Below are 57,671 nucleotides of genomic sequence, written 5' to 3' on the forward strand. Positions count from 1 at the left end.
CATCTTGGTCAAATCCTTAGCCCATCCTTTCATTTCTGTATAGATAGGCGTTACATTTTCGGGTTCTATGTTATAAGGTAAATGGGTTATGGTTTTGCCTTGATAATTGTAAGCAGTACAAACCTTTAAGGTTTCGAAGCCGCTTAAAACATCGGCTTTCATCATAATGAGCTCTGTTACACCGTTTATTTCAACAGCATACTTGAGGGCTACCAAGTCTAACCATCCACATCTTCTTGGCCTACCTGTTGTAGCACCAAATTCATTTCCTACCCTACCCATGGTAGCTCCATCCTCATCGAAGAGTTCGGTTGGGAACGGACCGCTGCCCACTCTAGTGGTATAGGCCTTGAAAATTCCAAAGACCTTTCCAATTTTATTTGGGGCTATACCTAATCCTGTACATGCACCGGCGGCAGTGGTATTGGAGGAAGTTACAAACGGGTAGGTTCCAAAATCAATATCCAATAAGGAACCTTGAGCTCCTTCCGCTAAAATTTTCTTGTTATCCCTTTGTGCTTGGAATATGGTTTCTTCGCTGTCAATAAAAGTCAGTTCTTTCAATTCTTCAACAGCCGTCCAAAAATCATTTTCTAATTCCTTAAGATCGTACTGAATATCAACATTGTAAAATCCAATCATGTCCTCATGCTTGTTGGCAAGGGCCCTGTACTTTTCTTTCCAATCACTAAATTCAAGGTCGCCAACACGCATACCGTTACGGCCAGTCTTGTCCATATAGGTAGGACCTATACCTTTTAGGGTAGATCCTATTTTAGCCTTTCCTTTAGCAGTTTCAGAAGCTGCGTCCAATAAGCGGTGGGTTGGTAAAATCAAGTGTGCTTTTCTTGAGATAAAAAGCTTTGATTTTATATCGATATTAAATTTTTTAAGATTTTCAAGTTCTTTTTTGAAGATAACGGGGTCTATAACCACCCCATTTCCCACAATATTGATAGCATTTTCATGAAAAATACCCGATGGGATAGTATGCAACACATGCTTTATGCCATCAAATTCTAAAGTATGTCCCGCATTAGGACCTCCCTGAAATCGCGCAATAATATCATAGTCTTTTGTGAGTACATCAACGATTTTTCCCTTGCCCTCGTCTCCCCACTGTAGTCCTAGTAGTAAATCTACTGCCATTAGTTGTAAATTGATTAATTGTTTGAGATTTCTTCCTTATTCTTGACACCATAGAAGTACAAGGAATGATTACTGATTTTAATATTGAAAACTTCTTCTATGGTTTTTTTGATAGTTTGTATTCGAGGATCGCAGAACTCAATGACCTCGCCAGTATCGGTAAGTATAACATGGTCGTGCTGTCTATCAAAATATGATTTTTCGTATTGAGCCTGATTTTTTCCGAATTGGTGCTTACGTACCAACTTACAATCCAATAAAATTTCTATGGTATTGTAAAGAGTTGCTCTACTTACCCTATAATTTTTGTTTTTCATGTTGATATAGAGCGATTCTATATCAAAGTGTTCTTCACTTTCATAGATTTCCTGAAGTATAGCATAGCGTTCTGGAGTCTTTCTGTGTCCGTTTTCCTCTAGAAAGGTGGTGAAAACGTTTTTTACAATTTCTTGGTTCTTGTTAGTGCCCATAAAGAGTTTGCTGCATGTAACTGCAAATGTACAGCTAAAATTTAAATTCTGCTTACTTTGTCGATCCCCTTAAGCTGCTTTAAATTTTCAATTAATTTTTTGAGAATGCTGTTGTTTTTCACCACTACTGTTATTTTTCCTGAAAACGTGCCACCATCCGTACTAAAATTAAGATTCCGCATGTTTACGTGCATGTTGTCTGATATAATCTCAGTGACATCACTAACCAATCCAAGGTCATCTATACCCGTGAGCTGAATTTCTGCCGTAAATTCCTCTTGGCTGCTGTCTATCCATTTGGCACTAATAATCCTGTAGGCATAATTGGACTGAAGGGCAATGGCATTGGGGCAATTTTTTTTGTGCACCTTGATACCTTCATTAACACTGACAAAACCAAAAACATCATCTCCAGGGATTGGGTTACAGCATTGAGAAAGTTTATAGGTTAATTTTTCTTCTTCTTTACCAAATACTAGTATATCATATTTGGAGGTGATTTCGTCCTTGTTGATATCCTCTGGAACATGGTGCCTTCTAATCTTGTTTTTAAAGAAACTGATAAAGGCATTACTGTAGGAGGATGCGAAATCCTTCAGCATTTGATTATCGATGGCACCAATTCCTACTCTGTAAAAAAGATCCAAACTTGTTTTTAACTTAAAAAAGATGACCATTTTATTAATGGTGTCCTCGTTCAGGGATATTTTTTGTGATTTAAGTTTTCTTCTAAGTACTTCCTTGCCATCTAAAGCTATTGTTTTCTTTTCTTCCTTAAGGGAAGATTTTATTTTGGCTCTTGCACGTGCTGTTGTAGCATAATCTAACCAACTTTGATTTGGTTTTGCTTGTTCTGAGGTTATAACCTCTACTTGGTCTCCACTATGCAACGTGGTGTTTAGTGGCACTAATTTTCCGTTTACCTTTGCCCCACGAGTTTTCATTCCTACCTCTGTGTGTATATTAAAAGCAAAATCTAAAGGGGTGGCACCTTTGGGAAGCGATTTTAATTCTCCTTTCGGTGTGAACACAAAAATTTCTTTGGAATAGAGGTTTAATTTAAACTCCTCCACAAAATCAACAGCATTGGCGTTGGCATTTTCAAGGGCTTCCTGTAATCTATTCAGCCACATTTCTAGCCCCTGTTCCCTTTGGTCCCCATGCTTGTACTTAAAATGGGCAGCATAGCCTTTTTCTGCAATCTCATGCATCCTTTCACTGCGGATTTGCACTTCTACCCATTTTCCCTTTGGTCCCATTACGGTAATGTGTAAGGCTTCATAACCCGTAGACTTAGGGGAGGATATCCAATCCCGTAAACGTACTGGATTGGGGGTGAAATGATCCGTAACTATGGAATAGATTTTCCATGCTAAAAATTTCTCGTTCTGACGATCGGACTTATAGATGATCCTAATGGCAAATTTGTCATAGATTTCATCAAAAGGGATATTTTGCATCTTCATTTTCCGACGGATGGAAAAGATAGATTTCATCCGTCCTTTTATAAGGTAGTTTAGCCCTTCCTTATCTAAGGAGTTACTAATAACCCCAGAAAATGCATCTATATAAGCTATCTGTTCGTCTTTAGTCTCTTCAATTTTTCCAAGGACATCATTGTAAACTTCTGGTTCTGTATATTTGAGACTGAGGTCCTCAAGTTCAGTTTTTATATTATAAAGGCCTATCCTGTGGGCTAATGGAGCGTAAATATATAGGGTCTCCGAAGCAATTTTGACTTGTTTATCCTCAGGCATGGAATCCATGGTGAGCATATTGTGGTATCGGTCCGCAATTTTTATGATGATTACTCTTATATCATCATTCAAAGTGAGCAACATTTTTCTGAAGTTCTCCGCTTGTTGAGAGATATTCATGTCCTTTTTAAGGTGGGCAATTTTTGTAAGCCCATCTACAATACGAGCAACTGTTTCCCCGAAAAGACGCTCAATATCTGCTAAGGTGTAGGAAGTGTCTTCCACTACATCGTGCAGCAAGGCAGAAGCAATCGAAACGGCATCTAAGCCAATTTCGGATGCTATTATTTTTGCAACGGCAATAGGATGAAAAATATAAGCCTCTCCAGATTTTCTCCGTTGTTCTTTATGGGCGTCAACGGCCACATCAAATGCAGAACGTATTAATTTTTTATCTTCAACAGATAGGTTCTGATAGCTTATGCGCAATAACTCCTTGTATTGCTTGGCAATTTGCTTATTTTCTTTTTCAATAGCAGCTTCCGTCATCATATTTTAAAAATAAGACAAACTTTAATAGCAAGCAACAAAATTTATTCCTTTAAATTCCTAATTCTGGAGATCAAAGGAGGGTGTGAATAGTGCATAAACACATAAGCTGGATGGGGGGTAAGGTTACTTAAGCTATTTTTGGATAGCTTTTTTAGAGAGGAGACCAAAGGCATGGCTGCGAAGGTGTCCTTAGCATAATTGTCTGCCTCATATTCAAACTTTCTTGATAGATAATTCATGATCAATCCCGTAATTTCAGAAATAGGACTGTATAATATTCCAAACCCAATCAATGCGGCATGGAAACTTGGTTGGGATACACCAATTGCTAAAGATACCTGTGGATTGTTAATAAAAATGGAAAGTATAAATAAGGTAATTCCAGTTAACATAAGGGAGGCAAAAAGATTAAAAATGATATGTTTTCTTTTGTAATGACCTACCTCATGGGCCAATACGGCTACAATCTCGTCCTCGTCCAAATCATTAATCAATGTATCATAGAGTGTTACTCTTTTTTGTTTTCCAAATCCAGAGAAGTAAGCGTTCGCTTTTGTGGATCTCTTGGATCCATCTATCACAAATATATTTTTAAGTTCAAATCCTACATTCTTGGCATAGGTTTCTAATTTTTCTTTCAAAGTGCCATCTTCTAAAGGGGTCTGTTTATTGAATAAGGGAACAATCAGTTTGCTATAGAACATGTTCATGAAAATGGAAAACAAGGCTATTACCCCCCAAGTGTATATCCAGAAACTGGTTCCTGCCCATTGAAAGAACCAAATGACTAACGCCAAGATACCACCTCCAAGGATAATGGTCATTAACCATCCTTTTAGCTTATCAAGGAAAAATAATTTTCTGGTACTCTTATTAAACCCAAATTTTTCCTCGATTACAAAGGTATGATAGTATGAAAGGGGGGTAGATAAAAGATCGCTCCCTATCATGATAATTCCAAAGAAAACCAATGCAATGATAATAGGGTTTTCAGAAATACCCCTAGCCATAGAATCAATCCATTCGAATCCTCCAAAAATCAGGAATCCAATAGAGAGTAAAAATGAAAACGTAGAGGTAATCATCCCAAATTTATAATTGGTTTTTTTGTATCGCTGGGATTTTTCGTATTCGGAGGCTTCAAAAACGTCGTTTAATTCTGAGGGTACCGGATCTTGATATCTCTTTGAATTTAGATAATCCAAAATTGTTTCCAATAAGAATTGAATGCTTAAAATGGTAATGATGGTATAAAATAAAATACTACTGTTCATTTAATTGGGTTTTGGAGGAAATTTGAGGCAGGGTTGCTTGGGCTATTTTGTAAAATGTCCTACTTCCTTAAAATTAACTATTAGGAATCCCTTTGTCTTTTTGCTTCAAATATAACTATTGCCGCTGAGACCGATACATTCATAGAGTCTATTTCACCTTCCATCGGGATAATGATGTTTTTGGTAGCATTTTCGAGCCATTCAGACGATAATCCAGTAGCTTCTGTTCCCACTACTATGGCTGAGGCTTCAGTATATTTCACGGTAGTGTATTTTTCTGAAGCGGTGAGGGCAGCGCAATAGATGGCAATATTATTTGACTTGAGAAACTCAACAACTTCCTCAGTAGAGCCTACGCCAATTTGATTGGTAAAAACACAGCCAATACTAGATCGAATGATATTTGGATTGTAAAGATCCCCTTTGGGGTTTGCAATAATGACCGCATCTAAATTGGCTGCATCTGCAGTACGCAACAAAGCACCAATGTTCCCTGGTTTTTCGGGGGCTTCCGCTACCAGTATCAGTGGTTTTTTATTGCTGAACTTAAGTGAATCTAAGGAATGTAATTTTGATTTAGCAATAGCCACAACCCCTTCCGTAGTTTCACGGTAGGCCAATTTTTGATAAATGTCTTTAGAAATTTCAATTATAACCTTATGGTCTATCTCTTGTCCTAAAAGGCCTAATACCTCTTCCTTAGCAATAATATCGGCATAAAAGAAAACTGTTTCAAGTTCATAATTGCCTTTTACGGCCAGTTGTAGTTCCCTAACTCCTTCCAATACAAAACAGCCGATTTTTTTACGCTCACGGGATTTTTCCTTAAGCGTTAATGCTTTCTTGATCATAGGGTTTTGTAAACTGCTGATGTACTTGTATTCTGCCATTGGTACAAAAATAATCTAATCCCGTAAACTAACACCTCCGCTTACGACAAATTGTAAAATACAAAATTAAGACAGCATGAAATACGCAGTACTGGTGACGCTCTTTATAGGTTTAGTATCCTGTAAGGAAGCGAAAAAAGAGCAAACCGTTATGGAGGTTGAAGAAATAACTGAAGTGAAGCAGATAGATCTTAGCACTTATCCCCAAGGTCTGGTGAAAATTTTTGATGCCCATGGCGGACTACAAAATTGGAAAAATAAAAAAAGCTTAGCATATGATATTCCTAAGCCTGGAAATACAGAAACTCATACCACGAACCTATATTCCAGAATGGATAAAGTAGAAAGCCCTGATTTTTCTATGGGATTTGATGGAGAACAGGTTTGGTTATTGGATACTAATAATTCGTACAAAGGCGACCCCGTTTTCTATCATAATTTGATGTTTTATTTTTACGCTATGCCGTTTGTGCTGGCCGATGATGGAATTGTTTACGGTAGTGCAGAAGATGTATTGTTTGAGGGTAAAACCTATCCAGGAATTAGTATTTCTTACAATCCAGGGGTTGGAACCTCTTATAAGGATGAATATTACATCCATTATGATCCTGAGACTTTGCAAATGGCTTGGTTGGGGTACACGGTAAGTTATAGAAGTGGGGAAAGGTCCGATAATGTAAAATGGATTAGATATGATGACTGGATGAAAGTGTCCGATGTTGTTTTGCCAAAATCCATGTCCTGGTATTCGTATGATGGTAGGACTATGAAAGAAAGTCAGAATAGGGTTCCCTTTGAAAATGTTATCTTGAGTGAAACAGCAAAATCCGATTCTTTCTTTGAAAAGACTCCTCAAGCAAATTTTGTGGAAGGAAAGATCCAAAAATAGCGCTTGCCCAATAAAAGAAAATCCCTGTAAACAAGAACACTTGTCTACAGGGATTTTTAATTGATAAAGGAAGGGGTTATTTTCCGTTATATTTTCCCATATATCGTTTCCATAATTCTGTTTGGTGCGTTTCCAATGATAACATGCGTCCGTCTATAAAGGCATGGCTCAGTTTATTGGTGCGCATGTCTAAAGCATCACCTTCAGAAATAAAGAGGGTAGCACTCTTGCCTATTGTCAAAGTACCGTAATTATCATCTATTCCCAGAATTTTTGCTGTATTAGAAGAGATAAGGGCTAATGCCTTTTCTTTGTCCAATCCTTGTCCTGCCACTTGCCCGGCATAAAAGGGTAGATTCCGAGCCTGGAAATTAGCTGCGTCAATATTTTGAATTCCAACTAATAGGCCAGCATCGGTTAATAATTTTGGCAATTTGTAAGGGAGATCGTAATCATCATCGTCCAAGCTTGGAAGACCATGAGGCAGGTTGACCAATATGGGAACATTGTGTTCTTTTAAAAGGTCGGTAATCTTTAAGGCGTTGTAACCTCCAACAATAACAACATTTTTGATTCCCCAATTCTTAAGATTAGTAACTGCATCAATCATTTCTTTTTCACCATTGGCGTAAACGAACATTCTTTGAGATCCACTAAAAACCCCTTTCATAGCATCAAAAACTGGATTTTTTTCATTGGTGGTTCCTTTATTGTATGCAGAAGAATTCTGGACAAAAACCTCAATGTCACTTACGTCTTTTGTATAATCTTTGTTCGGTTGTAAGCCTCTAGATTCTCCTTCCCACCAGCGTCCTCTTCTAAAGGTGCTTGGCCAGTTTAAATGTATTCCGTCGTCTGTCTTAACCGCGGCATCTTCCCAGTTCCATGCATCGAACTGAACAATGGAAGAGGTCCCTGATATTCTGCCTCCTTTTGGAGATATTTGCCCCAATAAAACGCCATTGGGACGCATGCTTTCTATAACTTTAGACTCGGCATTGTAAGCAATTAAACTGCGCACATGGGGTATCATTTCACCAATTTCATCTTGGTCGTCACTGGCCCTAACTGCATCTACCTCTACAAGTCCCAAAGAGGAACAAGGCGTTATGAATCCAGGATAAATGTGTTTGCCACTGGCATTTATTACAGTCCCTTTTGTTGGTGTATCAGCACCGCCTAATGCAGTAATTTTACCATTTTCAAAAACCAAGGTACTGTTTTCCATCACTGTACCATCCCCAATATGGGCTGTGGCACCTGTTATGGTTATTGCTTCATTTTGTGGAGAAGCAGGAGTCTGCTGTCCAAGGACAAGAGAACTTGCCATTGCCAAAAGGAGTAAGGGTAAATATGTTTTTATTTTCATTTCTTTTATCTTTAAGTTTTAGACTTTTATTATAAGCTATCACAGTGAAGTAGTCTATTTTCTTTTTTTACAGGAGTTTGAGTTGCACTACCCCCGTCTTTTTCTTTCAACATCATATTGATCAATGTATTGCGTTCTTGATCTATTGATTGTCTCAGTTGCTTGTCTTTTTCCAAATCAAAATATACAGCTCCATCAATGATTGTCTTTTCCGCTTTTGCGTAAATAGACAATGGACTGTTGTTCCATAAGACTACATCAGCATCCTTGCCTTCTTTGATACTACCAACACGGTCATCTATGTGTAATAATTTAGCAGGATTAATGGTGACGGTTTTCCAAGCCTCCAATTCAGTCATGCCGCCGTATTTTACAGTTTTAGCAGCTTCTTGGTTTAGTCTTCTGGACATTTCTGCGTCATCACTGTTTATGGCAACGGTTACTCCTTGGCTGTGCATGATGGCTGCATTATAAGGGATAGCATCATTTACTTCAAATTTATAAGCCCACCAATCGCTAAAGGTAGAGGCTCCTGCTCCATGTTCCGCCATCTTATCGGCAACCTTATACCCTTCAAGGATATGTGTAAAGGTATTGACCCTAAATCCAAATTTATCGGCAACCTTCATTAACATATTTATTTCGCTTTGTACATAAGAATGACAGCTAATAAAACGCTCTCCATTTAAGATTTCAGCAATGACTTCCATTTCCTCATCATAACGAAATGGCTGACCGCTTTTCTTTTTAGCATCGTATTCCTTTCCTCTTTGGAAATAGTCCATAAATACCTGCTCAACCCCCATTCTGGTTTGTGGAAAACGATTAAAACTTCCCCAATTGGATTGTTTTACATTTTCACCCAAAGCAAACTTTATAAATTTTGGGGAATTGCTATAAATCATCTTATCTGCAGTTTCTCCCCATTTAAGTTTTATTATTGCCGAGCGACCTCCAATAGGGTTTGCAGAACCGTGTAGTATTTGAATAGAAGTGACCCCACCTGCAAGGTCTCTATAAATACCAACATCCTCTGAGTCCACAACGTCCTCCATCTTCACCTCTGCAGAAGAATTCTGTCCTCCTTCATTTACTGCAAGAGCGGCGATATGACTGTGTTCATCAATAACACCAGCAGTAAGGTACTTTCCGGTAGCGTCTATTACCTTAGCCCCACTGGAACTTAGATCTTTTCCGATCTTAGAAATTTTTCCATTCTTTATAAGTACATCAGTATTTTCCAATATCCCAGCGTCTTCGCTAGTCCATACCGTAGCATTTTTAAACAACATGGTTTCTTGTACCGGTTTAGAGGCATAACCATGACCAACGTTAGGATAGGTAACTGGAACCACTACACGTGCTTCCTTGTCTTTCTTCTCCTCCTTTTTCTCGGTAAAGGCTTTTGTTTTCAGGGCGTTAAAGGAAGACTCATCTCCATTTGGTAGCACAAGGCGACCATTTATATTATCAGAAGAAGGAACTACCAGGGCAGTCATTCTATAAATTTTTTCACCTTTATCTGTGTTGAAGCTAAGATCCAACCAGTTATCGTCAAAACTGATTTTTGACTTCAATTTAACGGTGTCTTGGGTGATTTCTGATTTTGGTTTGTTGACCTCTCCTGAAATGGCCACCTTGTAGGTAACGCCACCAATGGCTAGGTCATAATCTCCACGGATATCTTTTTGATCCTTGCTGTTTACAATATTTTTTGTTCCCTGTACCCAGTTTTCATAAAGTGTGGTGCCCTTGTCAAAAATATCTCCTGAGGTAATCAAGAAGTTGGCATAGCTTCCTGGATTGAGGGATCCAATGCTGCTTGATTTACCTAAAATACTTGCTGGCACTGTGGTTAATGCTTCTAGTGCCTTTGTTTTTGAAAGTCCATTTTCTATGGCCTGCATCAATTTATCTTTAAAAGCAGCTGGAGATTTTAAATCGTGTAGTGTCAAGGAGAATGAAACGCCATTAGCTTCCATTATTTTGGGATTGGCAGGAGCTTGGTTCCAATATCTCATATCTTCCAATGTAACATAGGACGCTTGGTAAGGGTTAGAGACATCATAGGCATCCGGGAAATTTAATGGTAAAATAAATTTAGCGTTGGTGCCCTTTATTTCATTAATGCTCTCGTATTCGTTTCCTCCTCCTAGGATGACATACTGTATGTTGTTGGCATCCCCAATTTTATCAGCCCTTAAGGCATTTCCTTTGTCCTTTGCCTCAAAAATGGATATTAGCCCCTTGTTTTTGTTCAAGGCTTCCAAAGAAAGATCCTTGGTTTTGGAGTTGCCTTTACTATACCAATCGGCATCGCTGTACATTTGTCTCAATAGAGCCATTGCTCCCATTAATGACCCAGGGTAGGACTGGGTTTTGGCTACGCTCTTATCAAAAGAGAAATATTGTGCAGAAGCATCATCCAAGATTCTATCGGCATCATTGCCACCTCCATTTAAGGCTACTAGTATTCCCGCTCCGCGAGCAATACCATCTTGAATGTGGGAGTTAACCACCCCAAAGCCTGCATCACGTATTTCCTTGGCTTTTTTATCATCGTACTTGAAGACCGAAATTGCTTTATTTTCAGGCATAACATGGTCATTCCAATAGTAACCTTCCCTAGATGGCTCATATTCTCCGCTTCTTCCACCTCCACTGGCTCTTTTTGGTTTTTCAACTCCAAAATCGGAATAGATATCTATAAATGAAGGATAGATCGATTTTCCATTTAAGTCAATAATTATTGTGCTTTTTGGTAAGGTTACCGTTTTACTTGCCTGTACTACCTTACCATTTTGGATTAGTAATGTACCACCATCGATAATCTGTGTTGGGGTTACATAAATTTTTGCATTGGTAAATGCCGTGTAGTTGTTGTTTGTTGTTTTTACGCCATCATTTTTAGGAAAATAATCTTGTGCAAACAAAGTTGTGCTCGACCATAATATGGTCAAGACTAGAAGTCGCATTTTCATTTTTATATAGGTGTTTTTAAATTAGTCTCTTTAAAGGTAGAATTCTTAAGATTCTTTTAACGCCTATTCACTTTTCTTTAACACTATAATGGGTGTTGTTCGTGGTAATTTATGAGGAGAGATACCACTGCATTGTAGCTTTCAATACCTTTAGACTGGTTATTGGCCTTCAAAAAGGTATCGAAAATAGATTTAAACACGGGTTCTGTAGGATTTTCATAGGTCGACCAGAAATCGGAGATCTCTTTGTAATTCATTTTTACGCCACTATTTATGGTTCCCAATAACCTTTTAAATGTAGGTTCGTCCCTTTTCTTAATATCAGAAAGGCAATAGGCAAGGGCATAGGCATAAGCAGAATATTTAAAATACATATCCCTATTGGAGACAGTCACTAGATACCCAATAAAATTCGTCTCATTTTCAGCTGAATAGCCCAATTGGTGACCCACTTCGTGGCCTGCGACTACCGGAAACCTAAAATTTGGAAGTAAGGCATTTACTTGTGCCTCGTTGGTAAATGGATTTAAATAACCTCCATAACCCATATAGGAAAGGCCAGTGCTAAAAAGAGAAGTTTTGAGACTAGGGCGTTGGTAGTTAAATATGGAATATTGTGAATTTAACTCTTCGTAGCCTTTTATGGTTTTTTCCAGTATTTCCTTTTTAGAATAAGGTACCGTAACCATTAGTGTACTGTCTGCAGTAATGAGTACTTGGGTTTTATTTGTTTTGTCTATCAACTTTTCAACAAACGATACCAAGGCTTGTCTGCTGTTGGTCTCTTCCAAAGATAGCGTCTCGTTTAAAGGAACCCTATAATAATTTAGACCCCAAAGAAGATGAAAAGTGAAATATGCAGTGGAGAGTACCACAAAAATATTTCGGATAAAGGACTTGGGCTGTTGTTTTATTTTTTTTATGTTCAAAATTAAATAACGTACGATGGCCAAGAATAACAAGGCATAAATGATATCCCCAACTGAAAAAGGGAGCCATCCAAAAATAGTTCTAGAGATTTTAGATAGGAATTGGTACAATCCTAAACTATAATACGATTCTATGAATCTTGGGTATTGTCCTATCCATTTAACCAGAATTATTTGCGGGATTATGGATAGGGCAATACTATTTTTTAATCGGTTGTTCATCGAATCAAAAATAACCAATCAGAATTAGTATTTGTAGATCAATGCTCTAATTAATTGTTAAATGGGGATAACTATGGGATAGTGTTTTTTCAATGTGTATTTTTGAGTTCAATTTTATAAAACTTATGAATAAAGAAGTACGTCAATTGGAACCCGTTAATGTTTGGAACAAATTCGCAGATTTAAATGCAGTTCCAAGGCCCTCAAAAAAAGAGGAAAGAGTTATAAAATTTATGTTGGATTTTGGGACTTCATTGGGATTGGAGACTTTTAAAGATGAGGTTGGTAATGTGATTATCCGCAAACCTGCTACCGCAGGGATGGAGAATAGAAAAATGGTTACGCTACAGTCGCATTTGGATATGGTGCACCAAAAAAACACAGACACTGTATTTGATTTTGATAGCCAAGGAATAGAGATGAAGATTGAAGGGGATTGGGTAAAGGCAAAAGGAACAACCCTTGGGGCTGATAACGGTATGGGAGTTGCTGCCATTATGGCTTTATTGGAAAGTGAATCAGTGGCCCATCCTGTATTAGAGGCCTTGTTTACGATTGATGAAGAAACGGGGATGACGGGTGCTATGGGACTCAAGGGAGGCGTATTGCAAGGCGAAATATTATTGAATCTGGATACGGAAGAAGATGATGAGATAGACATAGGTTGTGCAGGGGGAATTGATGTTACAGCAACAAGAATATATAAGGAGGTAGCCGTTCCCAAGAATCATTTGGCCTATACAATCACTGTGAAAGGGTTGCAAGGAGGACATAGTGGTATGGATATCCATAGAGGTTTTGGAAACGCTAATAAAATAATGAACAGGTTGCTGTATATGGCTTGTGAAGATTTTAAGGTTGGAGTTTCTGAAATTAATGGGGGTAGTCTACGCAACGCTATTCCAAGAGAAAGTTTTTCTGTGGTGGTGGTAGATGAAAAGCATAAGATTCATTTTGAAAAGGCGATATCGGATTTGGTGGAAATTATTAAAGATGAACTAAAGTATACAGAATCTCATCTAGAAATAGCTTTAGAGAAGAGTGCTTTGCCTACTTTAATCATGGAATTAGATACTCAGTTAAAATTAATAAAAGCCATCTATGCTGCAAAAAATGGTGTGTATGCTATGAGCACAGCAATGGACAACTTGGTGGAAACTTCTAATAATATAGCTAGGGTGACTGTAAAAAATGGCTTATTGGAAGTAATGTGCTTAACGAGGTCTTCCGTAAATACCGCTAAATTGGATTTAGCAAATTCTCTAAAATGTGCTTTTGAACTAGCAAAGTGTGAGGTGTCCCTAAGTGGCGATTATCCTGGGTGGAATCCCAATCCAGATTCGGCTATTTTAAACGTGTTAGAAAAGAAATACAAAGCGGTCTTTGGTGAAAGTGCCAATGTTGTTGCTTGCCATGCTGGATTAGAATGTGGAATTCTTGGAAAAAATTATCCTAATATGGATATGATCAGTTTTGGTCCAACTATAAAAGGAGCCCATTCCCCAGACGAAAGGGTAAGTATTCCATCGGTGCAAAAGTTTTGGAATTTTTTATTAGAAATATTAAAAGATATTCCCAAGACATAAAAGTGGTCTACTGGTCAATATGAACATTTAACGTAATGCTATTGCATAAGTCGCTTATAATTAGTAATTTAAGGTTTGTCTTAAAAAGAGCTAATTATGGGAATCAAGAGTTTTCAAGGGCCAATGAAACTGCGGGAAGTAAAGGATGATGTCTCGTTGAAGGTTAGTGATTATATGACTAAAAAATTGATCACCTTTAAAGCAGAACAATCTGTGGAAGAGGTAATAGTCCAATTGATCAACTACAGGATATCCGGTGGACCGGTCGTGAATGATAATTATGAACTTATTGGAATGATCTCTGAGGGAGATTGTATCAAACACATCAGTGAAAGCAAGTATCACAATTTACCGGGAGAGACAAGGACCGTTGGCCAACATATGATTTCTAATGTAGAGACCATAGATGGTAATATGGATATATTTGATGCCGCTAATAAATTTTTGAAGGCCAAAAGACGACGATTTCCTATTGTAGAGAACGGTGTTTTGGTGGGTCAGATATCCCAAATGGACATTCTTAAGGCAACTATAGAATTAAAGTCACAAAGTTGGTAGAAAATCTTGGAGTTGCTTATTGAATTTACTCCTGAATTGATATTCCTAAAACAAAAAAAGCTCGCAATTTGCGAGCTTTTTTTATGCCTAATAAACTTGGTTATTCTGACATTCCCGTAATTTCCAAATCAAATACTAAATCGGAATTTGGTGGAATTACATTCCCTGCACCAGAAGGTCCGTACCCTAAATGAGACGGAATGAATAAGCGTACTTTATCACCTACCTTCATAGATAATAATCCTTCTCTGAAACCAGCTATTAACCTTGCCTCAGGACTATAATCCATGGGCATAGCGTCATATCCGCCTTCTTCTTTTCTTGTAGCGTCAAATTTGCCATATTTTACGGCTACAGCCTCTACGTTACTGTCGAACAATTCTCCAGATTCTAAATAACCGGCATAGAATACGTTTACTTGTTGACCTATTTTTGGAGATTCTCCAGTTCCCTTTTGTATGCTATATATTTGTAATCCAGAAGCAAATGTTTCTGCTTCTGCTTTCTGTTTCTCAATTTCGGCGGAGAAATCGGCCTTCATTTTTTCCATGGCTTTTACTTTTGCTTCTTCTTCTGCAAAATAATCGGTCATGATTTTAACCGCATCAAACTTTTTGGCTTCCTTTCCATTTCGGATAATCTCTACTTTGTTCATTACCACATCTTCAATAGGTCTATCTTTTGTCATGGGTTCTAAGGAAGTCTTTACATTGGCAATACTATCAACAACATCCAAGCCAACTACAACCTTACCAAAAACGGTATGTCTTCCATCTAGGAATGGGGTTTCTTTATGAGTGATGAAAAACTGACTTCCGTTAGTGGTTGGTCCAGAATTGGCCATAGAGAGTATGCCAGCTTTGGAATGTGTAAGGGAATCATTAAACTCATCCTTGAATTTATAACCTGGATTTCCTCTTCCGGTACCCGTAGGATCACCTCCTTGGATCATAAAATCTTTTATTACTCTATGAAAAACCAGTCCATCATAATATTTTCTACCTTTTAAGCTGTCACTTACAAATGGACTGGTCCCTTCTGCTAAGGAGACAAAATTAGCAACGGTAATAGGGGTCTTTTCGCTTTCCAATTTAATGATGATATCGCCCTTATTTGTTTGGATATTGGCGAAAATCCCATCCCCTAAATCGGCATGTTTACTAGATTTACAACTGCTAAGTGCAATGGCTACCACCACAAATAATAAATATGTTTTCTTCATTTTTAAATACATTTAATTTTGGATACTGTCTTGTTGTTTTTCTATTTTTAAAAGAGTTATGGTTGATTTTATGGGTATGTTGGTGCCTATTTTTTTTTCATCTCCATGGTAGCCATAGCCTAGGGAAGAGGGGAATAGAAAGGTAGCGGTTTCACCCTCCTTCAAAAGTTTTATACTATTTCTTAAACCGGGAAATAGGTTTTGTTTATCCACCTTGTATTGTATGGTGCCCATTTCTTCACTAGTATAAATAGTGTCGTTGGAAAAACTTCTCAAATTATAGGTGAAACTCACCAGATCGTCAGGTTTTGGGGTATAAGTGACAGAATCATTTTTGACATCATAGTAATACCATGAGCCTTTAGAACTAATCTGATAGCTATGTGCGGTATCCTTGGCTATGATTCCATTGATTAGCTTTTCTTCTTTTGCAAGCAGCTCTTTGTTTCGTTTTATAGTTTCTTTGAAAAAACTACCTGTTCTTACTTCTAGGGGTCTTCTTGGTTCTGCTTCTTGGCAGGACACCACGGATATTCCCAAGACTAAAAGGGCTAAAAAATATTTCATGCTTTCAATTGTTCTTTATAGTTGTCTAGTAGTGATACAAAATACGCAGCTGTGTCTTCTAAAGAAACATCACTTTTCCCTCCAGCGGCGTTGGTGTGTCCACCACCTTGAAAGTGCTTTTTGGCGAATTCGTTCACAGAGAAATCACCTTCGGATCTAAAGGATATCTTGACAATACCATCTTCTTTGTTTTCAATGAAAATAACTGCTAAACAAATTCCGTCCAAGGTTAGTCCATAATTTACAAACCCTTCTGTATCCCCTTTTTTATAGTGATTGCCATCTAGTTCTTCCTGACTTAAAGTGATATAGGCCGTATGATACTCCTCTAATATCACCATATTTTTAAGGGCACATCCTAAAAGATGTAGGCGACTTGGGGTGTTGGTATCAAAAACCTTATTGTGGATTTGAGTGTTGTTGGCACCTTTGTCTATTAGATCGGCAGCAATCCTATGCGTTCTGCTTGTTGTAGAGAGAAACTTAAAAGAACCTGTATCCGTCATAATCCCCGTGTAAAGGCAATTGGCAATATCTGAATTGATCTGATCCTTATGACCCAAGAACTCTATAAAATTATATACCATTTCACAGGTAGAGCTCATGCTCACATCTGAATACATGAGATCTGCATAGTCACCTGGAGCCTGATGATGGTCTATCATTATAAAAGTAGCCTTGGCCTCTTCCAAAAAGGGCTTCATTTGGTCAATTCTTCCAAGATGGTTGAAATCCAATGTGAATATTATTGTGGCCTCTGAAATTAGTTGTTTGGCATGAAGAGTATCTTTTTCAAAATTCACAACATGTTCATGGCCAGGCATCCATTTTAAAAACTTGGGATAATCATTCGGTGAAATTATTGTTGCTTCCTGCCCTCTGTTTTTTAAATAGTGGTAAAGGCCCAAAGTTGAACCCATAGCATCTCCGTCCGGATTTTTGTGTGGTACAATAACAATTTTTTGAGGCGAGGATAATATTACCTTAGTAGCTTCTATTTGCTGTAAATTCATGGGTGCAAAGATACAATTTTATAACATAGACTTAATTCTTAAAGCCCTATTTTTGTAACTGCAAATAAAATAAAAATCTGTGAAAAAAATCAGCTTTCCACTTGTTTTACTTTTCCTGTTACTGGGATGTAAAACCAACAAAAAAGTTGTTCTCCAACAATTAATAGAATCAGACTTTACCATAGCGTTTGGCTCTTGCAATAAAAGTAATGTAAACAATCTTTTATGGGATGACGTATTGGCTACGGATCCCGATGTTTGGATTTGGGGAGGAGACATTATCTATGCAGATACTGATGATATGCAGAAGCTAAGGGCCATGTATTTGGATCAGGATAGGGTAGAGGAATATGCTCTTCTAAAAAGTAAAGTACCCGTTATAGGTACTTGGGACGATCATGATTATGGGTTAAATGATGGAGGGGTAGAGTTTAAAGAGAAGAAAGCCAGTCAGCAAGAATTTCTGGATTTTATGGATGTTCCCAAGGATAGTCCCAGACGGAGTAGGGAAGGGGTATACGCGAGTCATGATTACACTACGTCAGAAGGAAGTATTAAGGTACTTGTCTTAGATACAAGATTTTTTAGAACTGCCCTAACCCCTGATAGAGAAACAAGTAAAAGGAACAAACCCAACTCGTATGGAGAAGGAACCGTTTTAGGAACAGCACAATGGGCATGGTTGCAAGAGGGATTGAACTCTTCTAGGGCAGATTTTAATATCATTGTTAGTAGTATACAGTTCCTGTCTAATGAGCATGGGTTTGAATGCTGGGGAAATTTCCCTCATGAAATTGATCATTTGAAAAATTTAATAGTCTCCTCCAGGGCAAAGGGAGTGGTCGTTTTGAGTGGCGATAGGCATATATCGGAATTTTCCAAGACTAAGGTGGATGGACTTTCTTATCCCTTGATTGATTTTACAAGTAGTGGACTTACCCATGTATATGCTAGTTTTTCTGGAGAACCTAATCCATTCAGGGTTGGAGAGGTGGTTTCTAAGAAAAGCTTTGGGCTTTTAGATTTTGACTTTAGTAAAAAAAAGGTGCTCTTCAAGATGATTGGGGATGATGGTGAATTGTTGGGGGAACTAGAACAAAACTATTAAGGCTTGTGGGTTAATGAATAAAACGTATTTTTGCGCAAAATTTTAAAAGAGATGATTACAAACAGGACATTTACTATGATCAAACCCGATGCGGTTGAAAATGGTCATATTGGTGCAATTTTGGAAAAAATTACTTCTGCAGGTTTTAAAATTGTTGCTATGAAGTATACGCAGTTGAGTTTAAGGGACGCAAAAGAATTTTATGGTGTTCATAAAGAGCGTCCATTTTTCGGGGAATTAGTAGAATTTATGACTAGTGGACCAATTGTAGCTGCTATCTTAGAAAAAGAAAATGCAGTGGAAGATTTTAGAGCTCTAATAGGTGCTACAAACCCTGCTGATGCAGCTGAGGGTACTATCCGTAAATTGTTCGCAACTTCTATAGGAGAAAATGCAGTGCATGGCTCGGACAGTGATCAGAATGCAGCTCTAGAAGGTGCTTTTCATTTTGCTGGAAGAGAAATATACTAGTAGAAGACCAAAATCTACTGAGGGCCTACAAGGATTTCTTGTAGGCTTTTTTATTAGCGCAAAACCAATTTTTTAACCAATTCCTTACCCATTTCTTCGTTAATCATGGTGATTATTTTTGATTTTCCATGACTCAATTCTTCCCTGAGAACAGAAGAGGAGAGGGAAACAAAAAGCGTTTCACTTCTCAATTCTATGGCTGTTGTGTAATTGTTTACCCCATTACCCATAAGATTGGCCCAAGCATCCCGAACATTTACCTTATCCATGCCGGTCTGCAATTTATTCACTTTAATGAATTCTTGCAGCGCTTCACTTAATGGAATGTTGTCGTTCTTTCTTTTGCCCATTATTCATTAATATTTATAGGTTCGTACCTTTTGTAGTGATAGGTAATTCCTTCTTTATTGATTACCGAAAATGTATTGTCCGATAAGGCTGCCAATATTTCGCTCCATTCGCTATAGTTATTCTTATAATGTAACTCAAAGGAGTCTTCCTTTTGCATGATTAAAAAGGATTCTGCATCATCATTGGCAAAATAGGTGCCTTCGAATGTGGGCTGTACCTTTTTTCTGAAACCTTTGAAACCTGCTATTTCAATAAAATCTATGGTAGTATTGGCTTTATATTCTTTTGTGTTGCCGTCTGGGAATTCCACTTCGCTAATTTCCCAATAGCCGTTTAATTTGCTCAGATCACTTTCGGAAATAGTCCTCTGGCAGCTTAGTAAGCATATAAGAGCAAAAATGTACAGGAATGTTCTCATATTATAATTTAAAAATTTTATAGGACTTATGGATTGTTTTTACAACTTCTTCTGTGCGGTCGGCATGGGTATCACTAATAAATATTTGCCCAAAATAATCATCATCCACTAGAGAAACTATGTGCGCCACCCTGTTTTCGTCCAGTTTGTCAAAGATATCATCCAAAAGTAAAATTGGGGTAGTTTTTGCTTGGTTTTTTATAAAATTGAACTGTGCTAATTTTAAGGCAATCAGAAAAGATTTTTGTTGTCCCTGAGAACCAAATTTTTTAATAGGATACTCTTCAATTTCAAAGTTGAGGTCATCCTTATGGACTCCAACTGAGGTATATTGAAGGGCTCTGTCTTTATCTAAGCTTCCATCCAATAGGGAAAGAAGATCATGGTCCAATAATTTACTATCATAATTGATATGAACGAGTTCTTTACCGCCAGAGATTACTTCGTATTGTTCCCTAAAAATAGGAATGAATGCTTCTAGGAAGGACACTCTCTTAGTGTAAATTTCTGCACCATACTTCTCCATTTGCTCATTGTAAACAGATAAGGTGGTGCGGTCAAAAGTATGGTTGACGGCAAAGTATTTTAAAAGGGAATTTCGTTGGGCCAATACCTTATTGTAACTCATCAATGAGGACAGGTATGACTTGTCCGATTGGGAAATGACCCCATCCATAAACTTTCTCCTGGTATCACTCCCCTCAATAATGAGATCCCTGTCTGCCGGTGATATAATTACCAAAGGCAGAAAACCAATATGGTCAGAGAGCTTGTCGTAGGCTTTTCCGTTGTGCTTCACGACCTTTTTCATGCCTTTTTTTAAACTACAGATGATTTTTTCCTCCCTGCCGTCTTTTTCATATTCCCCATCAATGACAAAAAAATCTTCCCCGTGTTTTATATTTTGGGTAGCCACTGGGTTGAAGTAACTCTTACTAAAAGAAAGGTGGTAAATAGCATCCAATATATTGGTTTTGCCTATTCCATTGGGCCCTACAAAACAATTTATCTTATGATCAAATTCGAAGTTTTGGGAGTCGAAATTTTTATAATTTATAAGTGCTAATTTATTCAGAAACATTCCGTGAGGTAACAGTTTTATTTTTCAATAGCTAAGGATCGTGCAAATTATCGAAAAATAACGAATAAATAACCTTTCGGATTTCAATAAAAACTTTATTTTTGCGCGATCAATAAATTTAAAAATGGCAACATACAATAAGAGAGGTTACAAACCAAAGAGTAAAGCTGAAGAGATTGAATTGGATGAGCAGAACAGTACAACAGCCGAAGTTTTTAGTACTCTGGACGAAAGTGCTTCTAAGACTGAAGAGTGGGTTTCCCGCAACCAAAACTACATTCTAGCTGTTATTGGTGTCATCGCGGTAGGGGTTTTGGGGTATTTAGCCTACAATCAATTTGTATTGAAACCAAAAGAGGCAAGTGCCGATAATGAAATGTATTATCCACAGCAATATTTCGATCAGGCATTGAACAGCACTACAGAGCGCGATTCATTGTTTACGCTTTCACTTAACGGAGCAGAAGGCAAATACGGATTTTTGGATATTATTAAAGAGTACAGCGGTACAAAGGCAGCGAATGTTGCAAATTATTCTGCTGGTATGGCTTATTTGAATATGAAGAATTATCAGGAAGCTATTAATCATTTAGAGGACTTTTCCTCTGATGACTCTATATTGGGTGCTCTTGCAAAAGGAGGTCTTGGAGATGCTTTTATGCAATTGAACCAGTCGGAAGATGCACTTTCATATTATGAGAAAGCTGTAGCACACAGTGATAATAGTTTTACAGCCCCTAAATTTTTATACAAGGCAGGTATTACAGCGTTGGAATTAAACCAAAGTGATAAAGCTTTGGAATATTTTCAAAGAATTAAGGACGATTATGCTTCTTCTGACGAAGCTAGAATGATAGATGCTTTTATTGGAAATTCCCAAAGACAATAGGTAATGGCCACTGCTAATAAAAATTTATCGGAATACGATAAGGCAACAATCCCAAGCGCGAAAAATTTTCGGTTTGGGATTGTTGTTTCAGAATGGAATTCAGAAATAACGGAAGGTTTGTTCAATGGCGCTATGGAGTCATTGTTGGATTGTGGGGCGTCTAAGAATAATATTATTCGTTGGAACGTTCCCGGAAGTTATGAATTGGTTTTTGGAAGTAAAAAAATGATTACTACCCAAAGTGTGGATGCCGTTATTGCTATTGGAAGCGTAATACAAGGCGAGACTAAGCATTTTGATTTTGTATGCAGTGCCACAGCTCAAGGTATAAAAGACCTAAATGTAATTACTGATACACCTGTTATCTTTTGTGTCTTGACCGACAATACCCTGCAACAGGCTATTGATCGCAGTGGTGGGATTCACGGAAACAAAGGGTCGGAAGCTGCAATAGCTGCTATTAAGATGGCTGCCTTAGGCAACTAAGTATTCTCGATATTGACTTAAGGATCATCGTATTGCGAAATAATTTAGCCTAATGAGGTATGAGCACTGCGTTTTTGTGCCTAAACACTATGGTTGAGGCATTCGGTGTTGTTAACAATTTTTAGCATCTACATTCTGCCATTTTGCCCTATTTTCAGTACTTTTGAAGATAGTAAAGATATTTATGAGACTCCCTTCGCTTTTTAAATTAAGTAGAAATAAATCTTACAATTATTCCCCTCGTTATTATAACGAGCGCAAGGAGCGTATAGAGAAATTAAGAAAATCCAAGGAATCTAAACCAGACGGTGAGTATTTTACGGGGTATAGAAAAAAGAGCTACAGGGATGATTGGAAAACAGTGAAAAGCGCTCAAAGCGATAGGAACAGGAGGCTTCGTTTTTTCGTTATTCTTATCTTTCTTTTGATTTTTGCCTATGCAGCCGTTAAATATGGGAAAATAGACATGTTTTTTTAATGGGCGATATCATTAAACTTTTACCAGATCATGTTGCCAATCAAATAGCAGCTGGGGAGGTGGTTCAAAGACCGGCTTCAGTTGTAAAGGAGTTGATGGAAAATGCTATTGATGCAGGGGCTTTATCCATAAAGCTTATTGTTAAAGATGGTGGTAAAGTCTTAATTCAAGTAGTAGATGATGGTGCGGGAATGAGTGATACCGATGCCCGATTAAGTTTTGAAAGGCATGCGACCTCCAAAATAAAATGTGCGGAGGATCTATTCAACTTGAGTACCAAGGGATTTAGGGGTGAAGCTTTGGCTTCCATAGCTGCAATAGCACATGTAGAATTGCAAACTAAACCTTCTAATACAGAATTTGGCACCCATATAAAAATAGAGGGTAGTAAAGTTACAGCCCAAGAAGTGATTGTAACGTCAAAAGGGACCTCCATTGCCGTTAAAAATCTTTTTTTTAATATTCCTGCTCGAAGAAATTTCTTAAAATCTAATAGTGTAGAGCTTAGACATATTACTGACGAGTTTCATAGGGTGGCATTGGCACATCCTTCTATACATTTCTATTTTTATAATAATGGCAGTGAATTGTTTAATTTGCCACAGAGCAATTACAGGCAGCGGATTGTCAATATTTTTGGAAGTAGAACCAATGAAAAATTAGTACCTGTAGAAGAAGAGACTCAGGTGGTGAAAATTTCTGGTTATATTGGGAAACCAGAGTTTGCCAAAAAGAGCAGGGGAGAACAGTATTTTTTTGTCAATAACCGCTTTATAAAAAGTCCGTACCTCCATCATGCTGTTGTGGCTGCCTTTGAGGGGCTGATAAAATCTGATAACCATCCAGGATATTTTTTGTACCTAGAGGTGGATCCAGCTTCAATAGATATCAACATTCACCCTACCAAAACGGAAATCAAATTTGATGACGAGCATACCTTGTACGCCTTATTGAGGTCTGCGGTGAAACATAGTTTGGGACAATTCAATGTGGCCCCAGCACTGGATTTTGACCAAAATCTTAATTTGGAAACGCCCTATGCCTTTAAAAATAGGGAAGCAGAACTTCCTAAGGTGGTAGTAGACTCGGGATTTAACCCATTTAAAGAAGAAATTCAAAGGGGCTTTAAGAATTCTTATCAGAAGGAGAGTACCAAGGGATGGGAAAGTATGTATGTTGGATTGGAATCCAAAGTCGGGAGGGAAGATAGTTTTTCCAGTGTGAGTTTTGAATCTGATAGCATTACGGGTTCTATTTTTGAAGGTACTCATGAAGTCATGGAGACCAATACAACCACGTTTCAGCTAAGGCGCAAGTACATCGTGACCACTATTATTTCAGGAATGGTCGTCATAGATCAAAGTAGGGCACATCAACGGGTATTGTATGAGAAGTTTCTAAAAAATATTACGATTAAAGAGGCCGTAAGCCAACAATTACTGTTTCCATTATCTTTATCCTTTTCCAGTTCGGACATGGTAATTATAGAGGAGATAAAAGAAAGTCTTGCCACCATAGGATTTGGCTTTGGGAAGGTAGATAGGGAAGTACTAGAAATTACCGGAGTACCTTTGTTGGTAGCAGAAAGTGAGGTGGGTATGGTCTTGGATCAGTTGATTTCAGATTATCAACAGGACATTACAGGAGATAGTTTCTCACAGACTGATATCCTTTCTAAAACTTTGTGTAAGACCTTAGCGGTAAAGACAGGCGAAATACTAGACAGAAATTCACAGTTGGCCTTAGTAAACGATTTATTTGCCTGCAAAGAGTCCAAATCAAGCCCTTTCAACAAAACAATTTATATTACCATTACAGAAAACGATATTGACAAAAAATTTATTTAAATGGGAAGACTTACAGATGCTATAAAGCATTTACTTATAATTAATGTGTTATTTTTTGTGGCTACCTCCTTGTATGGTGATGAGATGTACCGGATGTTTTCTCTTTGGTTTCCACTAAATGCAAACTTTGAATTATGGCAGATTATTTCACACATGTTCATGCATGGAGGGTTAATGCATATTGTATTTAATATGTATGCCTTGTGGGCTTTTGGAACGCCATTGGAACGCATGTGGGGGAGGAATAAATTTTTCTTTTTCTATTTTTCCGCTGGGTTAGGATCGGCACTTTTGCATACCGCCGTTAACTATTATTATTTTAATGAGGGAATGGATGCCTTGGTAAACTCTGGAATAATGAGGAGCCAAGTCATAGAGATTATTTCTAGCGGAAAGTATAGTCCAGATTGGTATAACCTCGCCTCTAAGAGTACTGTAGATAATTTTTTAAGTGCCTTTAATACTCCTGCTGTTGGGGCTTCTGGTGCTATTTATGGAGTATTAGTAGCCTTTGGAATGTCTTATCCTAATAGCGAGCTATTTTTACTATTTTTACCTGTTCCCATTAAAGCGAAGTATTTTATTCCTGTTTTAATAGGGCTAGATTTATTTTCAGGGATTACTGGCTACGCTATCTTTGGTAGTGGAATTGCCCATTTTGCTCACGTAGGTGGGGCATTGATAGGCTTTCTTATGATGTGGTATTGGAAGAAGAACCAGTTTAATAAAAACCGATGGGATTAGCTATGAACACAGATAACTTAAAATATCAGTTTGCAAGATTAAGTATCGCCGAAAAATTGATTGCTATAAATGTAGCGGTATTTATTTTTAATGGCCTACTGACTTTCTTACTGCAATTATCGCCAAATATTTTCATGCAATGGTTTGAGCTACCAAAAGATTTTTTTGATTTTTTAGTCCAGCCTTGGTCCATCTTCACCTATTCCTTCTTTCATGCCGGATTTGGTCATATTTTTTGGAATATGGTGATGCTTTATTTTGCATCGCGTATCTTTTTAAATCTTTTTGGTCCCAAAAGATTTATTAATGTTTATTTTTTAGGGGTCATTTTAGGGGGCTTCTTATTTCTATTGAGTTATAATATTTTTCCAGCATTTTTGGGATTCAATACCTCGTTGATCGGCGCCTCAGCAGGGGTCACAGCCGTTTTAATATTTGTGTGTACTTATATCCCAAACCAAGAGGTAAGGATTATCTTTTTCAATGTTAAACTCTGGTATATAGGGGTATTCTTTGTTTTGGTAGATCTGATACAAATTCCCACAGGAGGTAATGCAGGCGGAAATTTATCGCATTTGGGAGGTGCCTTGTTGGGCTATGTTTATGCGAGACAACTGGTAAAAGGAAAAGATATTGGAGAAGGCTTTTCTAAACTCCTGGATAGTATGTCTAATCTCTTTAAAAAATCGAAAAATGCACCTATGAAAACGGTTTATCGTAAGGCTAAGGCCACGGTAAATGGAACAGTAGATCATGATAAGGAAAGTAGACAACGAAAGATAGACACTATTCTAGATAAGATTAGCAAATCGGGCTACGAGAGTTTATCGAAATCAGAGAAGGATTTTCTTTTCAAATCAGGTAAAGAATAAAGTTGATATTGGGAAAATTATCTGTAATGAACAAGTTCATTTTTTTTCTGAATATAATAGCGGCCTTGCTGCTGTTGTTTTCTTGTTTGGTTCCCCACATATCACTTTATTCAATTTCATTTTTATTTGTTTTTAGTCTCGCGGTGCCCTATTTGGTAGTAGTTAATATTATGTTCTTGATGTATTGGTTATTGAAGTTAAGAACACAGTTTTGGTTGTCTTTTGCAGTATTACTTTTAGGATACTTTTCTTTGGGAACCTTCTTTATATTTTTTGAACCCACTCCAGCGCCAGCAGAAGAAAGTGTTAGTGTTTTAACTTTTAACACCCAGTCTTTTCGTGGTAATTCTAGGGAAAACAACCCCCAATTGAGTGATAGTATTGTAAAATTTATAAAAGAAGAAAATGCAGATATTGTCTGTTTTCAGGAATTCGACTATTCGAAAATTAGGAGTAATGACTTCAAGCAATATCCTTTTAAATATGTGAATTTCAAATTTGGTGTAAACAGTGGAAAAGTAATTCAGGCCATTTATTCCAAATTCCAAATCATAAATAAGGGCTCTCTCGATTTTCCTAAAAGTGGTAATAACGCTTTATTTGCAGACGTCATTATTCAAACGGATACAATCCGAGTTTATAACCTACATCTCCAATCGCTGAGGGTTCGTCCGGGTTCAATTAGAAGTGAAGAATCACAGAAATTATTGGAAAGACTGGGTAATTCATTTGTAAAACAGCAAGAGCAGGCCGAAATTGTTCTGGAACACGGTAACACTACTACGTATAAGAAGATTATATGTGGGGATTTTAATAATTCCCAATATTCAAGTGTCTATTATGACATTAAAGGTGATATGAAGGATACCTTTATGGAAATGGGATCGGGGTATGGTCGTACTTACAATTTTAAGTTCTTGCCATTACGGATCGATTTTATTTTGGTAGATGAGCAAATGGAAGTTTTAGCGCATAAAAATTACGACGTTAAAATGTCAGACCATTTCCCTGTAATGGCCTCTATCAAATTTTAACTACATCAAAATGCAGTCGGCCGTATCTGCAACAATATGGATGCACAAAGCAAGGCCTACAATCCTTGTCTTCTGAAAAAACAAGAGTCCAAGATAAAACATAAAGGCCCAGTAGGTATGCAAGGGATGGTAGCCAATGCTACAACGCGCACTGTCAAAAATAGGGCTTGCCAAAAGATGATCTAGATCAATCAATATCCCTGCCAACAAAATCAATACAGCCCAGAACCAATTCTTCCTATAAAAGTAGAGCCCAATCCCTATCGGTACTAAAAAATGAATCCCGTAATGCATGCAGAATCTAAGCATCCTTTAGGTTTAAATTGTGTTTTCTGAGATAGGTAAGGGCGTTGGTGCCTTCGTTGAACAAAAGATCTAAAATACTAAGGTTTTCAATAAATGGATTGCGGTCGTCGAAAACCTGTACGTAAGGTTCTTGTACTAGAGGCGGATTTGTTTTAGAATTTATCAGAATACGTGCATCCACAAAATCCATTGGTTCTTTTTCAAATTTGGAAGTGTTTTCTAAGGGCATTGGGATTTGAAGACAACCGCAGATGGCTTCAATGGATTTTAAATTAAAATCTAGAAGATACTTATGTTCGGTGGTATAAAGTTCCACAAGATCATCTTCATAAAATTCGAAAAATGGGGAGCTTCTGTATGCTGTTTCCAGAGTACGCCAATGCTGGCGTTGCCAATGGTAGAAATTATCCACTTTTACATCTTTATATTTTTGTCTGCCCTGTTTATCACCAACATGTTGTACGGGAATATTCAATATATGCCTTCCAATATCAGTGGCTATATAACATCGGTTCCTATACGTTTGTTTCTGATAATTTCCCGAAGTCTCCCAACAGATGTCATTTTTGGCTATGCCCACAAAATTGGCAATATTCAAAAAGTATCCTGGGTGTAGGAGAAGCTTCATTTTCTAGTTTTATAAGACAGATTATTTCTTTTTCTTCTTTTTTCTAAAATAATCAAACACGAACCAACCGGCTAGGGCTATCAAAAAGTACTTAAAATAAGATTGAGGTTCTCCATCTCCACCTACGGTAGTAAAAACACGATCCCAGCGAACTTTCCAATTGCTTAATCCGTCATTGATTCCATCAATACTCATCCAGATAAATACCGGTTTCCCTACAATATGGTTTTCTGGAACATAGCCCCAAAACCTACTGTCTTCTGATTTATGACGATTGTCCCCCATCATCCAATAGTACCCTTGTTTGAAGGTATAGGTGTTTGTTACCTGCCCATTAATACTTATTTGGTTGCCAGATACAGAAAGGGTATTCCCTTCATATTCTTTTATTATTTTCTTGTATAAGGGAAGGACTTTTACGTTCAAGGAAATGGTCTCTCCTGCTTTTGGAAGATATATAGGGCCTAAATTATCCTGAGTCCCGGGATATTGCCCGCTCTGTGGAAAAATATTAGTTTCCGGTTTTGTGAAACTGAATTTTTTAATACTAACAATACCTGCCTTTCCAAGGTCATTCTTTGCTTCTTCCTCTGTCATATTAAAGAGGGCTTTGGAATTTTCAGAGGTAGCCTTAAGAAATGAAACTACTTTACCATCGGCTATATACCCTGTATAGTAAGTGTATAAAGAATCCCTCTCAAATTCTTCTAAGGTGGTCTTTTGATCTATGACTTCATCAACTTTATCTTGTGTCAATACTTCGTTTGGGATTTTTATTACATTTCCCCCAAAATTATTACGACCTAATAAATTGATAGCGGCGTTTCCTATTTGTCCTTTGGTGCTGACCACATGAAGGAACATGGGCTTGGCTCTGTCGGATAACACTAGTTTATTTCCATTGATATATACGTCTCCGTTTATAATAGATAGGCTATCCCCTGGTGTACCCACACATCTTTTAACGTAGTTTGATTTTTTGTCTATTGGTTTTCTAACCCCTTTTTCTTTTTTAAAGAACTGACGTACCGTATCTGCCGGCCAACTAAAGACAACAATATCATTTCGTTTTACTTTTTGAAAACCAGGAAGCCTAAAATAGGGTAGTTGTGGTTTGCTTAGATAGGATTTGGTTTTCAGTATTGGCAAAGTATCATGCACCATGGGAGCCGCAATCGTTGTCATTGGGGTTCTGGCACCGTAATGAAATTTGCTTACAAAGAGGAAATCACCAACTAGTAATGTTTTTTCTAAAGACCCTGTAGGAATTACATAGGGCTGTATAAAATAGGTGTGTACCAAAGTTGCTGCAACTATCGCAAATACAATGGAACTTACCCATTCCCCTAAAGCTGTTTTAGGATGTCTGCTGCGGTTTTCCACATATTTGACATCTTGCGTATAACTCATATAATATATATAAAAGCCTAGGCTTAAAATGACCAACCAAGTATCTAATAGGCTGTTTTTTCCAAAACTGCGCATAGTCTCTACCCAAATTACCGGAAACATGAGTAGGTTGATGATAGGGATAAATAGTAAAAAGGTCCACCATTTTGGACGGTTGATGATTTGCATCAATACAATTGCATTATAGATTGGCACTGAAGCCTCCCATCCTTTTCTACCCGCTTTCACATATAATTTCCATGTTCCTAAAAAATGGATGATCTGTACGATCAAAATAAAAAGAATCCATTGTGTGCTGTTCATATGTTGTTATTATTGGTGTAGTAAAAGTTATTTATTGAGATATCCTCTTGGTATTGTCTTTAATTAAGTAACAGAAATTTTGCTTTTGTTACGTTTCTTAACCTAGGTTTAACACATCCTTCATGGTGAAAACCCCTGTTTTTCCCATGATCCATTCTGCTGCCACAACTGCACCAAGAGCAAAACCTTCTCTATTGTGAGCCGTATGTTTAATTTCAAGACTATCTACTGTACTTTGGTAATTAATGGAATGTGTACCAGGTACATCTTTTATCCGTTTTGCAACAATTGGAATATGGTCAGAAGTTGCCTTATCAAGTCTCCAACCTTTATAATCAGTATTCTTTAAAATGCCTTCGGCCAAGGTGATGGCTGTGCCACTAGGGGCATCTAATTTTTGGGTATGGTGTATTTCTTCGATGGAGACCGTATACTGATCTAAGGTGTTCATCATGTTAGCTAAATATTCGTTCAGCTCAAAAAAGATATTAACTCCAAGACTAAAATTGGAAGCATAAATAAATGCTCCTTTATGCTCATCACAGAAGGACACCGCTTTACCATAATTTTTACCCCATCCAGTGGTGCCTGAAATAACAGGAACGTTGTTTTCTATGCATTTTTTAATATTATCAAAAGCGGCTTCGGGCTGACTGAAATCTATGGCCACGTCAATATTGGAAAAATCAATTTCCTTGGTGTCCACATCTATTTTGGCTACAATAGTATGATTTCTTTGAATAGCAGTCTGTTCTATCATCTTTCCCATTTTACCGTATCCAAATAAGGCAATTTTCATGCGTTAAAATTTTATGGTTAATGCCATTCCGTAATTGGGTTGGGCGTTAATAGGGTTATATTCCAAGTAGGGTTTAAAGTCCATACTCAAGTTATCATCTACATTAAATTGCCTTAAATGTGCATCTACATTGGCGTCTATAATATTAAGGGCGTACAGCCCAATAGTGACTACCAAAGCCAGATCCCTATCGCGCTGGTAGCGCTCTTGTCCATCTTGCAATGCAGCATCTGAAAGGTCTGGATCTCCCGGAACTATGCCACTATTATTAATATCATAGAACTCATCATCTATGAATCCTGCCTTTCTTCTTTTAAAGGCAGTTCTAAAGCGGTCATATAAATCATCATTGTTAATATATACATATACCCCCGTACCTATCGCGGCAAAGACCAACGGAACCTTCCAATATCGTTTGTTATAGATTTGGCCCAATCCAGGTAGTATGGCGGAATAAAAGGCGGCCTTGCTGGGTGCCAAAGGGTTTATTTCCTCCCTTTTTTCTACAATAACGTCTTTTACCACAACACCTTTTCTGGTAAGGTCTGTTTTTACAGAATCAACTGCGGTGGTATCCTTCTGCTTCTCTTGTGCTGAGGAGGAAAGAATTAAAAGAAAAAAAAATAATAAGGAGCAAAGTGATTTATTCACCTGTGATCAGTTTTTTTATACGCTGAAATTCTGCTTCGGAACTAAATGGGATGGTGATTTTACCATTCCCCTTTTCAGAAGCTTTCACATCTACTTTTACAGAGAGGTAGTCGCTAAATCTCGGCGCATCCTTTTTGATAAAACCAGGGGTTTTAGCAACTTTTTTTTCTTGCTTTTCAGGATTGTCCAAAGCATCTTGATAGGCCTTTACCGCTTTTTCGGTATCTCTAACAGAAAGATTTTGTCCAACTATTTTCTCATAGAGGGCAATTTGATCTTCTCTCTTCTCTACATTCACAAGCGTTCTACCATGTCCCATACTTACAAAACCATCTCGAATTCCGGTCTGAATGATAGGATCTAGTCGTAAAAGTCTAAGATAATTGGTGATAGTAGATCGTTTTTTACCTACCCTATCACTTAATTTCTCTTGGGTCAATTGAATCTCGTCTATCAAACGTTGGTAGGATAATGCAATTTCAATAGGATCAAGATCCTGTCGCTGTATGTTTTCCACCAAGGCCATTTCCAAAGATTCTTGGTCATTGGCAATACGGATATAGGCAGGAATTGATTCCAAGCCTATAAGTTTGGAGGCCCTAAATCTTCTTTCCCCAGAAACTAATTGATATTTATTGAAATCGAGCTTTCTAACGGTAATAGGTTGAATGACCCCTAGTTCCCGAATAGATGTCGCCAATTCTTGAAGGGCGTCATCATTAAAGTTGGATCTTGGCTGAAATGGGTTTACTTCTATGGCCGATAGTTCCAATTCTACAATATTGCCCACTACTTTATCCGCGTTTTTATCGGATACTGATTTGATGTCGTTATCTGGATCTTTCAATAGTGCGGACAATCCTCTTCCTAAAGCTTGTTTTTTTACTGCTTTCGCCATATTAAACTATCTCCTTATTTTTTTTCATTACTTCATTGGCCAAATTTAAATAATTGGCTGCTCCCTTACTTGCTGCATCGTATTTTATGATGCTTTCCCCATAACTTGGGGCCTCACTTAATCTTACATTTCTTTGGATGATGGTATCAAAAACCATTTCGGAAAAATGTTTGTTCACTTCTTCTACTACTTGATTGGATAGGCGTAAACGAGAATCGAACATGGTGAGTAATAACCCTTCTATATCTAAATCTGGATTGTGTATTTTTTGGACACTTTTGATAGTGTTCAATAATTTGCCTAAACCTTCCAAAGCAAAATATTCGCATTGAATAGGAATTATGACCGAGTCTGCCGCTGTTAAGGCATTCAATGTCAATAACCCCAAAGAAGGAGCACAATCAATTAATATGTAATCATATTTTTCCCTTAATCCTTCAAGGGCCTGTTTCATCATGTATTCCCTGTTCTCCTTGTCCACTAATTCAATTTCAATGGCTACAAGGTCTATATGTGAAGGTATTAGATCCACATTTGGGGAAGATGTTGAAATAATCGTTTCCAAAGCTGTTTTGGAATGCTCTAGTAATTGGTAGGTTCCCATTTCCACATTATCCACATCTATTCCTAGACCAGATGTGGCATTAGCTTGAGGATCAGCATCAATTAACAATACTTTCATCTCCAGAACACCTAAGGAGGCAGCTAGGTTCACTGAAGTGGTGGTTTTCCCAACCCCACCTTTTTGATTTGCTATAGCAATTATCTTGCCCATTATCATAGTAAGTTAGGGGCTAAAAATACGATTATTTATAACGCTAAAAAATGTATTTTGTTAACAGGCGGTGAATAACAGCCCGTTAATCGGCAAAATGAAGGTAATCGTATAAAAATTAATGTTTTAGTAATGTTACATTCAACAGATTAATCCATTAAAATATCCAATATTTGGATGGCTGTTTCACTAATTTTCGTACCAGGACCAAATATGGCCACAGCTCCAGCTTTGAAGAGGTAATCGTAGTCCTGTTTTGGAACCACACCCCCTACAATGACCATGATATCCTCCCGACCATATTTTTTAAGCTCTTCAATAATTTGGGGTACTAATGTTTTATGTCCTGCCGCTAAGGAGGATACACCTACTATATGAACGTCATTTTCAACAGCCTGTTTCGCAGCCTCTTGTGGAGTTTGGAATAAGGGACCGATGTCCACGTCGAAACCTAGGTCGGCATACCCTGTTGCCACCACTTTGGCTCCCCTGTCATGCCCATCTTGACCCATTTTTGCGATCATGATGCGTGGTCTACGCCCTTCGGTCTCCGAAAATTGGTTGGCCATCTCCCTGGCTTTTTTAAAACTTTCGTCGTTTTTGATTTCTTTGGAATACACGCCTGTAAATGATTGAATCTTTGCTTTGTACCGTCCGAAAGCAACCTCCATTGCGTCACTGATTTCCCCAAGGGTAGCTCTTGCTCTTGCTGCTTCTACCGCTAAAGCTAGTAAATTCTGCTCAGTTGCAGACCCGTCTCCCTCTTGTTTTTCTCTTGCGGCTTCGGTCAATTTAATTAATGCAGCTTCTACAGCTGCTGTATCTCTTTTTTTCTTGGTATGCGCCAAACGTTCCAACTGCTGTTTGCGCACTTGTTCATTATCTACCTCCAAAATCATAAGAGGATCCTCTTCTTCTAATTGATATTTGTTGATACCTACAATAATATCTTGGTTGCTATCAATACGAGCCTGCTTTTTTGCGGCGGCCTGTTCAATTCTCATTTTGGGAATTCCGGCCTCAATGGCTTTGGTCATTCCTCCCAATTCTTCCACCTCTTCAATTAGTTTCCAGGCTTTATGGGCAATCTCATCAGTGAGGTATTCCACGTAATAACTGCCTGCCCAGGGATCTACAGTTTTGGTGATTTTAGTTTCGTCCTGTAAAAAGAGTTGGGTATTACGGGCAATTCGTGCCGAGAAATCGGTAGGTAATGCAATGGCTTCATCTAAGGCATTAGTATGTAAACTTTGTGTGCCTCCAAAAGCAGCAGCAGCTGCCTCAATAGTGGTTCTTGCCACATTGTTGAAAGGGTCCTGAGCCGTTAAACTCCATCCACTGGTCTGGGAGTGTGTTCTTAAGGCTAGGGATTTTTGATTTTTAGGATTAAATTTTTTTACCAGTTTAGCCCAGAGCATACGGCCCGCTCTCATTTTAGCAATTTCCATGAAATGGTCCATTCCTATGCCCCAAAAGAAGGATAGGCGTGGAGCGAACTTATCAATCTCCAAGCCAGATTTAAGTCCGGTTCTAATATATTCCAGACCATCTGCCAAGGTGTAAGCCAATTCTATTTCTGGGGTAGCCCCAGCTTCCTGCATATGATATCCAGAGATACTGATGCTATTGAATTTGGGCATATGCTTGCTCGTATATTCAAAAATATCCGAAATGATCTGCATGGATGGTTCCGGAGGATAGATATAGGTGTTCCGCACCATGAATTCTTTAAGAATATCATTCTGTATAGTTCCTTCTAGTTGTTTTGGGGATACGCCTTGTTCTTCTGCAGCAACAATATAAAAGGCCATAATTGGCAATACCGCTCCGTTCATGGTCATGGAAACCGACATTTCATCCAAGGGAATAGAATCAAAGAGAATTTTCATGTCCTCCACGGAATCTATAGCAACACCAGCTTTTCCTACATCGCCCACCACACGCTCGTGATCACTGTCATACCCACGGTGTGTTGGTAGGTCGAAGGCAACGGACAAGCCTTTTTGTCCAGCGGCCAAGTTGCGTCTGTAAAAGGCGTTACTTTCTTCCGCTGTGGAAAAACCAGCATATTGCCTAATGGTCCAAGGTCTCCTGACGTACATGGTAGCGTAGGGGCCACGTAGGTTGGGCACTATCCCTGCCGCAAAATCAAGGTGTTCTAAATCTGAAACATCCTCTTTGATATATATGGGGGTATCGGAATTGACCTTCCTCTTTGTTTTGGAAGTTGGAGTTTCGTTTCCTGAAACTTCATCTACTTTTAGTTTTAGGTGTTGCAAGTTTTTTCTACTCATCTTTCAATCTTTTTTGTTCCAAAGCTTCGGACAGTCGTTTCTCTATAATGGGTTCCAATAAAGTCTTTCTTGCATCGGTCTTTACAAAGGGAAAGATTTCCATATCATCCTTCATCTTATCTTCCTTATTGATGTATTTATTGGTTCCTACCAGAATCTCCTTATGGGTATTGAATAGTTCCTGTTCTTTTTGGGAACTCTCCTTGATCTTCTTCTGTATGGAATGTTCTTTCAGTTGCTTTAAAAATCCGCCTCCTGCTTCCAAGGTTTTAAAAAGATCCAACGCTTTTTCTGCCAATTGGGTAGTTAGGTTTTCTATATAATAGGCTCCATCAGCAGGATTACTGACCTTGTCAAAATAACTTTCGTGCTTTAGGATCAACAATTGGTTTCTTGCTATGCGTTCCCCAAATTCATTGGTTTTATGGTAGAACGCATCATAGGGTAAATTACAGATAGTATCTGCACCTCCAAGGATGGCAGACATACATTCCGTGGTGGTTCGGAGCATGTTTACGTTGTAATCGTAAAGGGTCTTGTTGCGTTTGGTTGGAAGGGCCAAGATGTGGCATTCCAAATTCAAATGATATTCATTGGCCAAGGTTTTCCATAACAAGCGCATTGCCCTAAGTTTTGCAATCTCAAAGAAATAGTTGGTGCCTACGGCTATTTTAAAAGTGATGGCCTGAATTTTATTAGTGGTAGCATCCTTTGCCAAATGATTTAAATACTCATTGGCATGCGATAGGGCATAAGCCAATTGCTGTACCATATTGGCTCCCGCATTTTGGTATAGACTAACATCAACGGAAAGGATATTGTTAAAATTAGTAGTGTGATCTAGGGTAAAAATAGTTTCCAAGATCTCATGATCCTTTTTAAGGTCGTGGAACCAATTTCCACTTTTAGCCAAATGACCTATAACATCAATATTTAAATGGATGCGATGGGTTTTATTGCCTATAAAATTAAATAGCTTCTGGATATAATTCTCCGATAGAAACTGAAATTCGAAATGGATAACAGTGGCTTCTAAAGGAATGTCCTTTAAGAGTCGTTCTATTTTAATATCCTCTGATGCAAGGGTAAAAAGCAAACTCTCGGCTCCTTTTTTTAGGGCTTCTAAGGCTTTCGCATTGGCCATGGTGGCATTCTTGGCATAGATGTGCTGGGTAATTTTCCAAGATGTTCCCAAGGGTTTGGGGAAAGAGATGCGTTCCCCATGTTCATCCGAATGATAAAAAGGCTTTACTTTGATACCTTCTGGGGATTCCCACACCAAGGTTTCATTATAATCCGCTCCTTTTAAGTCGAACTGTATTTGTTGTTTCCAGGCTTTGGAGGAAACTTCTTGAAATTCGTTAAAAAGTTTGGGTTTACTCATCTTCTTTGTTTTTTAGGCTATCCTCGTATTCTATCAAATAGATTTCCTCATTCTTTTTTTTGAGATAGTATTTTTCTCGGGCAAATTTTTCGAGTTCTTTTTTATCGGATAGCTTTTCTATCGTCTCTTTGTCATTTTCGATTTCTTCTTGCAAGAATTCCTTTTGCTTCTCCAATTTTTTGATTTCCTTTTTAAGTTCCCAATGAATAAAGAGGGAATTAGTATCAAAAAAGATCATCCAAATTAAAAATGCAGTGAGCACCAACATGTACATGTTGGTTGCGATTCCAAACCATTTTTTCTTTTTTAGTTCTTTTAGGCCCATGGTAGTCTATGCTAATTTTTCATTAATAATAGTCCGTACGATATCTACAGCCACGGTGTTGTATTTATTGTTAGGGATAATGATATCTGCAAACTCCTTAGTAGGTTCAATAAACTGGTTATGCATTGGCTTTAGGGTGTTCTGATAGCGGCTCAGCACCTCGTCCAAATCTCTTCCGCGCTCTGTAATATCTCTTTTTAAACGACGTATCAAACGTTCATCGGAATCTGTATGCACAAAAATCTTGATATCGAACATCTCCCGAATCTTGGGATTGGTCATGATCAAAATGCCCTCAACGATCATTACCTTTCTCGGAAAGGTATGTATAGTATCCTTGGTGCGGTTATGCTTAACGAAAGAATATATGGGTTGGTTTATGGGTTGCCCCAGCTTTAAAATTTGTAAATGCTCAATGAGCAGGTCAAAATCTATGGCTCTAGGATGATCAAAATTAATATTGGAACGTTCTTCGTAGCTAAGGTGGGAGATATCGTTGTAGTACGAATCTTGTGAAATGACACCAACTTCTTCAAAGGGAAGCTCGTTAACGATCTGATTCACAACGGTTGTTTTACCACAACCTGTTCCCCCCGCAATTCCAATAATCAACATGCTTACATATTTTAGTCCAAAAATAAGGATTTGGGATGAAACTACGGGCTTTTTGATGGAACGACCTGTATCGTTTTCGTAAGCTAAGGTTAAGGTTTATTAATTTGCTAAGAATACCACCCCACTAGAGGAGTTTCGCTTAGCCCCTGTAACAGAGCTCAAACAGTTGATTTTCTGTTCTAACCGCAGTACCCCCATAAACGCAAAAACTAGTGCCTCCTTATATTCGATAAGGGTTTTGGACGGGGTTTCCACCTTGATGGTGGATCCTAATTTTTCTTGTAGGGTTTCAATAAGGAAGCTGTTTAGTGCGCCACCTCCGGTAACCAATAATGTATTTTCTGTTTTTAAGACTTGTTGTTTTACCTGTATGGCCACCTGTTCGCAAATATGGTGTATGGCGGTATGTAATTGGTTTTCCATGCTGTCTTTTGTATCATCTACTATGGGAACCACTTTTTCCACAAACCATTCAAAACCTATGGATTTTGGAAAGGACAAGCTATAGAATTCCAAGGCGTTCAATTGTTGTAATAGTACCTTGTTCAAGGTGCCCTTTCTGGCTAATTGTCCGTCTTTATCATAAGCCAACCCAACCTTTTGGGTAATGTGGTTTAGGATCATATTGGCCAAGCCTATGTCATAGGCCAAGCGCTTTCCGTTCTGCTCGAAGGAGATGTTACTGATGCCTCCCAAGTTTAAACAGAAATCATATTCGCTAAATAACAAGCGGTCTCCAATGGGTACCAAGGGTGCTCCTTGTCCGCCAAGTGCCACATCATTGGTCCTAAAATCGCAGATCACCTTATGGCCACTGGCATTCGCCAAATGCTGCCCTGAGCCTATTTGAAAGGTGAGACCTTTTGCTGGTTGATGGTGGGTGGTATGCCCATGGCTGGATATAAAGTCGACCTCTAAATGATGTTCCTCTATAAATTTTTTGGCCTGTTCCCCCAGCCACGTGCCATAGGTGTTATGGAAAATAAGAAGCTCATCGGCAGGGAGGTAAATGGATTTTTTTAGTTTGTTAAATGTTTCTTTATCGTAAGAAATGCTTTTGGATTCCAAAATCTTAAACTCCCAACGGTCAAGCTTCTTCCAAATATGGCAATAGGCCAGATCCAAGCCGTCCAAAGAGGTGCCAGACATGAGTCCGATTACTTTGTAGATCTGCATACCTCAGAATTTAGGGTTATTGGGAGTTTTCCTTTTGCGTCTACCTTGCCCAGAAAATGGTTGGCGGCGTTTTGTTGGAACGTTTCAAATTCTTGATAGGCAACCACAACAGCCTTGGCTTTCTGAAAATTAAGTAGGCGTAAAAAGTAGGGGTTCCCAAAAAGGTAAAGGATCACATTTTGGTTGGCAAGTAACTCTGAAACAAGTTCGAAATCTTGTGGTGATACCCCAAATTTATCCTTGGGTTTCGCTTGGTTTGGAAATAGTGTCAAAAGGATATTTTTGCCTTCAGTTTTCTCCAAAAAAGCCTTCTTTGAGGAAGATTCTGTAGAAAAAGCAGTAAAAGGCACCGATTTTGAAATGGTGTTAAAGAACGGATTATGAGTTTTCTTTCCTATAGCCACGCCTACAAAACCTTCGTTTCTAAATGTTTTGATCTCCTTTTGTTCTCCATGGATAAGACTTAGGCTCTCATAAGCCAATTTATGGTTTAAGATATCTGGATTTCTTATTGCATCTGGAGCCTTTTCTAATTGCGAAAAAGCCTTTAACTTCAATTTCCAAAAACGTTCAAAGCTTTCCTCTATCTGTTGCGCAGAAGCATTTTTTAGGATGAGATCTATGCCCTCCTTTGTATTTTCGGCAAAGCAGAGTACATCGTTACCCGCATCAAAAGCGGTCCATTCTAATTCCCCTTTTATGGGATACATTTTAGAAACGCTATGCATATTAAGGGCATCGGAAATAACAACACCAGAAAACTGCATTTCTTGGCGTAACACTCCTTTGATGATCTCTTTTGAGAGGGTGGCGGGTGTATTTTCTCCGTTAGACAAACTAGGGACTGCCAAATGCCCTATCATTACGGATTCTACCCCATTTTCTATCAATTCCTGGAAAGGAAAAAGTTCATTTTCCAAAAGGGCCTCTTTTGACTTCTTTATTATGGGTAGCCCCAAATGGGAGTCGACTGCCGTATCCCCATGCCCAGGAAAATGTTTCGCGCACGCAAGTATGCCTTCGCTTTTAGTGCCGAGGGTATACGCAATGGCCTTTTCGGACACTACTTCTTTGTTCTCGCCATAAGATCTGTAGCCAATGACGGGATTATTAGGATTATTGTTGATATCCACCACTGGCGCCAAGTTCCAATGGATGCCACAGTATTTGCAATCATGGGCAATATTCTTTCCAATTTTAAACATTAGATCGGTGTGCCCAACTATGGCTCCTTGGGTGATGGCATACGGGTATTGAGGTGCATTTTCTACCCGCATTGCTAAACCCCATTCTGCATCTATACTGATGAGTAAAGGTAAATTGGCTCCTTTTTGGTATCGGGCAATCAAATTTTTTAGGGTGTTTAAGCTCTCCTCGTTGAACATCACCTCTTTTTTGCCCTCAAAATTGGTGGCGGCACTGGCCCTGCTGTGAAAAAAACAAAGGCTGCCAATATGATGTTCTTTGATCAATTTTTCCAAGGCCTGTATGTCTACTTCGCTATCATTAATAAAGGCGGCGGGCATAAACAGTTGTCCTACTTTCTCTTTAAGGGAAAGTGTGGCCGAAGCTTTTGGATGGGGAACTAGTTTATTCATTAGTTGGGGCTATTTTTTTACCGTAATCGGCAGGATATTTTATAAATTTCAATAGAAATAGGGCAGGGAGAGCAGCAATGACCACCCAGATAAAGAATCCACCGTACCCTAGCCATTCCTGAATATAACCACTGATCATTCCCGGGATCATCATGCCTAGGGCCATAAACCCCGTGGCAATAGCATAATGTGAGGTTTTGGATGTCCCTTCGGCTGTGTAGATTAGGAATATCAGAAAGGCTGCAAAACCAAAGCCGTAGCCAAACTGTTCCAATACCACTGTACCTACTACAGCGACAATATTAGTGGTTTTGGTAAGGGCCAAAACGGCATAAAGGGCGTTAGGTATATTCAATGAAAGAACCATGGGTAGCATCCATTTTTTTAAACCATCTCGAGAAATCAATATTCCACCCAATATCCCTCCAAAAGAAAGCATGATCACACCTACCGTTCCATAGATGGTTCCCACGGCTTCTGTGGAATAACCCAATCCACCTTCGGCTACATCATCCAACAAGAAGGGAGAAGCCATTTTTACCAATTGAGATTCTCCCAAGCGGTAACATAATATAAAAGCAAGGGCAATGCCCAAATGTGGCTTTTTGAAAAATGAGGAAAAGACCTCAAAAAAACCTGCAGGTTTGTCCTGTTGTATAGCCGAAGATGTTTCGAACTTTGGGGTGACAAAAAAGTTAGAAAGGGTAAGCAATAGCATCAGAAAAGCGGTACAGGTCATGGTAATGGACCATGCCTTGGTATTATCTCCATAATAGTTTTCGAGAAATCCTGCGAGTATTACGATTAGGCCCTGACCGGTAACCATGGCCAATCGATAAAAGGTGCTTCTCATACCTACAAAAAAAGACTGTTTCTTTTCCGTAAGTCCTATCATATAATACCCATCGGAAGCAATATCATTGGTAGCAGATGCAAAAGCTGCCATCCAAAAACAGGCAAGGGAAGTCATAAAGAAAATACTGGTGGGCAGGGTGAGGGCAACGCCCAATAAGGCAACTGAAATGAGCAGTTGCATACTGAGGAACCATTTGCGTTTGGTGCTCTTTAGATCTACAAAAGGGCTCCATAATGGTTTTAGCACCCAAGGTAGATACAACCAACTGGTGTAAAATCCGATATCTGCATTGCTGATACCCAGTTTTTTGTACATGATTACTGATACGCTGACAACTAAAATATAAGGAAGTCCTTGGGTAAAATAAAGTACGGGGACCCATGCCCATGCCCATTTGTCTTTTTGAACCATAAAATGCTAATTGCCCTAAAAATAGTATAAATGAGGAACTTTTGGATATATATTCTTATTTAAAAGCTCCAAAATAAAATACCTTGTTACATATTAACGCGGTATGTGTAACAAGTATCTCTTCCTGCAATTGTGACGCTTTCATAACTAAGAAAGCCCACCTCAAGGGCGGGCTTTCTTGAAATAAATTAAGTTTCTTAGAAGTGATATCTTACAAAGCCTTCCATGGCTTCATACTCTGCCATTCCCAAGGCATCATATTTTTTGGCGGTTTCTTTGTTGCGCTGTTCCGCACGTTGCCAAAATTCCCTTTCATCGCTTCCCGGGAACATTGCACTATCTTTTTGGGATTGGTGTTTAAATATGGCATTCTTTTTTCTTCGCATGTCTTTTGGTCCAATAGGAACCGTCATTTCCATATCCGCAATATCCCATTCCTGCCAAGCTCCCCTGTATAGCCATACATAGCAATCTTTTAGCCAGGCAGCACCCTCATTTTTTAGTCGCTCTAAGGCTTTAAAGATAATTTGCAAGCATACCCTATGCGTTCCATGGGGATCAGAAAGATCTCCTGCGGCAAAGATCTGATGAGGCTTTACCTTATTCAAGAGTTCTTTTGTTAGTCGGATATCAACCTCCGAATAGGGTTTTTTCTTTACCGTGCCTGTTTCATAAAAAGGAAGGTTTTGAAAATGGGCATTTTCTTCTTTTACCCCGCAATAGCGGCAGGCAGACAGGGCTTCCCCTTTTCTGATAAGCCCTTTAAAATGTTGAACTTCCAAGCTGTCTGCTTCTCCAACTCTTTTATTGTTCAAAAAGGCCTTTACTTCCTTGTATTTTTGTTGTAGGGCTTCATTTTTATTTTGCATATCGCTGGCAAAATCCATGAAACGGATCACTTCATCATCAAAAACGGCAATGCTTCCAGAAGTCTGGTAAGCCACATGTACCTCATGGCCCTGGTCTACCAAGCGCAATAATGTACCGCCCATGGAGATTACATCGTCATCTGGGTGGGGACTAAAGATTAATGATGTTTTTGGAAATGGCGTATTTCTTTCAGGTCTATTGTGGTCATCGGCGTTAGGTTTGCCTCCTGGCCAACCTGTAATGGTGTGTTGCAATTGATTAAAGACCTTAAGATTGATGTCTTCGGCAGAACCTTTTTCTGCCACCATACTACCCATGCCATGTTCGTTATAGTCTTCATTGGTTAATTTTAAAATGGCCTTCTCTAAAGTATGCGAAAGCCAAATAGTGGCCTTTTTAATTCTTACTTCATCCCATTCACATTCGCCTACTAACCAAGGGGTGTTAGATCTTGTTAATAAGGAGGCAGAAGCTTCATCCAAGATAAAATCACAATTATTATGATGCTGTAAAAAAGTGGCGGGAACTGATTCTTTGATTTTACCTTCTACTGCTTGCCTAATTATGTCTGACTTACCTTCGCCCCAAGCCATGAGGATGATGCGTTTTGCATCCATAATACTGCCTACCCCCATGGTAATAGCTTTGGTTGGTACATTTTCATGTCCAAAGAAATCACTAGCTGCATCTAATCTAGTTACTTGGTCCAAACGCACCATCCTCGTTTTGCTGGAGAGGGTAGACCCTGGCTCGTTAAAACCAATATGCCCTGTTCTCCCTATGCCCAGTATTTGAACGTCTAGCCCTCCTAAATCTTTTATCTTTTGTTCATATTGCTCGCAAAATGATCTGACTTCTTCCTTAGACAGTGAGCCATCGGGAATATGGATGTTTTCTTTTTTGATATCCAGATGATTGAATAGATGTTCGTTCATAAAACGTACATAGCTGTGCATACTGTCTGGTTGCATAGGATAGTATTCATCTAGGTTGAAGGTGACCACGTTGTTAAAACTCAAACCTTCTTCTTTGTGAAACTTTACCAAATACTCATACATTTTTGTAGGGGAAGATCCAGTGGCCAGGCCTAAAATTAACTTTTTGCCAACTTTTTGTCGCTGTTTAATAAGTTGTGCAATTTCCTTCGCTACGAAGAACGAAGCCTCATCTGAGTTTTGATGGATGATGGTGTTTATTTTTTCGAATTTTTTGGCTTCTATATCTTCTTGTCTACTGGTCATGGAATATGTTTTTATGATGAACGCGATTACAGCAAATATATGCAAATAATTCAATTAATGCTTTTTTATGCTGTAAATTATGCTTTATATTGCTGTTATTGATAATTTTTTAGAATTTAAAGGAATTAAAACAGCATAAATTATAATTCTTTATCTTTGCCTAAATTAGATAACACAAGGAAGCTTTGTTAAAGGAAGAACGCCAAAGAAACATATTGAATGAAGTGGTACTGCACAATAGGGTGCTACTGACTGATATTGCTGAAAATCTCAATGTATCCATTGATACGGTTCGCCGAGACGTGAAGGAATTAGATGCTGAAGGAAAGCTTAAAAAGGTACACGGTGGTGCCATTGCTTTGGGCTTTACTAATTATACTCCAAAAAACGTGAATACCTACGCTTTGGAAGAAAAGTCCGCGATTGCAGAAAAGGCGGTCCGATTTATAAAAGAGGGAAGCGTGATATTTATAGATGGCGGTACTACGTGTTTGGAATTGGCAAGAGCCATTCCTTCAAAAATGCAGCTTACTTGTTTTACCCATAGCTTACCTGTTGCTTTAGAATTATTGAACAAAGCCAATATAGAAGTGATTTTTGTGGGAGGGCAACTTTCTAAAGATGCCCAAATGGCCATTGGCGCTAGTACAGTTTATAATCTTTCTCAAATTAAGGTGGATTATGGGTTTATAGGGACAGGTTATGTAGATTCTGCTTTTGGTCTTACCGAATTTGATTGGGATATTGTCCAGGTAAAAAAGGCAGTCATGGACGCTTCTAAAAAAACGGTACTTTTGTGCATCTCGGAGAAATTAAACTCCCAGCATCGTTACAAAACCTGCGATATAAATGCGGTAAACATTATGATTACCGAGTTAAATCCGGAGAACAAACAATTAGATTCTTTTAGAAACCACGATATTCATTTGCTATAGCTATGTCCAGTTACCATAAAATTACAGAAGAACCTTCGCTTTACGATAATCTAGAAAAGATGGAGACTAAGTCTCTTTTAGAAAATATGAATGCGGAGGATAAGAAGGTAGCAGCGGCGGTTGAGATGACCATTCCCCAGATTACTAAACTTGTAGATGCCTTGGCCCTTCGCTTTGAAAAAGGAGGAAGATTGTTCTATATAGGTGCAGGTACCAGTGGTAGGTTTGGAATTTTAGACGCCTCTGAAATTCCACCAACATTTGGGATGCCCCATGATAGAGTTATTGGAATTATTGCAGGGGGCGATAATGCTATTAGGAAGGCTGTGGAAGGGGCTGAAGATGATACCCAGCAGGCTTGGAAAGACTTGGAGGCTTATAAACCAACTAAAAATGATACTGTTATTGGCATAGCCGCTTCGGGTACCACCCCTTATGTATTAGGGGGAGTATCAGCCGCAATGAAAAATAGCCTGCTTACAGGTTGTATCACTAATAATCCCGGATCTCCATTGACCGCTGCCGTGGAAATACCTATAGCCGTTAATGTAGGACCCGAATTTGTTACAGGTAGTACTAGAATGAAAAGTGGCACGTCACAGAAATTGGTGCTCAACATGATTTCCACAGCCCTGATGATTAAGATAGGGAGGGTGAAGGGTAACAAAATGGTGAACATGCAACTCAGCAATAAAAAACTGGTAGATCGCGGTACTCGCTATCTCGTGGAAGCTTTAGATATACCTTACCACGATGCCGAACGGTTATTGCAATTGCACGGATCCGTTAAAAAGGCAATCGATACTTATCAAAGATAGGACTACCTTTTTCCAATGGTAGCAACCTCATCTTCGGTAACCATTTTATCATTTTTATTTCCCCAGGAATTCGTGATATAATTCATCACATCAGCCACCTCATCATCAGTAAGTCCCATGGGCATCATGGTATTGTTATACGTTTTTCCATTGACCACAATTTCGCCCCTTTGTCCGTATTTGATTCCTCTAATACTTTCCTTTCTGTTGTTCATTAAATAATCGGATTTGGCCAAGGGAGGGAATGTATAAGGTACTCCTTCTCCCTTTGTCAAATGACAAGTAACACAAAAGTCGGCATAGATCTCGCTTCCACGTTTCATACTTTCTTTAAGCTCATTGTCTTGAAATAATGTATTGGCCAATAAAAATACTATGGTTATATAAAGAATTAGAAGAACTTTCATTTTTAACAGATTTTAATTAATGTAAAGACAGCATACTACTTGAACACCTTTTCTAAGATGGGTTTTGGATTCAATGTAATGTTGAAACTATTCAGTAGGAACCAGTTTCAAAATTCCCTTGCCTTCAACGCCTATGTATATGAATCCGTCTGGGGCTTGGTACACGCTTCTAACCCTACCTATATCTTCCAAAAGCTTTTCACGATAAACTACTTTTTCACCATCCATAGCCAATCTTTCTAAATATTGAAATACTAAGGATCCCACCAATAAATTGCCTTTCCAATTAGGGTATTTATCTGAGGTGACCATCACCATTCCACTTGGTGCTATGGAAGGCACCCAATAATGAATAGGTTGCTCCATACCTTCCATTTCGGTTTTATCGGTAATTGGGGTTCCGCTATAATTGATGCCATACGTAATGACTGGCCATCCGTAGTTTTTACCTTTTTGAATAATATTGATTTCATCTCCACCTCTTGGCCCGTGTTCATGATCCCAAATGGCACCTGTTTCAGGATGTTTTATCAATCCTTGCGGATTTCTATGTCCATAACTATATATGGCTTTTTTTGCACCTTCCTCATTCACAAAAGGATTGTCGGCCGGAATGCTGCCATCATCATTTATCCTGTATATTTTTCCTCCATCACGTTTGATGTCTTGAGGGTTAACATCCCTATCTCCTCGTTCTCCAATGGAAAAGAATAAGTAACCCTCATTATCAAACTCTAATCGAGAACCAAAATGCTGTCCAGCAGTGGTATTAGGCGTGGCCTTGTACAATAGCTCATTGTCCACTAATTTAAAGTCTTTTAATCGGGCTCTCATAACGGCAGTATGTCCACCTTTTTCTTCTCCTTCAGAGGAAGCATAAGAGATATAGATCCATCCATTTTCTTCGTAATTAGGGTGTAATTCTATGTCTAAAAGGCCACCTTGTCCTCTTATATAAACCTCAGGAACATTTTCTATACTCGTTTTTTTTCCATCCTTAAAATAAATCAGTTCACCGGGTTTATCGGTGATCAAAAAAGCACCATCGGGGAGCATAACCATGCCCCAAGGGATAGAAATTCCGTCTACTACCGTTTCAACGGTAAAGGCTACATTTTCAGCGGTTTTAGCCTTGTTTTCTGGCTCTTGTCCGCAAGAAAAGGTTGTCATTACAACGAATAAATAGAGAAATACAATACTAATTTTCATATCTTAACGTTAAGATTATTATTAAAGGAAAAGAATTAATGTTTAAATATAATTAGATTTTATAAGTAAAAATAATTACACCAAAGAATATTCAAGATCCCAAATCGAATATATTCTTAAAAAGACTTAACCTATGCTACCAAGAACTTCAAGGCATCTTATGTATGCCATACTGCTGATTGCATTATCGGTTGTGTGTACCTCAGCATTGGCAAATTCAAAAGTCCATTATCTATTTACCGATATTCTCCCAATCTATAATTTAGATCATGACGATTCAGCTTGTTTTGAAAATGAAATAATTGCCAATAGCGATATAATAGCACCTCTTACAAATCTATCGGCTGGGTATAGCTCAGCAGAAGAGACATTCTCAAGTACTGCCATGTTTTCTACAATCATTACCAATGGTGATGAAACGGTTACCTGTAGCAATGACGGTAGCACCTTGGTTCGTTACAACCTTTGTGGTGATTTTGATAATAGGATTGTTGCTTTGCAGGGAGCCTATAGCAGTTACCAATGGGAACGATTTAACCCTAGTGGTAGTTGTGTCTTTGATGTGAACAGTGAATGTGCCAATACTACGGCCAGTTGTTGGAGTGTGGTAAATAATAGTTCCAATTTTTCTATTAATGCCAGTACCATTAATTCATCTACTGGTGCCGGCTTTAGAGTACGAGTAAACGGGTCTGGACCGTTTTATTATTTTAAGGTTAAAAAGAGTACGATTACCCAAACCTACGTAAAACGTAATTTCATATGCGGTGCCCCAGGAAGAATCCAAATCACCAATTTATCAAGTGCTTATGAATACAGCATAAACAGTGGTAGTGGTTTTGGACCTTATCAAGGCCCTATATTTGATAATTTATTGCCAGGAACCTATGTTGTTAAGGCTAGACTTCAAAATACTTCCAATACCTGCGAATATCCTTATGAGCCTATTGTAATTGAGCAAAGGGATATGGATATTGATGTTACTTTTGTTGATGCCCAATGTAGTGGAGATACCGGAAGCATATCTGTTGTTACCAATAATGTCCCTGGACCATTTAAATATACCTTATTGGATTCTAATGGTATACCACAAGAATTTACTTCTTTTATTGCGGCAAACAATTATGTATTTAGTGCCGTTGGTTTTGGCACATATAGTGTTAGGGTAGAGACCCAACAATGTAAAGGGGATCCAGCAAATGGCATTCCACCACCAACAGAGAGTTTTGACATCAATGGTAATCCTATAGTTATAGGTAGTGGTATTGTAGCATTGAGCGCCTCCACAGAGGTAAATAATAGTTTTGGCTGTAGCGTAGCCAGCGTAGATATTATAGTAAGAACCTCTGGAGGAACTGCTCCGTATACCTTTACAGTTAACGGAGGGTCTACTGTTAGTCCTTCTTATACGGGTTCCACAACATATACGGTAACAACTCCAGGATCCTATGATTTTTATATCACAGATAGTAATGGGTGTACGATTACCGCATCTGCCGTTGTTGAGGTGCTTACTCCACCTGATATTACAGCAAGTGGAGTAAATGGTACCTGTGGTAATGGTGGGGCCAAGATAAATTTTAACGTCATTGATGGCAAGGGGTATAACCTTTCTTTTAGGGCTAGTCCAGCCGATCCATGGAGTACCAATACCCAATTATCGGTACCCGCGGGAAACTACAGCAATTTACAAGTACGCTACCAACAAGGTGGCTTTGACTGTATTCTTACTTTGCCCAATACAGTAACGCTTACCACTACTGGTACTATCAATGGTGCAGCAGTGAAATTGGCAGACAGGACCTGTGATGGCTCAGGAGGTACTATTGGGGGATCTATTGAATTCCAAGGGCCGTTTTCTGGAGGATCTGGAGGTGGCTATGTTTTTAGTATTTCAGGGGACGCACCTATCAACTTTACCACCCAAACCACTTATAACAATCTTGCTCCAGGTACTTATGTTCCTATTATTAGGGATTCGGGAGGTTGTCGTGTTCAGTTACCATCGATAACCATTACAGACGCAGCACCCCCAACAGGGATAGCTTTTGCCCAGAGCAATGTAAATTGTGGTGCTGGAACGGCCGATGTACAATTAACGGTAACCAGTAGTTTTGCAATTGCTAAGTATGAAATAATAAGTCCGACACCGTTTGTGGATAATGGTGGCAGTAATACGTTTATAGGCTTAAATACTTCTACTGCTTATCAATTTAGGGTTACCGATACAAATGGATGTACCTACAACAGTAGTTATACTCCAGCTAATATTAGTTCCATTAGGGCTAGGGTTAAGGCAGGCGGAGATACTAGAGTTTGTTCAGGAGGATCAGACGGAACAGGAACTTTTCTTATAGATGGGTTTGCCAATAACTATACATATAATATTAATAGAGGGGCAGAAAGTGCTCCCCAAAATGCTGGGGAGGTAATATTACCTCCTTCAGGTGCAGGTGTATATGTCATCAATGTGACAGATGTAAACACAGGTTGTACAGATTCTACATCATTTACTATTACAGAGCCTGCAACACCTACCGCTTTGAGTGGAACCGTAACTGCCATGAACTGTCAGAACAGCAATATTGGTAGGGTAGTAGCAAATGCCACTGGAGGTTGGGGCAATTACAGGTACACCCTAGTTTATCCTGGAGGGGCACCCATAGTGAGTCCAAGGACCAATAGGACATTTGGGAATCTATCTACGCCCGGAACCTATAATTTAAGTGTTACAGATGCAGAAGGTTGTACCGAAACTTTTAGTTTTACCTTGGCACCACTATCATCCCCTACGATTACTTTAGATGCGTCAACAGATTACTGTTATGTGCCCAGTACGGGAGCAACCGTAGTTGTAAATGCCGCGGGAGGAACTCCGGGTTATCAATATAGAATTAATGGGGGAGCATTGCAGGCAGGAACTACTTTTGCTGGACTAACTCCTGGTAACTATACGGTTGAAGTGGTAGATACCAATAACTGTTCTAACCAGTTAAGTGTAACCATTAATCCACAATTAAGGGTAGCAACTACTATTGCATCCGATATTCCTTGTGGTGGAGCCGATGGAAGCATACGTGTGGAGGCTACCAATGGATATAGTATTGGTGCAGGACCAAAATCATACGAAGTAATTTATGATGATGGAGTTGTTGTAACTACAAGTCCACCGTCTCCTTTAGCTTCCAATGTATTCTTTTACAATACCAACGCGAGTGGAACCTATGTATTTAGGATCACGGACAATCAGGGTTGTACAGAGGAGTCCAACCCCTTGGTTTTAGAGCCACCGTTAGCCATTGAGTCTACGGCAACGACTACCCCTGCAAGCTGTGGACAGCCAAATAATGGTAGCGCTACCATAATACCAGATGCTACCATTGGTGTGCCGCCCTATGTGGTAAGTTTTGGTGGAGGTTCTTTTACTTCCCAAACAACCTATTCTAATTTAACAGCTGGAGCAACCTATAATTATATTGTAAGAGATTCAAGGGGATGTGAGACCATAGGAAAAACCGTTACCATTCCAACGGATGGAACTCCTCCACCTGATGCAACCGTAGTGCCAGTTGATGCCATCTGCAATGCAGGAGCCGTTGAGGGTAGTATCCAAATAACAGGTGTGGCGAATGGAGTAGCCGATTTCACATATATCCTTCAAGATCAATTTGGACTTGAATTGGATAGAATAGGGCCTACAGCAAGTACGTTAGAGACTTTTACCAATGTGATCCCAGGAAATTACACTGTTATTACGGTTGATAGCTATGGTTGTAATGATATTGATATTTTAACTGTTATCCAGTCTACAGTGGATGTGGTTCCGGAGCCCGTTGGTCCATTGGTGTGTAGTGCTACTGGTTTTTCTGAAACAGTAAACATAGTTGGCGGTACAGGCCCATTCGAAATTCGTTTGTTAGAAGTGCCCGCCAATCCTTTTGTAAGTCCAAGTTCACCTCCAAGAAGACATACCTTTAACGGATTGCAATATGGAGTTTCCTATACGGTTGAAGTATCGGATTTAGGAACAGGTTGTACCTATTTGGATATTATAGACCCTATAGAAGGACCGACTCTGCTTGATGTAACGGCAACCTCGACCGCTGGTTTTTGTGATGCCAGCAGAAACGGACAGATTTCCTATACCGTTAGCGAATTTTTAGGAACTTCTTTGATTATTGAATTGATCAATTCAGATACGGGCGCAAGAATGGTGATAAATTCACCCACGGGTATCTCATCACCTTATTCCAATACCTATGAAACGTTGCCAGGTAACTATCAAATAGTAGCCACAGATCCAAACGATGATTGTACGGATGCCGCCCCAATAACTATTAACCAAAACCTGCCATCTATATTTATATTACAAGAAGATCCGGCCAATTGTAATGCGGACGGGCAATTTACTGTTAGAGGATACGGAGGTGCTGGAGGACCTTATGAATTTGCCTATGTGCCACAAGGAGACACGCCAGATTATACTGGTCTTGCGACTCCTACTCTTTTGGACGATTTTACGACCAATACCACAGCCTCTAGACCTAATGGGAATTATGATATTTATGTAATTGACATTAGCGGCTGTATTTCTTTTGGAATTGGGCAGATCGTACAATTAGAACCACCATTACCTGCGCCAGCCATTACGGTGATCAACCAATGTGATAATACGACAACGTCTTTCCAGATAGATATTACTATGCCAATGACTGTAGATACCCCCAGATTTACCCTTGGTGGCGTCACTCAATTTGGAAGTCCTAATACTGCAACCTTTTATGTGAATTCTCCAGGATTTTACACTATAGATGTAATAGATGCCAATGGTTGTACCAGTAACATTATTGCTGAGGTTTATGAATTTATTTCCGCTAGTGGTGGATTTACAGTAATGCCAACTTGTGAAGTTGCAGATGGCACCATTGGCGTGTTCACCAGTGGGGGTAGTGATTATTTTACCTATCAATTACAGGATGGCACCGGAGCGAATATTGGAGCCCCAATTGTTGGGGATAGAAATGCAGGAATTTTTCCAGGAGTAGGACCAGGGAGTTATAAGATTCTGGTAACAGATAATATCGTAAGTGATGGAACAGGAAATTGTTTCTTCTTGGTGGACAATATTTTTCTGGCCGATCCCACATTACCGGTAATCAGTGCTGTCTTGGAATTGGATGTCAGCTGTGCGGGTGACAACAATGGAAGTATAGATGTGATCCTTACCAGTGGTTCGGACGTGGATACGCCAATCACTTATACCTTGGTCGATTTTGATACCAGGGTATTATTGGCTTCCAATAATTCTGGATCGTTCCCAAATCTTCCGCCAAGACATTACGAAGTTGAGGTGGTTACAGATAGAAATTGTGCCACACAAACAGGCTTAGTGGAAATAACAGAACCCTTGCCATTCACAATTTCAGCATCGGTACCCGATTTTTCTTGTGAGGTAGGCGCTAATAGATTCAGTTCTACCATTATCACTGTAAATATTGTAGATCTAGGAACGGTTTCTGGAGGGTATCAATATAGTTTAACAGGGTTCGGAAATTACCAAAGCAGCAATCAATTTGAAATTATTGATACCGGAGCTCCACAAAATTTTACTATTTATGCCATTGACGGTAATGGTTGTGAGACCACCTTTGTATTGCCAACTATTAATCCACCAACGGATGTAGTACCTACATTTAGCGTTATACGGGATTTGGATTGTAGAGATCCGGAACAAGTACGTATTGATATTTTGGGAACCACAAGCTTTACAGTGACTACTAATTCGCTTGTTCTTGTGGCACCTGTAGTTGTGGTTGGTAATAGTTTTGCACTGATAGATTTACCAGTTGCCGGAGATTATCTGTTTGAAATTAGAGACAATATTGGGGGTTGTACGTACCCCTTACCAACACACACGGTTCAGGAACCTATAGCACCCACTATAGTTATTAGTGAGGCAAAACCTATCCAATGTTTTGGAGTGGATGATGGAGAAATGGCGATCTCAGTAACTGATTATGTTGGGAATTATACATACAATGTATATAGAAGTGATGATCTAACGGCCTCTTTTTCTTTGGCAACTAGTAGCTTTCACACAACCAACAATCCGGAAACCATTACGGGACTCCCAGGGGGTAATTTCTATGTGATCGTTACTTCCGATGGTTTGCCGTATTGTTCAGGAAACAGTAATGTGGCAACCATAAGAAGCCCTAATGGTCCACTTGCATTAACCGCCATAGAATTGGGTAATGTAAGTTGTGATAATAACCTAGGTAAAATTCAAGTCACAGCACAGGGAGGTTGGGATACGGCTGCATATGACTATAGTCTGGCAATTGAAAGTCCGTCAGGTAGCGGAACTTTTGTTGGTGTTGTAGTATTTGGACCAAGTAATGAATTTGAAAATTTATCTAATGGAAATTACAGGATAACAGTAAGGGATATAGAAGGATGTGAGTCGAGCATAGATATACAACTGGCTCCCATTGCTCCAATTATAGCCGGTATAAGAGAGCCACAGGCATTGATATGTCCTGGGGGAAATAATGCTGTGTTAGAGGCTTATGACACTACTACAGGTACTATCATCACAGCTTTAGCAGGCGCCTCTGGAGGTGTTCCAGGAGCAGGATACAAATACAGATTATTGTATTTGGGAAGCAATGACAATACGAATATTATATCTACGAGTGGGCTGCAAGATTTGCCAACCTTCGTGGGGATAACAGGTGGGTATATTAGCGCAGGATGGTACGCTATAGAGATATCTTCAGGCTTTGCCTGTGAAGGAGTAACAGTTCCCTATTTTGTAAACCCACCACCACAGATTGATCCTAAGTTGGTACAGGTACAAGCTCCTGGTTGCGGGGGACAAGGTCAAATACGATTAAGTGTCGAAAACCCTGAAGTTGGTTTTGTGTATGAGTATAGGGCTTATAATGCCCTACCAACAGATCCTTATATTGATATGGCAGGTACTTCGGTATTGATAACCGTAGGTCCTGGGTTTTATCAATATGACATCCGTAAAAAAGATGTTTTGGGATTGAATGTTTGTAATAGTGTGCGTTCCCAGGGGATCACCTTGGTAAATGCTGAGAATGTAGATCTTGTCTTAAACCTACCAGATGATATTTCATGTGCCTCGGAGTTGGATGGAAGGATTGAATCCTTTGCTGCTGGTGGAGTAGGAAATTATCAATTCCAATTATGGGTTGGTGACCCCGGAGATCCTTTTGCACCAAACGCATCTGCAACACTATTTCGACCTACCCAAAATGATGGTACTTTTGAGGCCTTGCCTGAAGGGAACGATTATTATGTAAGCGTTATTAGTGGGGTGACCTGTGGTGATGTGCAAGGACCTTTGGTGATATTAAGACCTGAACCTATTCAGTTTACGGCTGTTCCCATTGCAGTATCTTGTAACGGGTTATCCGATGGTTCTATTGAGATAGAAGTGCAGTCAGGGGGGGTAGGACTTTTGCAGTTCGCCATTTCTCCGAACTTCAACGAATTCTTTAGTGAGCCAACAACACCTGGTCAGTTTGTATTTGACGATTTAGACGCGGGTACCTATGAAATTTTGATATTGGATGAAAAAGGATGTTCTGAGAAACAAACTTTGACTATTCTGGAACCAGATGTGCTGACGGTTTCTTCCATTGAGACTCCCGAAACATGTATCAATGCGATGGATGGCTCGGCCCAATTGACCATAACAGGGGGAACTCCATTTGTGGACCCTATAACGTTGCAGACATATTATGAGACCAGCCTAAATTCTTCCGATCCAGCAGATTTTGTGAGGAATGATGCCTTGTTCTTTGATAATTTAGTGGGAGGTGATACTTATGTAGCTTTTGTTAGGGATGCCAGAGGTTGTGAAACAAATGTGGTAATGCCAATTATCATAGGAGTGGATCTTACGGCGACAGCTATACCTGAATATGGTTGTGAAGGGATATTCCCTAATAGCACGGTTACCGTGGAGATGCAAGATCCCACTGTACTTCCAAGATTGTTATTTTCTTTGGATGTGGATGATATTACCATGGCCAACACCAATTATACATTTGGAGATTTGGCTCCTGGTGACCATATTGTGTATTTGTACCATGAGAATGGTTGTTCTACCTCGGTAGCATTCACAATAGATCCTTATGATCCTTTAATTCTTGAAGCTATCAAAACTGGGCCAAATGAAATTACAGCTGCGGCTACTGGTGGTTTCGGTGACTACGAATATTTCTTTCAAGGGCAATCAACCGGTGAAAACAATGTTTTTACGCTGAATATGGATGCAACGGTAACCATTAGAGTGGTAGATGCCAATGGTTGTAATGTTACTATAACTATCCCGTTCGATTTTACAGGGGTACTAGAAATGCCTAATTTCTTTACTCCAGACGGAAATAATATGAACGAGGTATGGGCTCCTGGAAATAGGGAACTTTTCCCTAATCTGGAGGTTAAGATTTACGATAGATATGGTAGAGTTGTAGCAATTTTAGATAATGTGATCGGTTGGGATGGTAAATATGAGGGCAATGAGGTGCCTACAGGGGATTATTGGTATGTAGTAAATGCCAATGATACTGATAAACAACAATATGTAGGGCACTTTACACTCTATCGATAAATAAAATATTTAAGTTAAAAGCTTGATAAAATAGGTGTTAAAAATATTTAGCACCTATTTTGTTTTTATAAGACTTTTTTTGACTTGTTTTTCTAATGATTATTCTATATTTGCAGTCCGAAAATATACGGGTTCTTTATCAGTATATATCGTATATTTTTCGGGGTGTAGCGTAGCCCGGTTATCGCGCCTGCTTTGGGAGCAGGAGGCCGCAGGTTCGAATCCTGCCACCCCGACGAACCTAGAAATAGGTTGCACTAAAACACTGTTAATCGTATGATTATCAGTGTTTTTTGTTTTTAGGGGTATCAAATGATACCAAACAATAACATATAAAAGGTGTGCAATTAGGTGTGCATGCTTCTAGCATAATTGTCGTAAATTTAAAGAGCATTTAAAAGCAATTTGACTTTCGTTTTAAAAAAAATGTCAAACTTAAGCTCTAAACAATGCAGACAAACAGCACCTTTTCCGTTATTTTCTTCACAAGAAAATCAAGAAGTACATCTAACAAGTTATCCATCTATGTTCGTATTACCGTTACTGGACAACGTTCAGAGATTAGTCTAAAGAGAACTATTTTATTTAAAGACTGGGATAGTTCTAAGAATCGAGGTCGAGGAAGCTCTTATAAAATAAGAGTATTAAACACCTATTTAGATCAAGTATATAGTAGATTATTGGATTGTCATAATCAGCTCTTAGAAGAATCTAAAATCATCACTGCTACTGCTATTAAGGTTCGTTACCTAGGAGAAGATGATACTAATAAAACTTTGAATGACCTTACTACTTATCATAATGACCATATGCTTACCGTATTGAAGTATGGTACTATGAAAAACTATTATACTACAGAAAAGTATTTGCAAAAATTCTTAAGCCTAGAACTAAAATCAAGTGATATTTATTTAAAACAATTGAATTATCGCTTTATCTGCGACTTTGAGCATTACCTGAGAAATTTTAAGAATACGAAAAAACAATTGATGATGACTAATAATGGCGTGATGAAACATTTGGAACGCTTCAAGAAAATCATCAACCTCGCCATAAAACTAGAATGGATGAATAAGAATCCATTTCAACAGTTTCAATTAAAGTTTGATAAATATGATAGAGAGTATCTTACAGAGAGAGAATTGCATGTGCTCGAAAATATACACTATGCCAATGAGCGATTGGAAAAAGTAAAGGATTGTTTTATATTTTCCTGTTATACGGGATTATCGTTTATAGATGTCAAAGGACTTACAAAAAAGCAGATTACACTAGGCATCGACAATAGCTATTGGATATTTACGAAACGGGAAAAAACAGATGAAACGGTAAAAGTTCCAATTTTACCTAAGGCTATGGAAATACTCGAAAAGTATAAAACTAATGTTGAAACGGATTTTAATGAAGCGTTACTTCCTTTAAGTTCAAATCAAAAGACGAATAGCTATTTAAAGGAAATAGCCAAAGATTGTGGTATAGAAAAGAACCTAACTTTTCATGTGGCGAGGCACACTTTTGCAACATCAGTGATGCTATCCAATGGAGTGCCCATTGAAACAGTATCTAAGCTTTTAGGACATACCAAACTATCGACAACACAAATCTATGCTAGGGTAGTGGAGACCAAAATTAGTGAGGATATTAGCAACCTGTTGTTACGCTTTAAACAGAAAGAAGCGATTCATACGATGACAAAACTTGTGGTCGAATGATATGATGTGATCTAAGATAGGGCAACTATACTATGTGTGAAAGAGCTAATGAAGAAAAAAGAGAAATAAGACTATCGTTATCAGAATAACAGAAAACTAAAAAAACTAGTACTAGTAATAAATGGATGAAATAGAGCAGTATTTCAGTCATCAAAAAGAATCTTATTGCAGTGGTAAAAAAATGACTTTGGTCAGCAAACGCAAGATGTGTTTTTGTTGCCACAAAAACAAACTTGCTTTACGCCCGATGGTTGCA

The 57,671-nt window shown here is 38.7% G+C and carries 47 protein-coding genes and 1 tRNA gene (1 of these 48 running past the window's edge); 17 read left to right on the plus strand and 31 right to left on the minus strand.

All coding sequences use genetic code 11. The features are described 5' to 3' along the window. The 5 genes from ABXZ36_RS06150 to ABXZ36_RS06170 all read right to left on the minus strand — a co-directional run. Positions 1 to 1,149 carry the 5' portion of an adenylosuccinate synthase gene (locus tag ABXZ36_RS06150; RefSeq protein WP_354614614.1) on the minus strand. It extends 123 nt beyond the left edge of the window, so the window shows 1,149 of its 1,272 coding nt (coding positions 1–1,149); its start codon is at positions 1,147 to 1,149; its stop codon lies beyond the left edge, outside the window. A gap of 14 nt (positions 1,150 to 1,163) precedes the next feature. Then, positions 1,164 to 1,619 carry a Fur family transcriptional regulator gene (locus tag ABXZ36_RS06155; protein ID WP_354614615.1) on the minus strand — a complete coding sequence of 152 codons (456 nt, stop codon included), beginning with the start codon at positions 1,617 to 1,619 and terminating at the stop codon, positions 1,164 to 1,166. Between the two features lie 41 nt (positions 1,620 to 1,660). Beyond that, a complete protein-coding gene (locus tag ABXZ36_RS06160) occupies positions 1,661 to 3,865 on the minus strand; it encodes a RelA/SpoT family protein (RefSeq protein WP_354614721.1) in 2,205 nt (734 codons plus the stop codon). 44 nt (positions 3,866 to 3,909) lie between these two features. After that, positions 3,910 to 5,142, minus strand: coding sequence for a M48 family metallopeptidase (locus ABXZ36_RS06165; protein WP_354614616.1), 1,233 nt, complete (start codon positions 5,140 to 5,142; stop codon positions 3,910 to 3,912). An 80-nt stretch (positions 5,143 to 5,222) separates the two neighbouring features. Then, positions 5,223 to 5,993, minus strand: coding sequence for an RNA methyltransferase (locus ABXZ36_RS06170; protein WP_435602160.1), 771 nt, complete (start codon positions 5,991 to 5,993; stop codon positions 5,223 to 5,225). A gap of 115 nt (positions 5,994 to 6,108) precedes the next feature. Between ABXZ36_RS06170 and ABXZ36_RS06175 the strand changes: the two genes are divergently transcribed. Beyond that, positions 6,109 to 6,921: a DUF6503 family protein gene (locus tag ABXZ36_RS06175; RefSeq protein WP_354614618.1), complete on the plus strand. Its 813-nt coding sequence runs from the start codon at positions 6,109 to 6,111 to the stop codon at positions 6,919 to 6,921. Positions 6,922 to 6,997: 76 nt separating this feature from the next. Here the strand turns inward: ABXZ36_RS06175 and ABXZ36_RS06180 are convergent, their stop codons facing one another. From ABXZ36_RS06180 to ABXZ36_RS06190, 3 genes are all read right to left on the minus strand, one after another. Continuing rightward, positions 6,998 to 8,290: an amidohydrolase family protein gene (locus tag ABXZ36_RS06180; RefSeq protein WP_354614620.1), complete on the minus strand. Its 1,293-nt coding sequence runs from the start codon at positions 8,288 to 8,290 to the stop codon at positions 6,998 to 7,000. A gap of 29 nt (positions 8,291 to 8,319) precedes the next feature. Next, positions 8,320 to 11,271: an amidohydrolase family protein gene (locus ABXZ36_RS06185; protein ID WP_354614621.1), complete on the minus strand. Its 2,952-nt coding sequence runs from the start codon at positions 11,269 to 11,271 to the stop codon at positions 8,320 to 8,322. Positions 11,272 to 11,354: 83 nt separating this feature from the next. Continuing rightward, complete coding sequence (locus ABXZ36_RS06190) at positions 11,355 to 12,422, minus strand: DUF3810 domain-containing protein (protein WP_354614622.1); 1,068 nt, start codon at positions 12,420 to 12,422, stop codon at positions 11,355 to 11,357. A gap of 125 nt (positions 12,423 to 12,547) precedes the next feature. Here ABXZ36_RS06190 and ABXZ36_RS06195 point away from each other — a divergent pair, with 125 nt between their 5' ends. Together ABXZ36_RS06195 and ABXZ36_RS06200 are read left to right on the plus strand one after the other, a co-directional pair. Beyond that, entirely contained in the window at positions 12,548 to 14,008 is a 1,461-nt protein-coding gene (locus ABXZ36_RS06195; protein ID WP_354614623.1) for an aminoacyl-histidine dipeptidase, read from the plus strand. A gap of 96 nt (positions 14,009 to 14,104) precedes the next feature. After that, on the plus strand, positions 14,105 to 14,566 hold the full coding sequence (locus tag ABXZ36_RS06200) for a CBS domain-containing protein (RefSeq protein WP_354614624.1): 462 nt from the start codon (positions 14,105 to 14,107) through the stop codon (positions 14,564 to 14,566). A gap of 100 nt (positions 14,567 to 14,666) precedes the next feature. On the opposite strand, the gene ABXZ36_RS06205 is transcribed toward ABXZ36_RS06200, so the two are convergent. The 3 genes from ABXZ36_RS06205 to ABXZ36_RS06215 are packed head-to-tail and all read right to left on the minus strand — an operon-like array spanning position 14,667 to position 17,368. Beyond that, on the minus strand, positions 14,667 to 15,788 hold the full coding sequence (locus ABXZ36_RS06205; RefSeq protein ID WP_354614625.1) for a peptidylprolyl isomerase: 1,122 nt from the start codon (positions 15,786 to 15,788) through the stop codon (positions 14,667 to 14,669). A gap of 12 nt (positions 15,789 to 15,800) precedes the next feature. After that, complete coding sequence (gene gldI / locus ABXZ36_RS06210; RefSeq protein ID WP_354614626.1) at positions 15,801 to 16,355, minus strand: gliding motility-associated peptidyl-prolyl isomerase GldI; 555 nt, start codon at positions 16,353 to 16,355, stop codon at positions 15,801 to 15,803. Next, a complete protein-coding gene (locus tag ABXZ36_RS06215; RefSeq protein WP_354614627.1) occupies positions 16,352 to 17,368 on the minus strand; it encodes a DHH family phosphoesterase in 1,017 nt (338 codons plus the stop codon). The genes gldI and ABXZ36_RS06215 overlap by 4 nt, the downstream gene beginning before the upstream one ends. A gap of 79 nt (positions 17,369 to 17,447) precedes the next feature. On the opposite strand from ABXZ36_RS06215, the gene ABXZ36_RS06220 reads away from it, so the two are divergent. Both ABXZ36_RS06220 and ABXZ36_RS06225 read left to right on the plus strand, forming a co-directional pair. After that, a complete protein-coding gene (locus ABXZ36_RS06220; protein WP_354614629.1) occupies positions 17,448 to 18,476 on the plus strand; it encodes an alkaline phosphatase D family protein in 1,029 nt (342 codons plus the stop codon). 51 nt (positions 18,477 to 18,527) lie between these two features. Continuing rightward, positions 18,528 to 18,947: a nucleoside-diphosphate kinase gene (locus ABXZ36_RS06225; RefSeq protein WP_354614630.1), complete on the plus strand. Its 420-nt coding sequence runs from the start codon at positions 18,528 to 18,530 to the stop codon at positions 18,945 to 18,947. 53 nt (positions 18,948 to 19,000) lie between these two features. Here the strand turns inward: ABXZ36_RS06225 and ABXZ36_RS06230 are convergent, their stop codons facing one another. The 3 genes from ABXZ36_RS06230 to recF are packed head-to-tail and all read right to left on the minus strand — an operon-like array spanning position 19,001 to position 20,797. Next, entirely contained in the window at positions 19,001 to 19,297 is a 297-nt protein-coding gene (locus ABXZ36_RS06230) for a DciA family protein (RefSeq protein ID WP_354614631.1), read from the minus strand. Next, positions 19,297 to 19,716 carry a hypothetical protein gene (locus ABXZ36_RS06235; protein WP_354614632.1) on the minus strand — a complete coding sequence of 140 codons (420 nt, stop codon included), beginning with the start codon at positions 19,714 to 19,716 and terminating at the stop codon, positions 19,297 to 19,299. The genes ABXZ36_RS06230 and ABXZ36_RS06235 overlap by 1 nt, the downstream gene beginning before the upstream one ends. Before the next feature lies 1 nt (position 19,717). After that, a complete protein-coding gene (gene recF / locus ABXZ36_RS06240) occupies positions 19,718 to 20,797 on the minus strand; it encodes a DNA replication/repair protein RecF (RefSeq protein WP_354614633.1) in 1,080 nt (359 codons plus the stop codon). 124 nt (positions 20,798 to 20,921) lie between these two features. Here recF and ABXZ36_RS06245 point away from each other — a divergent pair, with 124 nt between their 5' ends. From ABXZ36_RS06245 to ABXZ36_RS06275, 7 genes are all read left to right on the plus strand, one after another. Further along, positions 20,922 to 21,686: a tetratricopeptide repeat protein gene (locus tag ABXZ36_RS06245; RefSeq protein WP_354614634.1), complete on the plus strand. Its 765-nt coding sequence runs from the start codon at positions 20,922 to 20,924 to the stop codon at positions 21,684 to 21,686. A 3-nt stretch (positions 21,687 to 21,689) separates the two neighbouring features. Next, positions 21,690 to 22,172, plus strand: a complete 483-nt coding sequence (gene ribH / locus ABXZ36_RS06250) for a 6,7-dimethyl-8-ribityllumazine synthase (RefSeq protein ID WP_354614635.1) — start codon at positions 21,690 to 21,692, stop codon at positions 22,170 to 22,172. Between the two features lie 184 nt (positions 22,173 to 22,356). Further along, entirely contained in the window at positions 22,357 to 22,650 is a 294-nt protein-coding gene (locus tag ABXZ36_RS06255) for a hypothetical protein (RefSeq protein WP_354614636.1), read from the plus strand. After that, positions 22,650 to 24,497 (plus strand): DNA mismatch repair endonuclease MutL, encoded by a 1,848-nt coding sequence (gene mutL, locus ABXZ36_RS06260; RefSeq protein WP_354614637.1) that lies wholly within the window; start codon positions 22,650 to 22,652, stop codon positions 24,495 to 24,497. Before ABXZ36_RS06255 ends, mutL begins: the two co-directional genes overlap by 1 nt. Continuing rightward, entirely contained in the window at positions 24,498 to 25,241 is a 744-nt protein-coding gene (locus ABXZ36_RS06265; protein ID WP_354614638.1) for a rhomboid family intramembrane serine protease, read from the plus strand. A gap of 2 nt (positions 25,242 to 25,243) precedes the next feature. Continuing rightward, positions 25,244 to 26,113 carry a rhomboid family intramembrane serine protease gene (locus ABXZ36_RS06270; protein ID WP_354614639.1) on the plus strand — a complete coding sequence of 290 codons (870 nt, stop codon included), beginning with the start codon at positions 25,244 to 25,246 and terminating at the stop codon, positions 26,111 to 26,113. A gap of 26 nt (positions 26,114 to 26,139) precedes the next feature. Beyond that, positions 26,140 to 27,147 (plus strand): endonuclease/exonuclease/phosphatase family protein, encoded by a 1,008-nt coding sequence (locus tag ABXZ36_RS06275; protein ID WP_354614640.1) that lies wholly within the window; start codon positions 26,140 to 26,142, stop codon positions 27,145 to 27,147. Here the strand turns inward: ABXZ36_RS06275 and ABXZ36_RS06280 are convergent, their stop codons facing one another. The 15 genes from ABXZ36_RS06280 to nagB all read right to left on the minus strand — a co-directional run bounded on the left by ABXZ36_RS06280 (position 27,148) and on the right by nagB (position 43,687). Continuing rightward, on the minus strand, positions 27,148 to 27,456 hold the full coding sequence (locus ABXZ36_RS06280; RefSeq protein WP_354614641.1) for a DUF6122 family protein: 309 nt from the start codon (positions 27,454 to 27,456) through the stop codon (positions 27,148 to 27,150). Further along, complete coding sequence (locus ABXZ36_RS06285; protein ID WP_354614642.1) at positions 27,449 to 28,081, minus strand: WbqC family protein; 633 nt, start codon at positions 28,079 to 28,081, stop codon at positions 27,449 to 27,451. Before ABXZ36_RS06285 ends, ABXZ36_RS06280 begins: the two co-directional genes overlap by 8 nt. Positions 28,082 to 28,102: 21 nt before the next feature. After that, entirely contained in the window at positions 28,103 to 29,794 is a 1,692-nt protein-coding gene (gene lepB, locus ABXZ36_RS06290; protein ID WP_354614643.1) for a signal peptidase I, read from the minus strand. 97 nt (positions 29,795 to 29,891) lie between these two features. Then, positions 29,892 to 30,593, minus strand: a complete 702-nt coding sequence (gene dapB, locus ABXZ36_RS06295) for a 4-hydroxy-tetrahydrodipicolinate reductase (protein ID WP_354614644.1) — start codon at positions 30,591 to 30,593, stop codon at positions 29,892 to 29,894. A gap of 3 nt (positions 30,594 to 30,596) precedes the next feature. Next, positions 30,597 to 31,244, minus strand: coding sequence for a DUF5683 domain-containing protein (locus ABXZ36_RS06300; protein ID WP_354614645.1), 648 nt, complete (start codon positions 31,242 to 31,244; stop codon positions 30,597 to 30,599). Further along, complete coding sequence (locus ABXZ36_RS06305) at positions 31,237 to 32,142, minus strand: ParB/RepB/Spo0J family partition protein (protein WP_354614646.1); 906 nt, start codon at positions 32,140 to 32,142, stop codon at positions 31,237 to 31,239. Before ABXZ36_RS06305 ends, ABXZ36_RS06300 begins: the two co-directional genes overlap by 8 nt. 1 nt (position 32,143) lies before the next feature. Continuing rightward, positions 32,144 to 32,917, minus strand: coding sequence for a ParA family protein (locus tag ABXZ36_RS06310; protein ID WP_354614647.1), 774 nt, complete (start codon positions 32,915 to 32,917; stop codon positions 32,144 to 32,146). Positions 32,918 to 33,066: 149 nt separating this feature from the next. Further along, positions 33,067 to 35,211 (minus strand): methylmalonyl-CoA mutase, encoded by a 2,145-nt coding sequence (gene scpA, locus ABXZ36_RS06315; RefSeq protein ID WP_354614648.1) that lies wholly within the window; start codon positions 35,209 to 35,211, stop codon positions 33,067 to 33,069. Then, positions 35,204 to 36,595, minus strand: a complete 1,392-nt coding sequence (locus ABXZ36_RS06320) for a methylmalonyl-CoA mutase subunit beta (RefSeq protein WP_354614649.1) — start codon at positions 36,593 to 36,595, stop codon at positions 35,204 to 35,206. Before ABXZ36_RS06320 ends, scpA begins: the two co-directional genes overlap by 8 nt. Further along, positions 36,588 to 36,920 (minus strand): FtsB family cell division protein, encoded by a 333-nt coding sequence (locus tag ABXZ36_RS06325; RefSeq protein ID WP_354614650.1) that lies wholly within the window; start codon positions 36,918 to 36,920, stop codon positions 36,588 to 36,590. The genes ABXZ36_RS06320 and ABXZ36_RS06325 overlap by 8 nt, the downstream gene beginning before the upstream one ends. Before the next feature lie 6 nt (positions 36,921 to 36,926). After that, entirely contained in the window at positions 36,927 to 37,535 is a 609-nt protein-coding gene (gene udk, locus ABXZ36_RS06330; protein ID WP_354614651.1) for a uridine kinase, read from the minus strand. 99 nt (positions 37,536 to 37,634) lie between these two features. Next, positions 37,635 to 38,711 (minus strand): anhydro-N-acetylmuramic acid kinase, encoded by a 1,077-nt coding sequence (locus tag ABXZ36_RS06335; protein ID WP_354614652.1) that lies wholly within the window; start codon positions 38,709 to 38,711, stop codon positions 37,635 to 37,637. Continuing rightward, positions 38,693 to 40,309, minus strand: coding sequence for a glycoside hydrolase family 3 protein (locus ABXZ36_RS06340; RefSeq protein ID WP_354614653.1), 1,617 nt, complete (start codon positions 40,307 to 40,309; stop codon positions 38,693 to 38,695). The genes ABXZ36_RS06335 and ABXZ36_RS06340 overlap by 19 nt, the downstream gene beginning before the upstream one ends. Continuing rightward, on the minus strand, positions 40,302 to 41,576 hold the full coding sequence (locus tag ABXZ36_RS06345; protein ID WP_354614654.1) for an AmpG family muropeptide MFS transporter: 1,275 nt from the start codon (positions 41,574 to 41,576) through the stop codon (positions 40,302 to 40,304). Before ABXZ36_RS06345 ends, ABXZ36_RS06340 begins: the two co-directional genes overlap by 8 nt. A 197-nt stretch (positions 41,577 to 41,773) precedes the next feature. Next, a complete protein-coding gene (gene nagB / locus ABXZ36_RS06350; RefSeq protein ID WP_354614655.1) occupies positions 41,774 to 43,687 on the minus strand; it encodes a glucosamine-6-phosphate deaminase in 1,914 nt (637 codons plus the stop codon). 185 nt (positions 43,688 to 43,872) lie between these two features. On the opposite strand from nagB, the gene ABXZ36_RS06355 reads away from it, so the two are divergent. Continuing rightward, the gene (locus ABXZ36_RS06355; protein ID WP_354614656.1) at positions 43,873 to 44,622 is read left to right on the plus strand and encodes a DeoR/GlpR family DNA-binding transcription regulator; all 750 of its coding nucleotides are present in this window, start codon (positions 43,873 to 43,875) and stop codon (positions 44,620 to 44,622) included. 2 nt (positions 44,623 to 44,624) lie between these two features. Beyond that, positions 44,625 to 45,440 carry an N-acetylmuramic acid 6-phosphate etherase gene (locus tag ABXZ36_RS06360; RefSeq protein ID WP_354614657.1) on the plus strand — a complete coding sequence of 272 codons (816 nt, stop codon included), beginning with the start codon at positions 44,625 to 44,627 and terminating at the stop codon, positions 45,438 to 45,440. A gap of 2 nt (positions 45,441 to 45,442) precedes the next feature. Here ABXZ36_RS06360 and ABXZ36_RS06365 read toward each other — a convergent pair whose 3' ends face one another. Further along, positions 45,443 to 45,847, minus strand: coding sequence for a c-type cytochrome (locus ABXZ36_RS06365; RefSeq protein ID WP_354614658.1), 405 nt, complete (start codon positions 45,845 to 45,847; stop codon positions 45,443 to 45,445). Positions 45,848 to 45,934: 87 nt separating this feature from the next. After that, positions 45,935 to 47,056, minus strand: a complete 1,122-nt coding sequence (locus tag ABXZ36_RS06370) for a PQQ-dependent sugar dehydrogenase (RefSeq protein ID WP_354614659.1) — start codon at positions 47,054 to 47,056, stop codon at positions 45,935 to 45,937. Positions 47,057 to 47,189: 133 nt separating this feature from the next. On the opposite strand from ABXZ36_RS06370, the gene ABXZ36_RS06375 reads away from it, so the two are divergent. From ABXZ36_RS06375 to ABXZ36_RS06385, 3 genes are all read left to right on the plus strand, one after another. Then, positions 47,190 to 55,703, plus strand: coding sequence for a T9SS type B sorting domain-containing protein (locus ABXZ36_RS06375; protein ID WP_354614660.1), 8,514 nt, complete (start codon positions 47,190 to 47,192; stop codon positions 55,701 to 55,703). Positions 55,704 to 55,864: 161 nt separating this feature from the next. Beyond that, a tRNA-Pro gene (locus ABXZ36_RS06380) sits at positions 55,865 to 55,939 on the plus strand. A gap of 213 nt (positions 55,940 to 56,152) precedes the next feature. After that, entirely contained in the window at positions 56,153 to 57,415 is a 1,263-nt protein-coding gene (locus ABXZ36_RS06385) for a site-specific integrase (RefSeq protein WP_354614661.1), read from the plus strand. Positions 57,416 to 57,671: the final 256 nt, after the last annotated feature.

Origin of the sequence: Sediminicola arcticus (assembly GCF_040566695.1) — a bacterium.
GTDB classification, from domain to species: Bacteria; Bacteroidota; Bacteroidia; order Flavobacteriales; family Flavobacteriaceae; genus Sediminicola; species Sediminicola arcticus.

Excerpts from the sequence above, each read along its gene's own strand:
- ABXZ36_RS06235 (WP_354614632.1), bottom strand. The coding sequence starts at position 19,716 with ATGAGAACATTCCTGTACATTTTTGCTCTTATATGCTTACTAAGCTGC.
- dapB (WP_354614644.1), bottom strand. The coding sequence starts at position 30,593 with ATGAAAATTGCCTTATTTGGATACGGTAAAATGGGAAAGATGATAGAA.
- ABXZ36_RS06230 (WP_354614631.1), bottom strand. The coding sequence starts at position 19,297 with ATGGGCAAAAGAAAGAACGACAACATTCCATTAAGTGAAGCGCTGCAA.
- ABXZ36_RS06170 (WP_435602160.1), bottom strand. The coding sequence starts at position 5,993 with ATGATCAAGAAAGCATTAACGCTTAAGGAAAAATCCCGTGAGCGTAAA.
- ABXZ36_RS06180 (WP_354614620.1), bottom strand. The coding sequence starts at position 8,290 with ATGAAAATAAAAACATATTTACCCTTACTCCTTTTGGCAATGGCAAGT.
- ABXZ36_RS06345 (WP_354614654.1), bottom strand. The coding sequence starts at position 41,576 with ATGGTTCAAAAAGACAAATGGGCATGGGCATGGGTCCCCGTACTTTAT.
- ABXZ36_RS06365 (WP_354614658.1), bottom strand. The coding sequence starts at position 45,847 with ATGAAAGTTCTTCTAATTCTTTATATAACCATAGTATTTTTATTGGCC.
- ABXZ36_RS06255 (WP_354614636.1), top strand. The coding sequence starts at position 22,357 with ATGAGACTCCCTTCGCTTTTTAAATTAAGTAGAAATAAATCTTACAAT.
- gldI (WP_354614626.1), bottom strand. The coding sequence starts at position 16,355 with ATGAAATATTTTTTAGCCCTTTTAGTCTTGGGAATATCCGTGGTGTCC.
- ABXZ36_RS06215 (WP_354614627.1), bottom strand. The coding sequence starts at position 17,368 with ATGAATTTACAGCAAATAGAAGCTACTAAGGTAATATTATCCTCGCCT.
- ABXZ36_RS06155 (WP_354614615.1), bottom strand. The coding sequence starts at position 1,619 with ATGGGCACTAACAAGAACCAAGAAATTGTAAAAAACGTTTTCACCACC.
- ABXZ36_RS06270 (WP_354614639.1), top strand. The coding sequence starts at position 25,244 with ATGAACACAGATAACTTAAAATATCAGTTTGCAAGATTAAGTATCGCC.
- ABXZ36_RS06335 (WP_354614652.1), bottom strand. The coding sequence starts at position 38,711 with ATGCAGATCTACAAAGTAATCGGACTCATGTCTGGCACCTCTTTGGAC.
- ABXZ36_RS06305 (WP_354614646.1), bottom strand. The coding sequence starts at position 32,142 with ATGGCGAAAGCAGTAAAAAAACAAGCTTTAGGAAGAGGATTGTCCGCA.
- ABXZ36_RS06195 (WP_354614623.1), top strand. The coding sequence starts at position 12,548 with ATGAATAAAGAAGTACGTCAATTGGAACCCGTTAATGTTTGGAACAAA.
- ABXZ36_RS06160 (WP_354614721.1), bottom strand. The coding sequence starts at position 3,865 with ATGACGGAAGCTGCTATTGAAAAAGAAAATAAGCAAATTGCCAAGCAA.
- ABXZ36_RS06185 (WP_354614621.1), bottom strand. The coding sequence starts at position 11,271 with ATGAAAATGCGACTTCTAGTCTTGACCATATTATGGTCGAGCACAACT.
- ABXZ36_RS06340 (WP_354614653.1), bottom strand. The coding sequence starts at position 40,309 with ATGAATAAACTAGTTCCCCATCCAAAAGCTTCGGCCACACTTTCCCTT.
- ABXZ36_RS06280 (WP_354614641.1), bottom strand. The coding sequence starts at position 27,456 with ATGCTTAGATTCTGCATGCATTACGGGATTCATTTTTTAGTACCGATA.
- ABXZ36_RS06265 (WP_354614638.1), top strand. The coding sequence starts at position 24,498 with ATGGGAAGACTTACAGATGCTATAAAGCATTTACTTATAATTAATGTG.
- recF (WP_354614633.1), bottom strand. The coding sequence starts at position 20,797 with ATGTTTCTGAATAAATTAGCACTTATAAATTATAAAAATTTCGACTCC.
- ABXZ36_RS06385 (WP_354614661.1), top strand. The coding sequence starts at position 56,153 with ATGCAGACAAACAGCACCTTTTCCGTTATTTTCTTCACAAGAAAATCA.
- ABXZ36_RS06325 (WP_354614650.1), bottom strand. The coding sequence starts at position 36,920 with ATGGGCCTAAAAGAACTAAAAAAGAAAAAATGGTTTGGAATCGCAACC.
- ABXZ36_RS06205 (WP_354614625.1), bottom strand. The coding sequence starts at position 15,788 with ATGAAGAAAACATATTTATTATTTGTGGTGGTAGCCATTGCACTTAGC.
- ABXZ36_RS06225 (WP_354614630.1), top strand. The coding sequence starts at position 18,528 with ATGATTACAAACAGGACATTTACTATGATCAAACCCGATGCGGTTGAA.
- ABXZ36_RS06360 (WP_354614657.1), top strand. The coding sequence starts at position 44,625 with ATGTCCAGTTACCATAAAATTACAGAAGAACCTTCGCTTTACGATAAT.
- ABXZ36_RS06320 (WP_354614649.1), bottom strand. The coding sequence starts at position 36,595 with ATGAGTAAACCCAAACTTTTTAACGAATTTCAAGAAGTTTCCTCCAAA.
- nagB (WP_354614655.1), bottom strand. The coding sequence starts at position 43,687 with ATGACCAGTAGACAAGAAGATATAGAAGCCAAAAAATTCGAAAAAATA.
- ABXZ36_RS06310 (WP_354614647.1), bottom strand. The coding sequence starts at position 32,917 with ATGGGCAAGATAATTGCTATAGCAAATCAAAAAGGTGGGGTTGGGAAA.
- ABXZ36_RS06245 (WP_354614634.1), top strand. The coding sequence starts at position 20,922 with ATGGCAACATACAATAAGAGAGGTTACAAACCAAAGAGTAAAGCTGAA.
- ABXZ36_RS06370 (WP_354614659.1), bottom strand. The coding sequence starts at position 47,056 with ATGAAAATTAGTATTGTATTTCTCTATTTATTCGTTGTAATGACAACC.
- ribH (WP_354614635.1), top strand. The coding sequence starts at position 21,690 with ATGGCCACTGCTAATAAAAATTTATCGGAATACGATAAGGCAACAATC.
- ABXZ36_RS06275 (WP_354614640.1), top strand. The coding sequence starts at position 26,140 with ATGAACAAGTTCATTTTTTTTCTGAATATAATAGCGGCCTTGCTGCTG.
- scpA (WP_354614648.1), bottom strand. The coding sequence starts at position 35,211 with ATGAGTAGAAAAAACTTGCAACACCTAAAACTAAAAGTAGATGAAGTT.
- ABXZ36_RS06285 (WP_354614642.1), bottom strand. The coding sequence starts at position 28,081 with ATGAAGCTTCTCCTACACCCAGGATACTTTTTGAATATTGCCAATTTT.
- lepB (WP_354614643.1), bottom strand. The coding sequence starts at position 29,794 with ATGAACAGCACACAATGGATTCTTTTTATTTTGATCGTACAGATCATC.
- ABXZ36_RS06175 (WP_354614618.1), top strand. The coding sequence starts at position 6,109 with ATGAAATACGCAGTACTGGTGACGCTCTTTATAGGTTTAGTATCCTGT.
- ABXZ36_RS06190 (WP_354614622.1), bottom strand. The coding sequence starts at position 12,422 with ATGAACAACCGATTAAAAAATAGTATTGCCCTATCCATAATCCCGCAA.
- udk (WP_354614651.1), bottom strand. The coding sequence starts at position 37,535 with ATGTTGATTATTGGAATTGCGGGGGGAACAGGTTGTGGTAAAACAACC.
- ABXZ36_RS06165 (WP_354614616.1), bottom strand. The coding sequence starts at position 5,142 with ATGAACAGTAGTATTTTATTTTATACCATCATTACCATTTTAAGCATT.
- mutL (WP_354614637.1), top strand. The coding sequence starts at position 22,650 with ATGGGCGATATCATTAAACTTTTACCAGATCATGTTGCCAATCAAATA.
- ABXZ36_RS06375 (WP_354614660.1), top strand. The coding sequence starts at position 47,190 with ATGCTACCAAGAACTTCAAGGCATCTTATGTATGCCATACTGCTGATT.
- ABXZ36_RS06200 (WP_354614624.1), top strand. The coding sequence starts at position 14,105 with ATGGGAATCAAGAGTTTTCAAGGGCCAATGAAACTGCGGGAAGTAAAG.